This is a genomic window from Mechercharimyces mesophilus, assembly GCF_059818345.1.
On sequence record NZ_JCBAPH010000008.1, the window covers coordinates 1 to 44754 of the forward strand.

The 44754-nt window shown below is 44.3% G+C and carries 42 protein-coding genes and 1 rRNA gene; 11 read left to right on the top strand and 32 right to left on the bottom strand.

Annotated elements, in window-relative coordinates; genetic code table 11:
• Positions 1–522: 522 nt before the first annotated feature.
• Complete coding sequence (locus tag AC6RGY_RS15890; RefSeq protein WP_499864666.1) at positions 523–858, top strand: YgzB family protein; 336 nt, start codon at positions 523–525, stop codon at positions 856–858.
• Positions 859–1062: 204 nt separating this feature from the next.
• Here the strand turns inward: AC6RGY_RS15890 and srtD (AC6RGY_RS15895) are convergent, their stop codons facing one another.
• Together srtD (AC6RGY_RS15895) and AC6RGY_RS15900 are read right to left on the bottom strand one after the other, a co-directional pair.
• Positions 1063–1704 carry a class D sortase, LPxTATN-specific gene (gene srtD, locus AC6RGY_RS15895; RefSeq protein WP_499864668.1) on the bottom strand — a complete coding sequence of 214 codons (642 nt, stop codon included), beginning with the start codon at positions 1702–1704 and terminating at the stop codon, positions 1063–1065.
• 3 nt (positions 1705–1707) lie between these two features.
• Positions 1708–2490, bottom strand: a complete 783-nt coding sequence (locus AC6RGY_RS15900; protein ID WP_499864670.1) for a hypothetical protein — start codon at positions 2488–2490, stop codon at positions 1708–1710.
• A 441-nt stretch (positions 2491–2931) separates the two neighbouring features.
• On the opposite strand from AC6RGY_RS15900, the gene AC6RGY_RS15905 reads away from it, so the two are divergent.
• Positions 2932–4743 carry an AMP-dependent synthetase/ligase gene (locus AC6RGY_RS15905; protein WP_499864672.1) on the top strand — a complete coding sequence of 604 codons (1812 nt, stop codon included), beginning with the start codon at positions 2932–2934 and terminating at the stop codon, positions 4741–4743.
• A gap of 38 nt (positions 4744–4781) precedes the next feature.
• On the opposite strand, the gene AC6RGY_RS15910 is transcribed toward AC6RGY_RS15905, so the two are convergent.
• The 6 genes from AC6RGY_RS15910 to AC6RGY_RS15935 all read right to left on the bottom strand — a co-directional run bounded on the left by AC6RGY_RS15910 (position 4782) and on the right by AC6RGY_RS15935 (position 7693).
• Positions 4782–5219, bottom strand: coding sequence for a Fur family transcriptional regulator (locus AC6RGY_RS15910; RefSeq protein WP_499864750.1), 438 nt, complete (start codon positions 5217–5219; stop codon positions 4782–4784).
• Positions 5220–5316: 97 nt separating this feature from the next.
• Positions 5317–5964 (bottom strand): endonuclease III, encoded by a 648-nt coding sequence (gene nth / locus AC6RGY_RS15915; RefSeq protein ID WP_499864674.1) that lies wholly within the window; start codon positions 5962–5964, stop codon positions 5317–5319.
• Positions 5965–6075: 111 nt separating this feature from the next.
• Positions 6076–6549 carry a thioredoxin-dependent thiol peroxidase gene (gene bcp, locus AC6RGY_RS15920; RefSeq protein WP_499864676.1) on the bottom strand — a complete coding sequence of 158 codons (474 nt, stop codon included), beginning with the start codon at positions 6547–6549 and terminating at the stop codon, positions 6076–6078.
• A 33-nt stretch (positions 6550–6582) separates the two neighbouring features.
• Positions 6583–6942 carry a hypothetical protein gene (locus AC6RGY_RS15925; RefSeq protein WP_499864678.1) on the bottom strand — a complete coding sequence of 120 codons (360 nt, stop codon included), beginning with the start codon at positions 6940–6942 and terminating at the stop codon, positions 6583–6585.
• 47 nt (positions 6943–6989) lie between these two features.
• Entirely contained in the window at positions 6990–7196 is a 207-nt protein-coding gene (locus tag AC6RGY_RS15930; protein ID WP_258841097.1) for a spore germination protein, read from the bottom strand.
• A gap of 62 nt (positions 7197–7258) precedes the next feature.
• Complete coding sequence (locus AC6RGY_RS15935; protein ID WP_499864681.1) at positions 7259–7693, bottom strand: Hsp20/alpha crystallin family protein; 435 nt, start codon at positions 7691–7693, stop codon at positions 7259–7261.
• 127 nt (positions 7694–7820) lie between these two features.
• On the opposite strand from AC6RGY_RS15935, the gene gerPC reads away from it, so the two are divergent.
• Positions 7821–8120 carry a spore germination protein GerPC gene (gene gerPC, locus AC6RGY_RS15940; RefSeq protein WP_499864683.1) on the top strand — a complete coding sequence of 100 codons (300 nt, stop codon included), beginning with the start codon at positions 7821–7823 and terminating at the stop codon, positions 8118–8120.
• A 120-nt stretch (positions 8121–8240) separates the two neighbouring features.
• On the opposite strand, the gene AC6RGY_RS15945 is transcribed toward gerPC, so the two are convergent.
• From AC6RGY_RS15945 to AC6RGY_RS15955, 3 genes are all read right to left on the bottom strand, one after another.
• Complete coding sequence (locus AC6RGY_RS15945) at positions 8241–8999, bottom strand: sporulation protein (RefSeq protein ID WP_499864685.1); 759 nt, start codon at positions 8997–8999, stop codon at positions 8241–8243.
• Between the two features lies 1 nt (position 9000).
• Positions 9001–9759: a sporulation protein gene (locus tag AC6RGY_RS15950; RefSeq protein ID WP_499864687.1), complete on the bottom strand. Its 759-nt coding sequence runs from the start codon at positions 9757–9759 to the stop codon at positions 9001–9003.
• Between the two features lie 126 nt (positions 9760–9885).
• Entirely contained in the window at positions 9886–11679 is a 1794-nt protein-coding gene (locus tag AC6RGY_RS15955; RefSeq protein ID WP_499864689.1) for a hypothetical protein, read from the bottom strand.
• A 242-nt stretch (positions 11680–11921) separates the two neighbouring features.
• On the opposite strand from AC6RGY_RS15955, the gene AC6RGY_RS15960 reads away from it, so the two are divergent.
• The 3 genes from AC6RGY_RS15960 to AC6RGY_RS15970 all read left to right on the top strand — a co-directional run bounded on the left by AC6RGY_RS15960 (position 11922) and on the right by AC6RGY_RS15970 (position 18643).
• On the top strand, positions 11922–13235 hold the full coding sequence (locus AC6RGY_RS15960) for a glutamate-1-semialdehyde 2,1-aminomutase (protein WP_499864691.1): 1314 nt from the start codon (positions 11922–11924) through the stop codon (positions 13233–13235).
• Entirely contained in the window at positions 13235–13657 is a 423-nt protein-coding gene (locus tag AC6RGY_RS15965) for a globin domain-containing protein (RefSeq protein WP_499864753.1), read from the top strand. Before AC6RGY_RS15960 ends, AC6RGY_RS15965 begins: the two co-directional genes overlap by 1 nt.
• Before the next feature lie 453 nt (positions 13658–14110).
• Positions 14111–18643: a glutamate synthase-related protein gene (locus AC6RGY_RS15970; RefSeq protein WP_499864693.1), complete on the top strand. Its 4533-nt coding sequence runs from the start codon at positions 14111–14113 to the stop codon at positions 18641–18643.
• 110 nt (positions 18644–18753) lie between these two features.
• On the opposite strand, the gene srtD (AC6RGY_RS15975) is transcribed toward AC6RGY_RS15970, so the two are convergent.
• Entirely contained in the window at positions 18754–19371 is a 618-nt protein-coding gene (gene srtD / locus AC6RGY_RS15975; protein WP_499864695.1) for a class D sortase, LPxTATN-specific, read from the bottom strand.
• Between the two features lie 60 nt (positions 19372–19431).
• Between srtD (AC6RGY_RS15975) and AC6RGY_RS15980 the strand changes: the two genes are divergently transcribed.
• Complete coding sequence (locus AC6RGY_RS15980) at positions 19432–19563, top strand: hypothetical protein (RefSeq protein WP_499864697.1); 132 nt, start codon at positions 19432–19434, stop codon at positions 19561–19563.
• 44 nt (positions 19564–19607) lie between these two features.
• On the opposite strand, the gene AC6RGY_RS15985 is transcribed toward AC6RGY_RS15980, so the two are convergent.
• Positions 19608–21014 (bottom strand): hypothetical protein, encoded by a 1407-nt coding sequence (locus AC6RGY_RS15985; RefSeq protein ID WP_499864699.1) that lies wholly within the window; start codon positions 21012–21014, stop codon positions 19608–19610.
• Positions 21015–21279: 265 nt separating this feature from the next.
• Positions 21280–21945 carry an SCO family protein gene (locus tag AC6RGY_RS15990; RefSeq protein ID WP_499864701.1) on the bottom strand — a complete coding sequence of 222 codons (666 nt, stop codon included), beginning with the start codon at positions 21943–21945 and terminating at the stop codon, positions 21280–21282.
• 311 nt (positions 21946–22256) lie between these two features.
• Between AC6RGY_RS15990 and AC6RGY_RS15995 the strand changes: the two genes are divergently transcribed.
• Positions 22257–22535: a cytochrome C oxidase subunit IV family protein gene (locus AC6RGY_RS15995; protein WP_499864704.1), complete on the top strand. Its 279-nt coding sequence runs from the start codon at positions 22257–22259 to the stop codon at positions 22533–22535.
• A gap of 80 nt (positions 22536–22615) precedes the next feature.
• Here AC6RGY_RS15995 and AC6RGY_RS16000 read toward each other — a convergent pair whose 3' ends face one another.
• The 5 genes from AC6RGY_RS16000 to cyoE (AC6RGY_RS16020) are packed head-to-tail and all read right to left on the bottom strand — an operon-like array spanning position 22616 to position 28022.
• Positions 22616–23464, bottom strand: a complete 849-nt coding sequence (locus tag AC6RGY_RS16000; protein ID WP_499864706.1) for a cytochrome c oxidase assembly protein — start codon at positions 23462–23464, stop codon at positions 22616–22618.
• 16 nt (positions 23465–23480) lie between these two features.
• On the bottom strand, positions 23481–24074 hold the full coding sequence (locus AC6RGY_RS16005; protein ID WP_499864755.1) for a cytochrome (ubi)quinol oxidase subunit III: 594 nt from the start codon (positions 24072–24074) through the stop codon (positions 23481–23483).
• Positions 24075–24100: 26 nt separating this feature from the next.
• Entirely contained in the window at positions 24101–26020 is a 1920-nt protein-coding gene (gene ctaD / locus AC6RGY_RS16010) for a cytochrome c oxidase subunit I (protein ID WP_499864758.1), read from the bottom strand.
• Positions 26021–26044: 24 nt separating this feature from the next.
• Complete coding sequence (gene coxB / locus AC6RGY_RS16015) at positions 26045–27064, bottom strand: cytochrome c oxidase subunit II (RefSeq protein WP_499864707.1); 1020 nt, start codon at positions 27062–27064, stop codon at positions 26045–26047.
• A 43-nt stretch (positions 27065–27107) separates the two neighbouring features.
• Positions 27108–28022 (bottom strand): heme o synthase, encoded by a 915-nt coding sequence (gene cyoE / locus AC6RGY_RS16020; RefSeq protein ID WP_499864709.1) that lies wholly within the window; start codon positions 28020–28022, stop codon positions 27108–27110.
• Positions 28023–28622: 600 nt separating this feature from the next.
• Between cyoE (AC6RGY_RS16020) and AC6RGY_RS16025 the strand changes: the two genes are divergently transcribed.
• Positions 28623–30359 (top strand): hypothetical protein, encoded by a 1737-nt coding sequence (locus tag AC6RGY_RS16025; protein WP_499864711.1) that lies wholly within the window; start codon positions 28623–28625, stop codon positions 30357–30359.
• A 337-nt stretch (positions 30360–30696) separates the two neighbouring features.
• On the opposite strand, the gene AC6RGY_RS16030 is transcribed toward AC6RGY_RS16025, so the two are convergent.
• From AC6RGY_RS16030 to AC6RGY_RS16080, 11 genes are all read right to left on the bottom strand, one after another.
• Entirely contained in the window at positions 30697–31554 is an 858-nt protein-coding gene (locus AC6RGY_RS16030; RefSeq protein ID WP_499864713.1) for a cytochrome c oxidase assembly protein, read from the bottom strand.
• 107 nt (positions 31555–31661) lie between these two features.
• The gene (locus AC6RGY_RS16035; protein WP_499864716.1) at positions 31662–31973 is read right to left on the bottom strand and encodes a cytochrome C oxidase subunit IV family protein; all 312 of its coding nucleotides are present in this window, start codon (positions 31971–31973) and stop codon (positions 31662–31664) included.
• Between the two features lie 3 nt (positions 31974–31976).
• A complete protein-coding gene (locus tag AC6RGY_RS16040; RefSeq protein WP_499864718.1) occupies positions 31977–32603 on the bottom strand; it encodes a cytochrome (ubi)quinol oxidase subunit III in 627 nt (208 codons plus the stop codon).
• A complete protein-coding gene (ctaD, locus tag AC6RGY_RS16045) occupies positions 32600–34417 on the bottom strand; it encodes a cytochrome c oxidase subunit I (RefSeq protein WP_499864761.1) in 1818 nt (605 codons plus the stop codon). Before ctaD (AC6RGY_RS16045) ends, AC6RGY_RS16040 begins: the two co-directional genes overlap by 4 nt.
• Before the next feature lie 201 nt (positions 34418–34618).
• Positions 34619–35641, bottom strand: coding sequence for a cytochrome c oxidase subunit II (gene coxB, locus AC6RGY_RS16050; RefSeq protein ID WP_499864720.1), 1023 nt, complete (start codon positions 35639–35641; stop codon positions 34619–34621).
• A 43-nt stretch (positions 35642–35684) separates the two neighbouring features.
• On the bottom strand, positions 35685–36629 hold the full coding sequence (cyoE, locus tag AC6RGY_RS16055) for a heme o synthase (protein WP_499864723.1): 945 nt from the start codon (positions 36627–36629) through the stop codon (positions 35685–35687).
• Positions 36630–36835: 206 nt separating this feature from the next.
• A complete protein-coding gene (locus AC6RGY_RS16060) occupies positions 36836–37252 on the bottom strand; it encodes an ATP-binding protein (RefSeq protein ID WP_499864726.1) in 417 nt (138 codons plus the stop codon).
• A gap of 61 nt (positions 37253–37313) precedes the next feature.
• Positions 37314–39062 carry an ABC transporter ATP-binding protein gene (locus AC6RGY_RS16065; RefSeq protein WP_499864729.1) on the bottom strand — a complete coding sequence of 583 codons (1749 nt, stop codon included), beginning with the start codon at positions 39060–39062 and terminating at the stop codon, positions 37314–37316.
• A 389-nt stretch (positions 39063–39451) separates the two neighbouring features.
• Positions 39452–40231, bottom strand: a complete 780-nt coding sequence (codY, locus tag AC6RGY_RS16070; protein ID WP_499864732.1) for a GTP-sensing pleiotropic transcriptional regulator CodY — start codon at positions 40229–40231, stop codon at positions 39452–39454.
• A gap of 215 nt (positions 40232–40446) precedes the next feature.
• Positions 40447–40974 (bottom strand): signal peptidase I, encoded by a 528-nt coding sequence (gene lepB, locus AC6RGY_RS16075; RefSeq protein WP_499864735.1) that lies wholly within the window; start codon positions 40972–40974, stop codon positions 40447–40449.
• Between the two features lie 22 nt (positions 40975–40996).
• On the bottom strand, positions 40997–41515 hold the full coding sequence (locus AC6RGY_RS16080; RefSeq protein ID WP_499864737.1) for a DUF402 domain-containing protein: 519 nt from the start codon (positions 41513–41515) through the stop codon (positions 40997–40999).
• A 442-nt stretch (positions 41516–41957) separates the two neighbouring features.
• Between AC6RGY_RS16080 and proC the strand changes: the two genes are divergently transcribed.
• Together proC and AC6RGY_RS16090 are read left to right on the top strand one after the other, a co-directional pair.
• A complete protein-coding gene (proC, locus tag AC6RGY_RS16085) occupies positions 41958–42800 on the top strand; it encodes a pyrroline-5-carboxylate reductase (protein ID WP_499864740.1) in 843 nt (280 codons plus the stop codon).
• A gap of 207 nt (positions 42801–43007) precedes the next feature.
• The gene (locus AC6RGY_RS16090) at positions 43008–43130 is read left to right on the top strand and encodes a hypothetical protein (RefSeq protein ID WP_499864742.1); all 123 of its coding nucleotides are present in this window, start codon (positions 43008–43010) and stop codon (positions 43128–43130) included.
• Between the two features lie 89 nt (positions 43131–43219).
• Here AC6RGY_RS16090 and AC6RGY_RS16095 read toward each other — a convergent pair whose 3' ends face one another.
• Positions 43220–44473: an ATP-grasp domain-containing protein gene (locus AC6RGY_RS16095; RefSeq protein ID WP_499864745.1), complete on the bottom strand. Its 1254-nt coding sequence runs from the start codon at positions 44471–44473 to the stop codon at positions 43220–43222.
• 169 nt (positions 44474–44642) lie between these two features.
• A 5S ribosomal RNA gene (gene rrf / locus AC6RGY_RS16100) occupies positions 44643–44754 on the bottom strand; the annotation flags it as partial.

The window sequence follows — 44754 nt, forward strand, 5'->3', positions numbered from 1 at the left end:
GATCAAACTCTCCATAAAAGAATTTGATTGCTCAAATTTCATTGACTTGGGTCTATCTTTCGCTCTTCAGTTTTCAAGGAACAATTTCTCTTTATCCCGCCATCCGGCGGTTGTGTGTGCCACTCTTTCGTGGCGACAAGATCTATAATACCACCTTCTCAGAGGGGAGTCAATACTTTTTTTAAAAATATTCTTGTCCTACCTCCATACGCCACCTAACTGACAACAGACACCGTGGGGAGTCAGATTCTCTTGTAACGGTGTTAGGTGGCGACTTCTCCTTTCATTTATGATTGATAAGCTCAGAGTCTCTCAAAGAGAAACCGCTCACCCATTTCTATTCATTCTTAGGAATGAGCTCGTAAAATCGAGTTTCATCAAGGTGAAGCTTTCATAAGAAAGGCGGCTTTGAGATGTGTATAGAAGAAGGTAGGCTCCTTCAACCTTCACGAATCGTTCGTTTATCTCGATGCTCATGGCGTGATATACTGTTCAAAGTGAAACTTAAATGGAGGTCCTATTATGCTATCTGGCAAATTAAATAAAATTCGTACGCTCGCCTTGCTTCTGATTTTTGTTGGGTTTGGCATTATGTATCTTGGTTTCTTATGGCCAACAGCCATGCCTTTCTTCTTCCTAGCAGGACTTCTTGCCGTATTCGCCAGTGTCGGAATCTACTTCTGGATCGGAACTCTTTCCACAAGCGCTCCCAAAATAATCTGCCCGGAATGTGGAAAAACGACCAAACTACTTGGAAAAACAGATGAGTGCATGTACTGCAAAGCTATTTTATCTGTCGATCCCCAATATGCACCCAAGTCTACGGCAGACCAGGAAGAAAGCGATGGAAAGAAATAAACGGTAGGGTTGTTACCAAGTATTAAAGAAAGAAAACTCGTGTTAACCCCTCCTAAACATGAGAGGGTCGGATGGGGATCTAAATCCGTTTGTTTGTAACAGAAACTTAGATGGTATCAAGAAGAAACCCACTCAGAAAGAAAAAACAATGAAGGCAGGCGGGGTGATTTCCCGCCTGCCTTCATTGTTTTTTTGGACACAAGGTCATTCCACCTTGACCAATCCAGACTGGACAATATAGCGTTCAGGGGAGCCAAACTCATTAAAAGGGTAGCAAGTGTAAACCGTTAAGATCGGACGATCGTGCGAACGAATCACTGTGCGATCATCCATCCGAGTCACCCACATTTTCTCCACTTCGTAGGTAAACTTCCCTTCCTCTGACTTAATAATGAGCTTGTCCCCTTCTTTTAATTTACCCAAATCGTTAAACGCTGTATTGTTATGTCCAGCTAAAACAGCATTATCCGGCTCACCAGGCAAGACAGAAGTTATATGATGTCCTACGCCCATCGCTAACTCTTTCTGCCCCGTTCCTTCAACAATAGGGATATCCACTTTTATATCTGGGATCTGAATATGACCCAGTTTTTCCCCACGTGAAGGTCGGTGCTCCCAAGTAATGCTTTTGGGAGATGAGGCTTCCTCATCTGGTTGGAGCTCTCGTAAGTACGTAATTGGAAGAAGCTTCAGTACTTCCTCTTCCATCTTTAAAGCTTCTGCTTCCTCCATACGCCACTCACTGATCGATTGCTGTTGTGTCCACCAGATCTGTACTTGCTCCGTGGTGATAAGGCTACCTAGCAACATCAACCACAACCCAATCAGAAAGCCTGCTTGTCGCACGGTTTAAACCGTTTTGCGAAAGTGTGTCAATAAGGTTCCACCCATACCGAGCATGCCTAGACCCATCAACAACATAGGAAGTGGACTGGCACCTGTCTTCGCCAATTTGCCACCGTCTTCTGTTTCGGGTTCCTCTTCACCCTCTTCATCGGTATCACTGGATTCATCTTCTTCGGAATCAGAACCGTTAGCAAGCAAGATGTGATCCGATGTGTTGGATGACTGTGAGCCAGCCCCTGCCTGTGTTGTGGCAGTGGACTCGTTGGTCGTATTGTTAGGGTTATGTGTTGGGTTTGAAGAAGAATCTGTCGAACGATCGTCGTCTTGGCTACCTTGATCTGTATCCGGTTCACCTGGAGTATCCGGCTCACCTGGAGTATCCGGCTCACCTGGAGTATCCGGCTCACCTGGGGTATCCGGCTCACCTGGAGTATCCGGCTCACCTGGGGTATCCGGCTCACCTGGAGTATCCGGCTCACCTGGAGTATCCGGTTCACCTGGAGTATCCGGTTCACCTGGAGTATCCGGTTCACCTGGAGTATCCGGCTCACCTGGGGTATCCGGCTCACCTGGAGTATCCGGTTCACCTGGAGTATCCGGCTCACCTGGAGTATCCGGTTCACCTGGGGTATCCGGTTCACCTGGGTTATCCGGGTCGCCTGGGTTTTCTGGGTTACCCGGGGTATCAGGATTCGCAAAAGCCGGCGTACTCAACGCAAAGCCTAGCGCTGTCATAAAACCAAAGACTGCTAATAACAAAAGAGTAGGGATATTTCTTCTCTTCAATCGATTTCCTCCTCAAATTTGCTTGTACCCATTCCAATAGTTGATGTCACCATTTTTAATTGAATAACTTTCGCACAGCCTCGGTGGAACTTTCCTTCTCTAGGTGTTTCCTGGGTTGTACAGATTCGATTATATTATGGAAACATAGAGTTGTAAATGGTTTTCTCACTATATTTTGTACATATTCAGAGATTCTCCTCCTAGCAAATTACGTACTATTTTTATAGGATTACTCTACCCTTCAACCCCACACAACACAAAAACCGTCGAAAAGTGTTCATTTTTCGCCTTACATTCGTTATAATACCTATAAAAGATTCCGTTGCTGTTTTATACAACAAGTTGAAAACGATTTCATTTCTGTTAAGACAGTTCTTTCTAAAGTGATTGTTTATTCATATGAATCACTCATTCTCGTAAGAGGTAATCGGGAGGTAAACTATGCTACCGCAAAATCTAGTGGAGATGTTGCATCATTCTACTCGTCGGTATCCAGACAAGGAAGCAATAATGTGGAAAGAAAACGGAGCCTATCAGTCACGTTCGTTTCAGGAATTGTGGGATAACATCAACTATATAGCAGTTGGTTTAAAAAAATTAGGAATATCAGCTGGAGATAAAGTGGCCATCTTCTCAGAAAATAACCCTGAGTGGCTAATCGCAGACTTTGCTATTTTAAGTCTTGGCGCTGTTGTCGTTCCAATCTATCCCACATTACTAGGAGAGAAAGTAACCTATATCCTGGAGGAAACAGATGTTGATGTGATTTTTATTCAGGATAGCGAAAGAATGCAGCAAGTAACGAAGTGGCCACAACACTTGAAGAAAAAGATATTAATGAGTAATGAAAAACCTACCCATGAGGAGAGCACGATAACCTTTGAACAGCTAAAACAGAGTGGCATGAACTCCCCCTTCCCTGAGGAATGGAAAAAGAGCACGCGAAATGACTTAGCGACGATTGTTCCTACATCAGGAACAACAGGAAAGCCAAAAGGAGTCATGCTTTCGCACGGCAACATTCTAAGTAATATCGAATCCATGCAACAGTTGGTTGCCGTCCATCATTATGATCGAACACTTTCTATTCTCCCGCTCTCCCATATCTTTGAACGTACGGTCACCCATTTCGGTATGATGTATCAAGGAGGCTGTATTGCGTATGCCGAGAGCATTCATACCGTATCTGACAACTTACTTGAAGTACGCCCAACCCTGGTCGTTAGCGTTCCTCGTCTTTTTGAAAAGATATACCAAGGAGTTCATGAAAACATACGTAACGGTTCTTCAATCAAAAAACGGTTATTTAATTGGGGAATGGAAATAGCTCAAGAGCGCTACGAATACCTTGAAAAAGCTTTTGGAACACCGGTTCCGTTAAAGCTTCAATGGAAATACATGCTTGTCAAACAACTGATTTTCGAGAAGATTCGTGCCCAATTAGGTGGTAACCTACGGGTTATGGTCTCAGGAGGAGCCCCACTTAATTCAGATATATGCCGATTTTTCACCCAGATAGGGATACCTGTTGTCGAAGGGTATGGTATGACAGAGAGCGCACCACTGATCGCTTGTACTCGCTTAACCGATCCACGCCCAGGCACTGTCGGGAAAGCTTGTCCGGGAGCCGAAGTGCGCTTAGGAGAGGATCAAGAGTTGCTCGTTAGAGGTCCTGGAATTATGATGGGCTACTACAAGCTTCCTGAAAAGACAGCAAAAACCCTTAAAGATGGTTGGCTTCACACTGGGGATATTGCGGAAATTGAGCCTGGTGGTGTGATCAAGATTGTCGATCGCAAGAAGAGTATTCTCGTGTTATCCACCGGGAAAAATGTTTCCCCTCAAGGAGTAGAGCAAAAACTTATTGCTAGTCGCTTTATTCAGCAAGCCGCCGTTATCGGAAACAACCGCAAATATGTATCTTCTTTAATTGTTCCTGACTTTTCAGTTTTGAAAGCGTATGCATCACAGCAAGGTTGGTCAGAATCTACCCCTGATACATGGACAACATCCGAACATGTTCGTCAATTGATTCAATCGGAGATGGATCGACTATTAGACGGATTTGCTCCATACGAGAAGCCTAAGAAGTTTGCTATTCTGACAGAACCTTTTTCCATTGATAGAGGGGAACTTACTCCCACACTCAAAATTCGTATTTCTCAGGTGGAAAAAAACTATCAAAACACCATCGCTTCACTCTATGAGCCTACTGATTCCATTCAAGAACCCGCAATCGCCGCACAGGCATAGAAAATCCCCCTTTGCAGTTACAAAGCAAAGGGGGATTTTTATTTTGCCCGTTGGCAAGATGGACACCAGCCATATAGCTCCATACGATGAGAATCAACCACAAAGCCAGTCTGCCTCGCAGCATCTTTTTCAATCGCTTTTAACGAGGAATATTCAAAGTCCTCCATCTTTCCACACTCATGACAGATGACATGGTAATGATCACGCATATCCGCATCAAACCGGCTGGAAGAGTCACCAAAGTTCATTTCTCTAACTAGGCCAGCTTCCTTAAATACCCGTAAGTTATTATAAACCGTTGCTACACTCATATTGGGAAACTTTCCTTCAAGCGCTCGATAGATGTCATCTGCGGTCGGATGTCCCTCGGTTTCTAATAGATACTCAAGAATAGCATGCCGTTGCGGTGTTATACGAACGCCATTCTGCTTCAATTGCTTAATTGCCAGTTCGACGCGGTTTTCCATTTCAGACAATGCCATCCCGTTCACCACCTACGAGCATTCCAGTCTGATATAATAATTCTCTTTTAAGAATGCCTATTATTAGTGTAATGCGAATATCGCCTCTTTGTCAATCAATCGCTTGTTTTCCGTACCAACAATAAGCCAATAGGTCACACGCTGAACATTTTGGTTTGCGAGCAGAGCAAATACGTCTCCCATGAAAAATGATGCGATGATGAGTCATTGTCCACTCTGAGCGGGGGACACGCTTCATCAATTGTTTTTCGGTTTCCAGAGGGGATTCACTATCGGCCATCGCTAGCCGATTCGCTACACGTTGCACATGTGTATCTACCGCTAAGGCTGGTACGTCAAAGGCATTGCTTAAAACGACATTGGCCGTCTTTCTTCCCACTCCAGGTAAACTCTCTAATGATTTCCTATCATCCGGTACCTGTCCATTATATTGTTCCACAAGGATGAAGCAAGTTTTCAGGATGTTTTTACTTTTGTTTCTGTATAATCCCAGACCTCTAATCGCCTCCGCAAACTCTTCTTCTGTTGCTTTAATCACATCTTGTGGAGTAGGATATTGTAAAAACAAACTTGCTGTTACTTTATTCACCTGACGATCTGTCGATTGTGCAGATAGTATCGTCGCAATCAGTAATTCAAAGGGATTTCGATAATCTAATTCACAATGAGCATCTGGATACATCTCAGCCAGAATATCCAATATTTTTCGCGTTTGTACGCGTTTTGGTTTAGGCCTCATCTGTCCTTCTCCATTCTATATTTGGACTTGTACTCCATTATACAAAAGAAAGACGGTAGGCGAAAATGCTCCGCCTACCGTCACCATATGTATAAAGGAAGAATCACTGTCTCAGGAAGAGAGATTGTCCTTTACAAACTCCAGAGCCGACTCTACATGGCCATCCACTTTTACTTTATTGTATGCTTTTGCGATTGTCCCTTCCTTATCAATGATAAAGGTGGAACGTTCGATGCCCATCTTTTTATTTCCAAACACATTTTTCTCCTTATACACTCCATAAGCCCTACAGATTTCACCATCTGTATCACTCAGTAGCAAAAAGGGCAAACCATGTTTCTCAATAAATTTAGCATGAGAATCCAGATCATCCATGCTAATTCCTAAGATTACGGTATCCAAATCGGCAAACGCATCTGTGCGATCACGAAAATCACAAGATTCGGTGGTACATCCTGGTGTCATATCCTTTGGATAAAAGTATATAACCACGTTCTTTTCACCTTGAAAGTCTGCAAGAGAAACCGTTTCGCCATTTGAAGCTGGCAACTTAAATTGAGGAGCCTGATCTCCTTCTTTTAACATACTAAACACCTCCACACTTCACTTACTCTCATATTACCACAAATCGGTTCTACACAAACTTTCGTTATCCGTGTAGATACCTATTTTTATGTTTGGAGCTGATTCAGTCATAGGGTAAGGGTAATAATGCGTGTAAGGTAATGGAGGGGTGACCATCAAACTGGGCTTTGCGGGAGATGGTGGTCCAATGGTCCCAGGGTTTTGTGGAACTTCTGCTTCCGGTAATGGAGGAGAAGGTGACACGGGTTTTTGAAGAGGCGGCTCTCCTGTGGAAGGAGGCGCCTCTTCTCTCTGTACCGTTTTATTTACAAGGTTCATCGTATTCCCAATGTTGACGGACCCAGCATCACTCACGTCTTCAACATTAACGGAAAAGATTTTTATGCTAAACAAACCAGGCCCCCTCCTCTTCAAATTGCACGACCAGCATGATGAATACACTAACGGGACTGATCAAATACATCTGGATCAATCTCCAAGTTCCTTTCAAAGTCAATATTCTTGGCAAAGTCACCGATCGGGGATGAGCCACCCAACGATTTACTGTTACTCTCCGCTCCAATATTGATGGTATTTCCGAAGTTGACAGAACCCGCACTGGAAACACTCTGGATCTTTAAATTAAATATATTGTTGATCGTTGCCATCGCTCACCCCTCCTCCATCATTACTTTCATCCTATGTGAAGGGGAACAATCCTGTGAACAGACTATTCCGACTGAAGTCGCTTCAGCCGGATCTCCAGAATCCCTTTCTTATATGAGGCAGAACAATTTCTGGTTGTAACAGGAACATTCAAATCAATATCCCTTTCAAAAGCACCTGTCTCTCTCTCGCGAATAACGGCATCATAGTTAGCATAACGTGTCCCGTATGCTCCTTTGAGATGTAGCGTCTGATCTTCTACACGTGAAGATACCTGAGAAACGTCTTCTATACCTGGCATATCCACCAAAACAATAACCTCGGTCTGTGTATGATATACATCTACTTTTGGTCCACTAATCATCCCCATGCCATCTCCCATGGTTTCTGACCAAAACTCTTCGCCAAAAAATTTCTTCGCAAGTAGACTCCATTTTTGAAAAGATTGCGGATCATACATCTGGAAGCGCTCCCCCCTTCCTGATGCTACTTTGATCATTCTCCTGTATACACATCTTATTCGCCTACAGAAAAAAAGTGTCATTCTTCTCAGCTTGCCAGTTCAAAAACATTGCTTTTCCCATATACTTTATCAATATCCCAATCAATCAGGAGGGACAGAAGAAATGAATGCTTATCTATGGGATTGTATTAACCAATTACAGAAAGAGATTTCAGAAATAAAGCAGGAGAATACAGAGCTTCGAAACAAAATCAGTGAAATAAAGCCACTCGTCATTGAAAATATAGAATATAAGATTCAGGAACTAAATATTGATAACCTTACTGGAACCTTAAATGTTGGACTAACAACCAATGGGGATGCAGAAAGCGTGGAGCACTTAATGGAAAAACTACAAGAGGGAGAGAATAATGTAGAATTGGGGAATGTGGTTACAGGAAAAGAAGCTAGTAGCAAACCGTAGTCGCTAGTATTTCTGACATCAAACCGATCTCGAAAGGGGAAGACAAAAAAGCGGCTAGTGTTATTCCATCCACTTCGACCGCTTTTTTTAAAATCCAACTTCTTCTGTTGATGATTCAATTTACAAGTTCTCTTCCAAAATGGCCTTAATCTTGTTCTCTAGTGTATACGACTCTCGATTTATTTCTTCCGGTGTAATTGGAAAACGCACAATCCTTTCATCTAACTCCAGTGCTTCTTCCAATGATCCCATCCAATCACGTGCTTTACGATCAATTTCCATCTCCACATCTACTTTGTTCTCACTCACATGAAAAATGACCTCTAGCTCATCTATATCCTGACGGTATCCATAGTTAGGTTCAAACTGAAACTCTTGTACAAATGGGTAACGAGCATAGTGGTTCGTCAATTCGCACTCTACCTCGTCTAAATGGAATCCAATATTCTCAATGGCGCCGATGATTCGTTCCACCATTGGATGTGGCAATACTTCGATCCCGTCCTCATCACTGGGATCCACAGCGACTTGAATATCCAATCCGGTTTTTAAGTAGATGTGCGTTCCGCTCGTAGTCAAAGGAGTATCATAGGGAAGCTGGATATCAAAGGGAACAGAACGGCTTGCCTGCGGTCCAATCTCAAAAAATTCCGAGATACGGTATTCATCAATAACAAACTCTTTCTGTGCATCTCCTTCATGATAGCGAACGATGAGATATAGATAAATTTCGTCTATTTTTTGGGATACCTGCCCTCCCTGAATAAAAATCTCTCCCTGGATGGTCTCTCCCTGACGATACTGAGACTTTTCTAAGCGTGTATCCACTCTTGTCGATCCGATACCAATACTAGCCAGCGCTTTCGAAAAAAAAGACATATTAGCTTCCTCCTCTACTTGGTGCCTCTTGTCTTAATAACGATTTAATGCTCTCAAATGGATTCGCACGCTGACCTTCTTGCAACTCATCGTTAACCTTAAACGAATCTTCCGGGTGATCGATCGCCCAAGCAAATGTACTGGCTAAGGTAAGCGAACCACGCAAAATATCAATTTCCATCCGCATGGTTTCTCCATCGAACGTAAATACCACCCCTAATTCATCCACAAAACCATGATAACGACCGGAAGGGCGAAAATGAAAGACTTGAACAAACTCGACTGGACCTCTCTCCCGCTGACAAAACACGCGCTTCAATATAAATCCAGCTTCTTCGATTTCATTAATCATCTTATCGGCAGCGGGATGGAGATTTACTTGGATGCGATCAATGTCACTGGGATCTACCGCCAACTTAATATCTAATCCAGTTTTAAAATGGACAGGGAAACGCCCAGTCGACATGGGTGTTTCATACGGCAATTTTGTTTTAAAGGGGACAATCTTGTATTCTTCCGGCTGAATGAGAAAACTTTCACATAAGCGAATTTTCTTTAATGCATAGGGGACCACTTCTTCATTTTTTTCGACATGAGCGATGAGATATAAATAGATATCATCAATTCTTTGCTCTACCTGCCCACCCCGAACAAAAACTTCGCCATTAACCACTTCTCCTGGACAGTACTCCTTCTTCTCCAAACGGGTATCCACTTTGGCTGTACCCACACCAAAGCTAGCTAACGCTTTTTGTAGCATCCTATTCACTCCTCCTTTCTTCTATACTCTATTGAAATGGGGAAACTAGCTAGCCCCTTATTGTATTTATGTGCGTTGAATGCGCTAGATCGCACAAAACTTTATTAAGATGAGCTTCTTCTCCATTTAATCCGTCATGTGATCGTTGTATTCCCTAAATTGCTTTGCCAACGCCTCATGAGCTTTCTTTTCCAACTTTAGACGTTCTGCCTTATAACGGGCTTCTTCCTCGCGGCGCTCTTGTTTTCGACGCTCAGCTTCCAGGCGCGCTTCTTCTTCCTCACGACGCTCTTGCTCTAAACGCTCGGCTTCCAAGTGCGCTTCTTTCTCACGACGCTCTTGTTCTATGCGCTCAGCTTCCAGGCGCGCTTCTTCCTCGCGACGCTCTTGTTCTTTACGCTCAGCTTCCAAGCGCGCTTCTTCCTCATGACGCTCTTGCTCTAAACGCTCGGTTTCCAGGCGTGCTTCTTCCTCACGACGCTCTTGTTCTTTACGCTCAGCTTCCAGGCGTGCTTCTTCCTCACGACGCTCTTGTTCTTTACGCTCAGCTTCCAGGCGCACTTCTTCCTCGCGACGCTCTTGTTCTTTACGCTTAGCTTCCAGGCGCACTTCTTCCTCGCGACGCTCTTGTTCTTTACGCTCAGCTTCCTGACGCACTTCTTCCTCGCGACGCTCTTGTTCTTTACGCTCAGCTTCCAAGCGTGCTTCTTCCTCACGACGCTCTTGTTCTTTACGCTCAGCTTCCAGGCGCACTTCTTCCTCGCGACGCTCTTGTTCTTTACGCTCAGCTTCCAAGCGCGCTTCTTCCTCGTGGCGCTCTTGCTCTAAACGCTCAGCTTCCAGGCGTGCTTCTTCCTCACGACGCTCTTGCTCTAAACGCTCAGCTTCCTGACGCGCTTCTTCCTCGTGGCGCTCTTGTTCTTTACGCTCAGCTTCCAAGCGTGCTTCTTCCTCGAGACGCTCTTGTTCTTTACGCTCAGCTTCCAAGCGCGCTTCTTCTTCGCGACTCTCTTTCTCTCGACTTTCCTGATCTTCGAGACGAGCTCGTCGCTCTGCTTCTAAACGCTCTTTTTCCAAACGTTCTCTTTCTTGTTGTGCACGTTCTTTCTTCTCTGGTTCATCATTACGCATCTCTTGATCTGCTTGCAGAATAGTTTCTCCCTGATGAGTAGGATCAGGAAGAAGTGGTTCTTGCTTCTCTTCTGTTTTTACTTCATTACCTTCTTCCACAGAAGAGCCTCCAAACAACCTTCCTAAGAAACCTTTACCATACTTTTTCTTTTCATAGGACTCGATCTGGGATAAAATATCATCCACCGAATCGTTCTTTAGGCACTTCTGCATCAAACGAATCATATATTTTGAAGCAGAAGATTGAGGCGGAATCTTTTTCAGACGATCCACACCCACATCCCCTGTCACCAATATGTAGAAAAAGGTTCCCCAATCATTTTGCTGCTTCTGCTCCGTAACACGGTTCACTCCAAAAGAGCAGACGCGCAAATTTCCTGTTTCCGTTAATGCTACATTTCGAGGATGTAAAAGAAAGTACATGGGTAAAGGTTGGCTTTTTAGCTTAGCATCTAGTTGCAACAGTTGCTTTGCCCATTCAATCACTTGTTCTTCTTCTAACGGTTGTTGTGTTACAATCGATTCTAGTAATTGAAGCTTCTCATATTCGTGAATCAGAATAAGCGACCGATCTTCTGTATAGGCTTCGATCACTGGCATCAGATTCGGGTCTTCTAACGCTAAGTATTGTTGGATCGATCGTGGTGGAGCTTGTTTTACTAACGGGATTTGATGTAGCAGGTATCGTTTATCCTTTTGCTGAGCGATTGCCCATTCTCCATCAAGGAGTAGATAAACTTCTTCTACCAGATAATCTCTATATTGATCCCTCACTTTAAAGAAAGCCATTGGACTCTCCTCCAAAAACACACATTCTCGTAATACGTATTATACAGAGGGACATCGGAATTGTCGAAAACGAGATGATCTCCTTGTCAGAATACCATATTTCCGCTTTCTCTCACAGACTTTCATGGATGTTTTTGAGGTTTATATGTCAATTCCTTGCACCGTTATCCTAGGCATTCTTGCAGGTAGAAAAAAAGAGTCGATAGAATAAGATAGAACCAATGATTTGAGGAGGAGCACGATTGTTACGTCACCGCTCAGAAAAATTGTACCAAGAAGCTCAAGAGGTTATCGTTGGCGGTGTCAATAGCCCGTCACGTTCTTTTAAAGGTGTTGGAGGTGGCAGTCCCGTATTTATGAAAAAAGCCAAAGGTGCTTATTTCTGGGACGAAGATGGTCATCGCTATATTGATTATCTAGGAGCATTTGGTCCCATCATCCTTGGTCATGCCCACCCCGTCCTCACGGCAGCGATCGTACAAACGGCCACCGCGGGAACTCTCTACGGCACACCTACAGAAAAAGAGGTTCATTTTGCCCGAATGCTTCGAGAATCCATTCCTTCAATGGAACAAATTCGCTTTGTCAACTCTGGAACAGAAGCTGTAATGACCACGATCCGCTTGGCACGCGCCGTCACCCAACGAGATAAGATCATTAAATTTGCTGGTTGCTATCATGGGCACTCTGATCTGGTATTAGTTGAAGCCGGCTCTGGACCTGCCACCTTAGGGATCCCCGACAGTGCAGGCATTCCTGCAAGTATCGCCAGTGAAGTGATAACCGTCCCTTATAATGATTTAGATGCCCTCCAAGAGGCATTGGAACGATGGGGAGATCAGGTAGCCGCCGTCCTGGTGGAACCCTTAGTTGGTAATTTCGGTATTGTCCCACCTATAGACGGCTTTCTCGCAGGAATCAATGAATTGGCTCATCACTTCGGTTCCCTCGTCATCTATGATGAGGTGATTACTGCGTTCCGCTTTCACTACGGAGCCGTCCAAACCCTATATGAGGTAGAACCTGATTTGACCGCTTTAGGAAAAATTATCGGGGGAGGTCTACCCATTGGCGCTTACGGGGGAAGGCGGGAACTTATGAATAAAATTGCACCTACAGGGCCTACCTATCAAGCAGGGACAATGGCCGGAAATCCCCTTTCCGTTCAAGCAGGAATTGCCTGTTTAGAGTGTCTGCAACAACCCGGAGTATACGATCGACTGGACCGTTTTGGAAAGAAACTAGAGACGGGAATCTCCTCAGCTGCCAAAAAGCACGGTATCCCGATCCAAATCAACCGCATCGGTGGGGCTTTGACCATTTATTTTAGTCAAAACCCGATCGTCAACTATAAAGATGCACAAGATACAGATGGGGAATTATTTGCTCAGTTTTTCAAATTAATGCTAGACGAAGGAATTTACTTAGCTCCTTCGAAGTACGAAGCTTGGTTCCTAACGACGGCCCATACGGAAAGTGATATCGATACGACCCTTCTTGCCGTGGAGAGATCATTTAAAAAGCTAAAACATTTGATCGGAAGTGATCCAAGTTGATCGACGACACACCAAGCGCGCTCTACCAACGAATCGGCGGGGAAAGCACGATTACTAAACTCGTTCATGCCTTCTATGCACGGGTTCAACAACACCCAGCACTAGCCCCTCTCTTTCCAGAGGACATTCAACCGGTGATCGACAAACAAGCCTTGTTTCTCACCCAGTTTTTCGGAGGTCCTGGACTTTATTCTGCTAAACATGGGCATCCCATGTTACGTGCACGTCACCTCCCCTTCCCCATCACCCCATCCCGCGCGCAGGCATGGCTTGAGTGTATGCGCAAAGCAATGGATGAAATAGAGATAACAGATAAAGATAGGGAAGAGATGTGGAGCCGGTTCGTCATAACAGCTAGACACATGATCAATACCAACGAGCCTGACTCCAATAACGAAGATCTATCCAACTCGTACACCTAGCGAGCAAAATGAATCTCAAACCGAATCCCCTAATAGCAACCTTGATCTCATCAACGGTTGCTATTTTATTGAATAAAATAGCAAGAAAATTATGATGCGATCTAGTTGCCTCCTCTTTATATGGTAAATATTATTTATACATCTATAAAATTGTATAGATATTTAAATGCAAATAAATCATGATTTATGTATTTTTATTCAATTATGATGTAAGCGCTTTCTTTCTATCGTATCTTCACTTCTCTATATAACAGTTAAAAACCTTGAAAATACTATTCTGTTATAGTACAGTTGTGCCAAGCGCGCATTTATTATCACAGATCTATCCCCTCTCAAAATGAATAATCATTGAGTCCTCTTCTTGTTCCCAAACAATTTTCATGTTATTCTATTATTACTTATCTGTGCGTACACGCTCATACCCACAGCACGTTTAAACAAGGAATTTTTTAAATGTTTATGATTAGAGGTGAGTCGAAACGGATGAATACAAAAGAACATATCGGAGAATTTAAAAATCTATTGGCAGAGGAACACGACAGTTGTGGCATTGTCGCCGTGATTGAGAAAAACGGAGAGCCCACTTATCAAAATATGCTTAATGCGATCGACGCCCTCGTCAAAATGGAGCATCGTTCCGGTTTTACCCATGGTGAAGGAGATGGGACAGGAGTTTTAACCGATATTCCACGTGCACTATGGGCACAAAAATTAGCTAGTCAAAACAAAGAATCCACACCTGTTTATTCGGATTCCTTCGTTGTCGCACACTTTTTTATCTCAAAAGCAGAAAATATAAAGGAAATCCAGACCTCCATTCGTGAACGTTTAAACGAGAATGGATACCATATATTACATGAAGATTTAGATCGTGTCTATAGCCAAGTCCTAGGGAGCAATGGGCGCAGAGATGAACCTCATTTTTGGCAGTTAGGACTACTGTCCTCCCAGACATCAGATATCACACGCCACTGTTTCGATTTCTCGATCCAATTGGAGATTGATTTCCCACTCCATGTGGTCTCCTTTAGTAATAGCACCGTCGTCTACAAAGCGATGGGAGCCGCTAATTTACTACCAAAATACTATGAAGACTTAACAAAAAATGAATTCCAGACGAAAGCGACAATAGGGCACAATCGCTACTCTACCAATACACTTTCAAACTTTTCACGCGTACAGCCTTTCTCTTTACTCGGGCATAATGGTGAGATCAATACCATCTCTAAATTGCGCGATGAGGCTCGTATGCTAGATATTCCGTTAACGGCATTTGGAAGTGATTCACAAGATTTGAATCGTGTGATTGAAACACTGGTTCATCGTCATCAATTCTCTTTATTCGAAGCAATCGAAATCATCTTTCCAGCCATTCAGCATGAAATAAAGCAATTACCCCCGTCTCTTGGACAGCTATATACTTATTACCGACAAGCATGGGGCCCCTTTGCCCAAGGACCAGCTGGGATTGTTTCACGTTATCAAGATGAATGTGCATTTAGTGTAGACGCTCTGGGCTTACGTCCCTTATGGTTTGTGGAAAGCGAGCGTTCCTTCTATTTTTCATCTGAACAAGGGATTATCCCCGTTCATCAGATGGTGGCTGAACCAAAGCCACTCGCCCCAGGGGAAACCATCGGTGTACAGTTATCATCAAAACCTGTAATCGTCGAGCATCATGAATTGCAACAGCTTGTCTATGAGCGAGCAAGTCAGAGAGTCTCCCTGGATCCAATCTCAGTACAACCAGCGAAGAAAGAGCTGACTCCATCGGCATCCTCTCTTCCTGTTGCCACAGATCAAGCGTATGCCGCATTTGGTTGGGATCGCGAGCATATTCAAATGGTAGAGCAAATGGCAGATACAGGAAGTGATCCGATTCGCTCCCTTGGACATGATGGTCCTTTGGCCTGCCTAGCCGATTCTAGACAAAACATCCCTGATTTTATCAAGGAAAGCGTGGCGGTTGTTACAAACCCAGCGATTGACCGTGAACGGGAGCAAGAACATTTCTCCACTCGTGTTTTTCTTGGAAAACGTCCAGCCATCTATTCAGGTAAGACAAACACATCACAGGCTTTAGTGGAAATCCCTTCGCCTATTTTAATTGAGGGCACCAAATCAGAAGAAATTGCTAACCTTCATGGTACCCGTTCTTTCGAAGATGTCGTTCATTACTTTACAAATCATGATCTAGTAGCGACCCTTTCCTTAACCTATACGAAAGAGCAAAGCATTCCAGAAAGATTAGACCAATTGGCAGAAGAAGCTACTCATGCGGTACACTCTGGTAAAAGCTGTCTGATATTAAGCGATGAGGATTGCCATGAACAGGAGCAACTTTTCTTAGATCCACACCTCGCTCTATCTAAGATCGATCAGGCCTTAAAGCTGGCTACCCCAGCAAATGGACAGCAAAATCTGCGCCGGGAAACGAGCCTCATTCTACACTCCGCCGCTATTCGTAACCTGCATGATATTGCTGTTGCACTCGGACTAGGAGCGGATGCTGTTGCCCCCTATCTTCTTTTTGCTAGTATCGTGGATAAAGAGGAGAAATCCGAAGGACAACTATATGAAGCTATTAATAAAGGACTAGAAAAGATCATATCCACCATTGGAATTCATGAGTTACGTGGCTATGCCCGTCTCTTTTCTTCTATCGGCCTCCAAACAGAAATTGCCGATGTCCTACAGATTGTTAATTATGCTGGTACCAATGGGGCAGGAACGTCATGGGCAGATCTTCATCAAGACGCTCTCGATCGTTATGAAGATTATCATAAAGAAAAAGTGCGTCCTGCTCGTACGTTCCATGTGTGGCCACGCTTATGGAAGCCGATCACCCAAGTAGCTGCCGGTACAATCGGCTACCGCGAATTCGCGGATAAGATTGAAGAACTGGAGAGGAAAAACCCGCTCAGTTTACGCCATGTAACCGACCTAAAGGATAACCCTTCCTCTAAGACAGAACCAGCTGACGTGGACATCTCTATTGGAGAACATAGCCTCCCGTTTGCAATTAGCTCAATGTCCTTTGGTTCACAGGGAGAAATTCCTTTCCGTGCGTATGCAGAAGCGGCTGATCGCTTAAACATGGTGAGTTTAAACGGTGAGGGCGGAGAAATCAAAGACATGTTAGGCAAATACCCACGAACGCGTGGTCATCAAATTGCTTCTGGACGATTTGGTGTGAATGTTGAATTAGCCAACTCTGCTAACATCCTTGAAATTAAAATTGGTCAAGGGGCAAAACCAGGTGAGGGTGGACACCTTCCCGGAAAAAAAGTCTCAGAGAAAGTAGCCGCAGCAAGGAATGCCAATACGGGTGTTGATCTCATCTCCCCTTCCAACAACCATGATATCTATTCGATCGAGGATTTGGCACAAATCATTACAGAACTAAAAACGGCAAACAATCGGGCGAAAGTCATTGTCAAAGTACCTATCGTGCCTAACATTGGAACCATTGCTGTCGGCATTGCCAAAGCAGGAGCCGATATCATTACCTTAAGTGGATTTGACGGAGGGACTGGTGCTGCACGTATCCATGCGCTTCAGCATGTCGGTTTGCCTGCGGAAGTTGGGGTTAAAGCGGCGCACACTGCTCTGGTCGAAGCAAACTTACGGAGTGAAGTCGAGATTTGGGCAGATGGAGGCATCAAAAGCAGCTTGGACGTCATCAAAATGATCCTTCTCGGGGCCAACCGCATCGGCTTTGGTACGTTAGCTATGATGGCGATTGGTTGTACTGGCTGTCGTGGCTGTCACTTGGATACCTGCCATGTTGGTATTGCTACTCAGATCGAATCGGAAGAAGAAGCGAAAGAACACGGTCTACGCCGTTTTGTCCCTCGTGAATCGGAGATGGCAGTACAAGGGTTGATGACACTTTTTGGTGCACTTGGTGAAGAGGTACAACGTTTAACTGCACAGCTCGGATTTAAGCGTACCCAAGACCTCGTTGGTCGCTCTGATCTGCTTGTGCAAACGCGGGAGTTGGATCGATTAAATCTCGATGAACTTCTACGCCCTGTCCCCGAAGTATGGAAGGAGATTGACAGATCCGAAGTCGCCGTCGCTATGCAATCAGAGATGCTCGTAGCCGCAGGCGGAAAAGCAGAAGCCACCCTTGCAGAAACAGTGTCTGTAGACGAAGGCGGTAGTCATACGTATACGGGGGCACATTGTGCCGAACGTGTCCTCGTCAGTAGCTTATCGGGTGCACGCGTTCATAATCGTTTGGATGGTAGTTATCATAAGCTTCCCCAAACCTCTCTGCAATTTACGGAAGGGTCCGTACCCGGAAACGGCTTTGCTGCGTTCCATGCCGATGGAATCAACGTTGTCGTACATGGTGGAGCTCAAGATGGTGTTGGGAAAACTTCCTTTGGCGGAAGGGTCTCCATCCTGAAATCTCCGAATGCCACAGGAAAGTATATCAACGGTTCTGTGGGCAAAAGCTTCTGCTATGGAGCGCAGAAAGGGCTTTTCATTGTCCAAGGAAATGCCGATTCCCGTGCCGGTATCCGCCTCTCTGGTGCCGATGTCATTATCGGAGGGGAAGCAGAAGAGCCTCGTCGTGACGAACTCGGTTTGCTTGGAAATCGGGCTAATATTAAAGGCTTTGCTTTCGAATATATGACAGAAGGACGCGCAGTGGTTCTGGGCGACCCTGGCCCATGGATCTGTGCTGGAATGACCGGAGGCGTGGTTTACCTTCGACTCCAGCCTGAAATGGGGCTAGATGCAGAGGCGCTACAACGTCGTATCGCCAAGGGAGCAAAAGTAAGCCTTCAACCACTCACGAAAAAGGGAAATGAGGACTTACAAGAGTTGCTAGGAGTCTATAAGGAAGAACTCCTCCTCTCCAAGCAAGAGACTGAGGCAGACAAAATCTCTTCTTTACTCGGAAACCTAGAAGCTCACTTTTTGCAAATTATCCCAGATAAAGTGCAAGCTGATCCATCTATCTCAACGGAGTAACTTGTTTATAGACAGTGATCTCTTCAGAATACCAATCGAGAAGTGGATATCGCAAGGAAAGTGAAATACCCCCTGATCCTGTTGGATCGGGGGGTATTTTATTAAAAGCTTTAGGTTATCGATTCCACTTTAATCAACTTCGATTCGATGATATACCGTTCAGTCGCTTCAACCAACATATCGAAGGGAAAGCACGTAATCAGGGTAAGTGTAGCCTCTTCTTTAGGAACCAACACATTCGTATCAAACTGGTCCACAATAAAAGGTTCCTCATGGATCTGATAGGTGAATTTTTGTCCGTTCATCTCAACATAGATGCGATCGCCCTTTTCCAGTTCACGCAACTCGGAAAACACGGTGTTTCTGTGACCAGCCAAAGCGGCATGTCCTTGTTCTCCCGGGAATACCATTCCCTCATGATTATCTCTACCGACACCTTTTTTCAGTTCTTCTTGCCCTGTTCCCTCTACTATCGGCAAAGTATATCCAACACGAGGAATAATCAACGTTCCTATTTTCTCTCCCTTTTCAGGGTTTAAGTTTTGCTCACTTCCTTCGATCACCGGCTGTAACTCTTTCCGATCCCACTCATCATCTACCTTGCGTGCTTCCGTAACATCTACCTCTGCAATTCTCGTTTGTTCCCAGAAGGAAATGCCATTGCTAAAAAAGAGAAAGAGCCCACCAAGCAAGAGCGCGCTACCAATCACTGCAAACAATGCTCTCATCCGCCAACATCCTCACATATATTCATCGTTATTCTTAAGTACAGAGCGAGGCAACTTTTCATGTCCAACAAGCGAATCCACGTATCCATCCATCGCACCTATATCCTAGCACAGGATCATCACGCTGACGAGAGCGAAAATAAAAGAGATTGGCCACAGAGCACAGCTGCTCAGCGACCAACCCCTTGCTAATCGATTAGAAAAGATCAATCAAATCATTCTACTACTAGGCATTCTTAGCGAAACAAACCGAATAGCCGTTTGCGGAAAACAAATCCAAGCACCAACAAACCAACAACTGCTGCGATCAAACCATACAACATGCCTTTTGGTTCTTCCGATGCGGTTTTAGGCAACTTACCACCTTTAGCTACTTTCTCCTTAATGGTTTCTCCATCTTGACCAGGAGCAACGACCTTAGGTGTATTTTCTTCTTCATCCGTTTTCGGTACAACAATTCCTTCATCTTCGGTAATTTCAAACTCTACATAATCATAGTAAGCTCGTTCTGCTCCATCTACTTCCCCAGTGAAGTAGACCCAACCTACGTATGTTCCTGCATCGAGATTCTTAAAGGCATGAGATTGCTTTAGACCTTCTACATTTTCATAGGCAACATAGGTATAGATGTGTTCCTCAAAGTAGGCTTGCAGTTCTTCATCGCTAGCGCCACTTTCCTCAAGTCTTGTAATCTCATCCCATACATCGTCGCTAACATTTTCCAATTCAAATTCCCATGTCCCTGTCACTGACTTTGCTTCAAACATTTCTCCTGTTAGCACATTTTCACCATTTGCATAGTCATAAGAGGCTCTAATGTCGCTAAGTGTTAATTGATAATCCGTCTCTACTTTTGTTTTCTCTCCACCAATTTCCCCATCAAAAATAACATGAACATTATAGGACTCTCCACCTAGCAAAAAGAACTCATGATCAAAATTGACCAAAGTGTAGTCTGCATATGCCTTCCCATCTTGACTACTTTTTAGAATATGGGCTTCTTTCCCGCGAATTTCAAAGGTCCATTCCCCTTTAACTTCTTCAGGGTCCCCATTTTCATTCTGCGGAATGTTGTCCAACTGTGCATGAATACGCGCAAACACGTCAGCTACAACTTCTTCACCCTCTATGGTTTCTTTAACTTTTACAATTTCATCCATAACACTAATGCTTAGCTCGCTCTGTTTCTCAGCGTCTTTAGCCTCGTTGGTTTCACCTTTCTTCACATCATCTACAACAGTGTTCTGATCCTCTGTGGTGTCCTTTTCTACCGTCACATCAACCGCTTGCTCTGACTGATGCACGCCTTCGGTTCCATCTACCACACCATCAAATTTAACAGTAACGAAGTGAGTGCCCTCTTCCTCTAGCCCTGCAATCGTTGCTTCGAATTTGGTACCTTTAATTGCTTCTGATTTAGCTGACTCGGTACCCACTTCCATCTTTTCAGCTGTTTCTTTATTATCAGCTACAAAAACAGACCAAGTTCCTTCTGCTTCTGTAACTTTATCGTTAAATGATGCTGTTACTTTCGCATCCTCAACTTGGACAGACATTTTTACATCCGTTTCTGCAAATGCTGTTGGTGCTACGATGGCAAATACCATCATTAAAGCCATGATTGCTGCAAAACTTCTTTTCAACCTGGTTTCCCCCTAGTTACGACTCATGTATATGATTCCTTACAATATAGTTATTCGGTCATCCAGGCATTTTTCAGTTCACTTTTTCATTTATTTTATTGGTATTCACATTTTAGACACAAATAAAAGAAACACCTTTGCGATCGCTTCTGAAGAACGAAAGAAAAAGTGTTTTTGGAGATGTGGTTATTCAAAGCACTAAACGAGAGAAAATTTTAGTGGCTTGTTCTATCTATAAAATCACATGACACTGGGGAAAGTGGATTTATTCTTGTAACGACTTAATGTCCGAGATCACCTCATCTGTCTCGGGATTCAGATTATCGTATAGATCTACTACTTTTCCTTCTTGGTCAACTAAGAAAAAGCGTGTTGAATGTGATACCGTTACAGGCATATCTTCAGATCCCGTTTCCTGCTTTTCTACTTGAGAACGAAAAGTTCCTTCTAGAAAAGCTTTCATCTCTTCATAGTTCCCATCGTTTGTGACGAAGTTCCAAGTGGATGTATCCACTTCATACTTTTCAGCAAAGGCTTTGAGCACTTCCGGTCGATCATGTTCAGGATCAACACTAAAAGAGACAATCGATACATCCAGCCCTTGATTCTTTAGTTCTTCCTGCACCTTCTTCATATTGGCTGTCATGGGTGGACAGACATCCGGACAGCGCGTAAACACCATATTGGTTAACCATACCTCTCCCTCTAGATCGGATAAGGTTACTGTTTCACCCTCTTGGTTTGTTAACGAAAAATCTGGAATCTGCCAATTTAGTGCTTCTTCTTCTGTTTGCTCGGTTTGTGTATTTTCTTCCTGAGAGGCGCTATTTTCTACTCGCGACTCCTTTGGTGATGTTACATTATCGAAGGCAATAATGATCACAACAGACATAAGCAATATAATGCTGGTTAAAATAATGGCCTTTCTCATATAAAACATCCTTTCTACCCAATCACCTTATCTAGACACGCTATCTATAAAATAGACACCCTTTTGCACGTTTGCTTTTTCACCCATAACCCAAAGAAGCCTGTCTACTCTTTTGAGTGTACCCAGTCCCCGCTAGCGATGCAACGCCTTTCGCTTTATCAGATATGGAGATTGTTTGAACCTCCTCCCCTCATGCACTGCCCTATTTCCCATGGATAAATAAGGATGAGGAAATCCTGCAATCTCAGGAGTAAGAAAAGACTTCTCCTCACATAATGAAGATGTACTTCTTTCCGTCAGGAGGGAATCCTATGGCAGAATCTTCATCAGCTAGTGGAGGAAAGCTTGTCTTTTCTTTTTTCATTATGCTGGGGCTTACCGCTCTATCCTTCTTCGTTGTTGTTACAGAAAACTTCAGCATAGCAACGGTTTTCTGGATTATATTTGTCCTTGCTTGGGTCCAAGTTTCCATTCAACTGTACACCTTTATGCATTTGAATGAAAAAGGAACATGGATGCCACGCATTTTTATGATCACCGGGCTTCTCTTTAGTATCATCATCGCCTTCTCTTTGATGTATTGGGATTAGGCAGCGTACCATCCCCGATAGTCCCCCTGCTCTAAACAAAGGAGTAGGGGGACTTATGCTGTTGCTCACCTTCCATTCTGTCAAACCCGGCGCGGATATATGTTCTTTGTCCGCAATTCTTGCTCTTTCTGATCCCGCCTCTTCTCTTTGCGCGCCCAATGGTAAAACACATATCCGAGGGCAGAACCATAAGCGATCTCTTGAATCACTTTCATCATGACGCCCCCTAGTTGCTGGTCCTCTAATGCCACCACCGACGGAAATACGGTGGAACCCATATAGGATGGAAACAGCAAGTGGCCTGAGAAAATAATTAAGGCACAGGCAGGAGTTAATAATACAGAAGCCGCGAAGATGTAGCCTACCTTCTGAAGCTCGCTTAGTCTATCTAGTTCCGGAACAGGACAAAGTACCGGCCAATACATCAATAGAGCCGTCAAAAAGAGAAGTAGATGGGCCATACTATGCAAGAACGGCTCTTCCATCACTTTTTCAAATAGGAGGGGAACATGATAGAGTGAAAGGAACGCATGAAATAGAACCAGTGCCACCATGGGATGGGTTCCCATCTGTAAAACCCAGCGGGTCTTTCCATTCGTCCATAGAGAGCGCCACATCCATGCAGGGAAGCCCAATAATATAAAGGGAGGAAGAATCAAAAAAAGAAGGGACATCTGTACCATGTGGAAACTAAACAATTCATGACCCAAAACCTCCAGCGGACCTCCTTCTGCTAGATAAAAGAGGAGAAGAGCCAGCAAAAAGGAGAAGAGTTGCCCTCCTGTCACTGGTTTTTCCCAATGCCTCCGTTTCCGATCACGCTCCATCCAACCCCAATAACCCCCCCCTAGTAGCAATAAGACCACATTAAGAGGCAAATTCCACATGCCCAAAAGCAAGAACTGGTGCCAGGCCTCCATCGAGGTCATTTTTTCTCTCCTTTCGTTATTCTAAAGTGCCAAGCAGGTAGACCAAAGTGAAGATAAAGACCCATACCACATCGACAAAGTGCCAATAAAGACTGGCGACATACACTTTGGGAGCGGTCTCTGTGGTTAGTCCACGTGATTTTAGCTGAATTAAGATGAAGCTAATCCACGTCACACCGAATAATACGTGTGCACCATGTGTCCCCACCAAAGTGAAAAAAGAGGAACCAAATGCGCTTGTCGTCATCGAGAGCCCTTCATGGACATAATGATAAAACTCATAGATCTCTAGACCGAGGAAGGAAAGCCCCAAGAGGACGGTGACAAGCAACCAATTATAGCATTTTGTTACATCTTGCTTGTGCAATCCCACCACACCAAACACGCTTGTTAGACTGCTAGTTAATAAGATAAAAGTCGCAATCGCTACCAGTGGCAATTGAAACAGCTCTTGCGTTGTCGGACCTCCATTGTTGTGTGTACGCAGTGCCAAATAGGTACCAAACAGACAGGAGAAGAGCACTGTCTCCGCTCCGAGATAAAGCCAGAAACCAAGGATTTTATTTTTCCCTTCCAAGGTCGCCGTTTCTAAACGAACCGTCGTATCCATGTCTTGCTTCGATAGTTTAGGCACGCTCACGATCCATTCACCCCTTTTCCATTCATTGCGTTATTTGCCAGCTGGTCCGCTTCAATATGATATCCGTGATCTTGTTCAAAAGAGCGCACCCCCATCACAACCAGGACAAAGATTAAACCGATCGCTCCCAATGAATAGGAATGAAGAATCAATCCATAGGCTGCAACAAACAAACCAATTGAGATGAGTAAAGGCAGATGACTAGGAGATGGCATATGAATCGAACCTAGTGGCTCAGCCATCGGGATCTTCCCATCTCGTTTCATCTTTGCTTCCCACAGTGGATCAGGACTTTCTACCAGTGGCAGTTGTGCGAAGTTGTATTCTGGTGCGGGTGAGGGGATGGACCATTCCAGCGTCCTTCCATCCCAAGGATCATTGCCTGCCTTCACTCCCTTCAGCTGTGACACGATGATATTGTAGACGAAGAATACTGTACCCAGTGTCATCCCAATGGAACCGATGGTGCTAATTATGTTGATGTTGTCTACCATCGGACTGGATTCATACGTATACACGCGCCGAGGCATCCCATACAGTCCTAAGAAATGTTGCGGTAGAAACGTGATGTGAAATCCGAATAGGAATAGCCAGAAGTGCCACTTGCCCCAGGTCTCATTGAGTAGTCTCCCCGTCATTTTGGGCCACCAATAGTAGAAGCCAGAGAAGAGACCGAGCACGGTACCTCCGAGAAGAACATAGTGAAAGTGCGCCACCACAAAGTACGAGTCATGAAATTGCCAATCAGCAGGCACGACAGCTAGCATGACTCCTGTCACGCCCCCCATGACAAAGGTAGGAATAAAAGCGACAGCAAACAGCATGGCTGTCGTATAGCGAATGCGTCCTCCCCACATCGTGAAAAGCCAATTGAAGATCTTGATCCCTGTCGGTACCGCGATCGCCATGGTAGCAATCCCAAAGATGGTGTTTGCCATCGATCCCAGGCCATCCGTAAACATATGGTGAGCCCATACCATAAAGGAGATAAAGCCGATCAAGACGGTGGCAAAAACCATGGAGATATAACCAAACAACGTTTTCTTCGAAAAAGCGCTAATCACATCAGAGAAGACACCAAAGGCCGGTAAGACCACTAAGTAAACCTCTGGATGACCAAAAATCCAGAAAAGATGCTCCCAGATTACAACCTCTCCACCCAGAGAGGACGCGAAGAAAGCCGTAGCAAACAAGCGATCCAACATGAGGAGGAGAAGTGCCACAGTCAGTGGTGGAATGGCAAACAGGATAATCGCTGATGTCACAAAGGTTGTCCATGTGAAAAGGGGCATGCGTAGATAGGTCATCCCAGGAGCTCGCATATTGATAATCGTGACAATGAAGTTGATTCCTCCTGTCAACGTACCAATACCAGAAATCTGTAAACCAAGCACATAATAATCAACTCCGGGGCCGGGACTGTAATCGTTAAGCGCCAATGAGGTATAGGAGGACCAACCTGCATCCGGTGCACCACCAAACAGCCAGCTTAAATTTATGAGCAATGCCCCAGCGAAGAAAAGCCAAAAGCCAAGCGAGTTAAGAAAAGGGAATGCCACATCACGTGCTCCAATTTGCAGTGGCATCACATAGTTCATCAAACCGATGAGAAGGGGCATTGCTACCAAGAAGATCATGGTTGTCCCGTGCATCGTCATCAACTGATTATAAACCTCTGGTGAAACAAATCCAGAATCAGGCACGATCAGTTGTAAACGAATCAAGAGTGCTTCAATACCACCAATGATAAAAAAGAGTAAACCCGATCCAATGTAGAGAATACCGATTTTTTTATGGTCCACGGTGGTTAGCCATTCCCACACCGTACTTTTCCTGACATTTATCAAAAAGCGATTGTTGTAGCCACCCGAGAAAATTGCCACGAGAAACAACAACAGTACCAACATGATAATCATGGTTGCCACGCGCTTGTTCGCCTCCTATTTAAGATTCATCAGATACTCCACCAAGGCATTTGTTTGTTCATCTGTTAGGAACTCAAAGCCGGGCATCCGGTTCCCTGGTTTAATTGCTTGAGGATCGACCAGCCATTGCTTCAAGTTCTCTCGATTCTTTTCAATCACTCCTGCAATCAAGAGACGGTCACTAAAGCCTGTTAAATCAGGCCCCACTTTGCCTAGTGAGGAAAACCCTCCACCACGAACCGCATGACAACCCATGCAGTTTTGCGAAAAAAGAGCTTGCCCAAGCTTCGCCTGTTCTTGATCTTCTGCAACAGTTGATTGCGGATTTTGCCTCTTCGCTACCCACTGCGTAAATTCTTCCGGAGTTTGTGCAACAACGCGGAAATTCATTAAGGCATGCCCCGCTCCACAAATTTTGGCGCACTTCCCTTTAAAAACACCTGGTTTATCCGCTTGTAAAGTTAACGGCACGTCTTTACCAGGAATAACATTTTGTTTCCCCCCTAAATTAGGTGCCCAGTAGGAGTGAATGACATCATTTGATGTCATGATTAGATGCACTTTTTTACCGGTAGGAATGTGTAGATCCTGTGATGTCCGTATGTCATAGTCAGAATACACATATTCCCACCAATATTGATGACCAATCACCTTAACCGTAATAGACTCATCCTTGGGTGATACCTCTGTCTCCGAAAATGTAATACGGAAGGTGGGAATCGCCAAGATAACTAACAAGATAATCGGTATGATGGTCCACGTAATTTCCAATACGGTGCTTCCTTCTGTTTGTTTAGGAATTTCCGTTTGACCTGGGCGTTCCCGATAACGAATCACCACATAGATAAAGATCGCGATGACCACAACAAATACCAAAATCATGATAGCGATGCTTAATTTCATTAGCCAAAGTTGTTCTTCGGCTACTGGTCCCACTGGATCTAAGACGGAGAGCGAATCGTCTGTACAACCAGTAGATAGGCTCATCCCTAGAAATGAAAATAGTAGGATGACCCACTTTTTCATCTGACGCATCCATCCTTCCTCCTGATCTATAAAAAATGAATTTATGTTTGCTTTACAGCGAATCCAAAATCATAGCGGTGAGAATGGCCACTAAATAAAGAAGCGAGTAACGAAACATCGTCTGTGACCACTTCCCTACAGCACGAGTAAAAAACCCCCGCCAAGCCATTAAGAGATAAACTCCTCCCAAGAGAAGCGAACAGAGGAGATAGAATGAGCTCATCCCAGCAAGCAAGGCAAACAGCACACTAGCCCCCCACAGGAGCAGAACAAAGGCAAAAATTTGTCGTCTCGTAGCGGCAAACCCTTTCACAACGGGTAGCATCGGTATTCCTGCCACGCGATACTCTTTTACTCTCTTCATGGATAAGGCATAAAAGTGTGGAGGTTGCCACAAAAAGAGGAGAAAGAAAAGCCCCCAAGCCGTCCAATCTATTCTCCCCGTAGCGGCCACATAGCCAATCATAGGAGGAACTGCTCCTGCCACCCCTCCGACAATCGTATTGCACCAGTGGCTTCGTTTTAGCCAACTACTATAAACACCAACATAGACCGCAAAACCCGTCAGAGCTAACAAGGCGACCAGTGGCCCAGTAATCATCCACAAGAGAACCGACCCTATGAGGGTCATCAACACTCCCAAAACGATTGCTGCAGATTGTGTAATGCGCCCACACGCAATGGCACGCTGACAGGTTCGTATCATCAATGGATCAATGTCACGGTCAATGACATTATTTAACGTACACCCACCTGCTACCACAAGAGCTGTACCGATCAAGGTAGCCAAGAGTAACCCCCCATCCCAAGTTCCCTGCATGCCTATAGCAAATCCAGCAAAAGTGGAAAAAAGGTTAGAAAGATTAATTCCTGGCTTGGTTAGCTCCAAATAATCGCTCCAGTTCGCTTTCCTCGTCGTTAGTTCAGGCAACACAGGCGCAGGCTGTCCGATCAGCGTTTTATCCAAGCCTCTCACTCCTTTCTCTGAGGTCATCAAGTGCTATTCTTTTCAACCTGACGGATAAATATCCAAAAGAAGAAGTGATCTTTGAACAAATCTATGGTTCAACTTCCCTTCAACTTCCCTTCAACTTCCCTGCTCCAAAAAGCATCTACCCTTCTCTTCATGTTTCATTTACAAGTGTCCCTGGGTGACTTTGACCCTATCACCCTTTCTGATGGCAAAAGAATAGCATCGCCTGCCTCTAGAGAGACAGGCGATGCTTCTTTCCATAAATACATGTGATTTTATATACTTTCCTTTCTAATAATTTCGTCCTGCGAATTATGACATTAAGACCTCTTAATGTCGTTGTGTATCGACTTCGAATCCAACACATAAGTTGTACTCGAACCGTTAAACGCTCTTCCTAAGATAATAGAAGTCTTAGTAAGAAGAAGTTTTTCATTCAATACATCGGTGATTGCACTCTCGAATTTCGCTAATCGGATATGACGTCGACACGCAGTGAATTGTAAGGTTATTTATAATAAATATATTGTATTATATAAATTGTTAGTATATCGTGATTAAAAAAATTGCTATTAGTCCGAAGGAGAGAGAAACATGAAGAAATTTTTTATCGCTGTCATTTGTATCATGGTATCCAGTCTAAGTCTTCAGTCTGGGATTTCAACGATTTATGCAGAAGAGGGATTTTCTTTTGATGAAAGCGATTATAAAAAAAGACAAGCCCGCTATATCGAAGAAGGGGTTTCATCTAGTAGTTATGACGCACTAGTCTTGCAAGCTTATGCGGGGAAAGAGTTAAATCGAAAAGCCCTTGACGAGTATTTGAATGGATTGCGCTCTGGTGGTGTGAAAAATGCAGATTTCAACCTTACGAAGTTAATTCGTGTCATGATGTACCGTCCAGAAATTAAGGACGACTTAGTTGAAGCTCTGGATGGTTTCCCTTTCTGGTTTGAAAAAGGAGGAACTGGAGACCATGTCTTTGCCTCTGAAAACCACATGATCATGTACACTTCCTCGCACTATTTATTGCAAGAAAAATATGGGTTGTTTGAGGATGATCGTGTTCGCAAACGCCTAAAGAAGTACTTAGAAGTAAAAAATGAGTATGGTTATTATGAGTTTTATTCGGGTGTTTACCTACCGTATACGTTATCGGGTCTTCTAAACCTAGCTGATTTTGCAGAAGATGAGGAAATTCGTCAACTCGCTATTGGAGCAGCTCAACGTCTATTACAAGATGTCCTAACTGTGACAAATGAAGAAGGGGTTTTCTACTCAGCGTCAGGAAGAACCTATTCTGCCTACAAAGAAAAGGGGTCAGGACACAATATCAATCGGATTGTCTACCTTTTAACTGGCATTGGTAATGAAACAGCTACAACACCCAGCCCCATTGGCGTAATGCTAGCAACCTCAGATCTACCGATTAACGAAAATGTATTTAAATATTTCGGAAAAGATCTGAACAGGAATTATACCAATGGGCATACCCTAGGAAAAGCAAAAAATGAAATTTACAATGATTTTTCACGGGACGAGCGCGTCCCCTTCTATTGGACTCAGGGTGCTTACTTCCATCCTGACACCGCCTCCGATTCTGCGTGGTTCTATCGTAAATACCAATTGACTGGACATGAACCTCTAAAAGCATTCGATCGCTTCCTCGGTCTCTCTGAAGGAGCAGCACAAGCAGCAGCGAAAGCAGGGGCTGCATTTAGTCGGAGTTCTGTCCTTTCTTCAGCCAATTTTTCCTTGTATAAGGACGACGGTGTCATGTTGCATTCCATTCAAGACTACTGGCCTGGGCGACAAGGGTATCAGCAAAATCCTTGGATTGCTACTACTGGAACCCTTCCGGTCTGGACCCAAGCCGGTGATGGAAGCAAAACCATGCAGAATGATCATCTACCAAAAATCAAGCAAGTAAACAATGTTGCTGTGATACAGTATAATCCCATGATTGAAATTGAAACCATTCATCCGAATTCAAAAGTGTGGCTCCATTGGCCCAAAGGATTTGATAAGGAAAGGCATAGTGGAAACTGGATCTTTGGAAAAGAAGACGATGGCTATATTGCTGTAAGATACCCGAGTGGTGATCCTCATGCAGAACGAATCGAGAGTGGTTGGGATGAACAGACATGGGTTGTCATTGTCGGTACTGAGAAGCAATATGGAACTTTTGACGATTTCTCAACCAAAGTACTAAATGAAGTTGAGTACGATGCCGATAGAGAATGGCGGGGGAACTTTTTCAAAGGAACACTGAGAAGAGTGTACGATTCTGATGTGAAATTTGATGGTACTGATATTAGTTTGACATGGTAGCAGTCAAACAAAAAAAGTAGGGAAAACCCTACTTTTTTTGTTTGATGAGGAGGACTCATTGGACATGAAGTATGGAGGCAGTGATGAATCCTCCTCAAGTAACAAGCATCCGTCATTCCCTCTCTTGCTTCTGGGAAGACGTCACAAATTATAAGCAGGAGACCTCCATTATATTTGGATCGAGGTCTCCTCCTTTCGTTTCATCTCTTGTCTCTCACACGGTGCACTCGTTTATGCACCAAACTCTCTTCCACCCGTACCATGCGGTCCTCTCATACCGCGCCTACTCTCAGTCCAAGTGGTCCAGAGGGCTCCATGCTGCCTCTTCCTAATAAAGTCACGATTGAAAGGTAAGTTCCTGTGACTCATCCCGCTTAACGGGTCCATCTTGTTGGTTTTTCTCCTTCTCTTTCGCCACCCAACGGAAGAAGACACTCCCAAGCATAATTCCATAAGAGATCTCCTGCATAATTTTCATCACAACGCCTCCCAATTGCTGATCGGCGTGTGGATCAACCGTCGAGAAAACATGAGAGCCTTGAAATAATTCATACATAGGAGTTCCCGCAAAGATAAGCATGGCACAAGCCGGTGTCAACAATACCCCATCGGCAAAAATATACCCCATTTTTTGCAACCCGCTCAAACGGTCCATCTCAGGAAGAGGACACATCAAAGGCCACCACATTGCAAAAGCAGCGAACAGCAACAGAAGATGAGAAACGATGTGAAGCAGGGTACTCGCCATAATGCTATCGAAGACAAAGGGGAAGTGATAAAACGAAATCAGCCCATTAAACATGATTAACGCTACCAATGGATGGGTGAAGAAGCGGAAGAATGGTTTCACCCAAGATTGATTGACCACAGGCCGTACCAGCCATGCTGGTAAGCCTGCCAAGATTAATGGAGGAACCACCAGATAGACGAGGGACATTTGTAACATATGCACACTAAACAACTCATGCCCCATCATCGCCAAAGGACTTCCTTGCGCAAAGTAATATACAATGACTCCTAGCATAAAATAAAATTTCTTTTCTCCTGCGATCGGGGAAAGATCAGTGGTCAATCGCTTTTGATAAGGCCCTGTCATCAATAGATAAGCTGTACCTATGACTAATAAAATCAAACTGTATACCACATCCCAGTTTTCTGGATAGAAAAACTGCTGGAAAAATGGATTGCCTGACATCTCTTTCTCCTCCCTTCTGTTTGCCTTTTTGATAAGTCCTTTTCCGTATGAACCAATCCCCCTTCCGTACCATTTGGTAAAGAAGGGGGATCTTCAATTTTAATGCTCTACTTTAAGATCATCAGTCCAACCGAACATACAATTGCAATCAAAATTCCTGTGCAGATAAAGAGAATCGGGAAGGCACTACCTTTTTGATTCAAGTGCATAAAGGTAAACAGCTGTAAAAATACCTGAACCCCTGCCAACACGAGAATGATCGGAATGATCAAGGCGGCTGGAATCAACTCCATCATCACAAGTGCAAATGCAATCACTGTTAATAGAATCATTACCGCGAAGGAGAGGACCTGTTTCTTCTCTTCCGATTTACCTGCATGATTGGTTGGATTATTTGTAGCAGATTCTACTTTTGCCATCGATTACCCCAACTTTCCCATCAGATAGACAACCGTAAAGATGAACACCCACACGACGTCAACAAAATGCCAGTAAAGGCTAGCGACATAAAACTTGGGTGCTGTAAACCAAGTAATCCCTTGTTTTGTCGCTTGAATCATCAGGGTGACAATCCAGATCGAGCCGAAGAGAACGTGACCCCCATGCGTTCCTAAGAGAACATAGAAAGCGGAGCCGAACGCACTATTCGATAAGGTTAATCCCTCATGCACATAGTGATAAAACTCGTAGATTTCTAAACCGAGGAAACCCCAACCCAATAGGACCGTAACACCGAACCAGAATAGCATGGATTTAACGTTATTACGGTGCATACCGATAATGCCAAGTACACTGGTTAAACTACTAAACAACAACAAGAAGGTTGCTACTCCGACCAAAGGCAAACTAAACAGCTCTTCTGCTGTCGGCCCACCACTCGTGCTTCCATTCAGTGCGAGATAGGTACCAAACAAACAGGAAAAGAGAACGGTCTCAGCTCCAAGCAACAGCCAGAAGCCTAAGATCTTGTTTTTCCCTTCCATAGTTGAGTACTCGATGCTCTCTGGCATCTTTGGTGACATATCCAAACTTGGATCTACTTGACTCATGCCTTCGCCTCCTTCTCCACACGTTCCACTTCTTCTTGCTCGATGTGGTAACCGTGATCTTGATCAAACGAACGCAAGAACAGGGATAGAACCACTACAACCAATCCCAATACACCGATTTCATTGGCACGCAGAATAAATCCAAACCCTGCGATGAAGAAACCAATCGACATGAGTACCGGGATATAAGAGCCGGATGGCATATGAATCGGACCATACGGTTCTGCTGCTTCTACCTGCTTATTACCCACCATTTTTTCCGCCCACAATGGATCATTGGCGCGTACACGTGGCAGGCGCGCAAAGTTGTATTCCGGAGTCGGATTGGGAATCGTCCATTCCAGTGTCCGACCATCTTCCCATGCATCGCCTTGCACAATCTCTCCGTAACGTGCCGTACGATAAATGTTATAGACAAAGACCAACGTACCAACAGCCATACCGATGGCACCGATCGAGCTAATAAAGTTGATCGCGTCCATTCCTTCATTGGCCTGATAGGTAAACACTCGACGAGGCATTCCGAATACGCCTAAGAAGTGTTGCGGGAAGAACGTCAAATGGAAACCAATGAAGAAGAGCGCAAAATGCCAATACCCCAGCTTCTCGTTCAGCTTTCTAGCGAACATGCGGGGCCACCAATAGTAGCCACCTGCAAATAGCCCAAACACGGTCCCACCAATCAAGACATAATGGAAATGGGCAACAACAAAGTAAGAGTCGTGGAACTGGAAGTCGGCAGGTACGACAGCCAACATCACACCGGTAACCCCACCCATAACGAAGGTTGGAATAAAACCGAGAGCCCAGACCATCGCCGCCGTGAAGCGAATCTGTCCACCCCACAGTGTAAACAACCAGTTAAATACCTTAATCCCCGTTGGCACAGCAATCGCCATCGTTGCTACTGCGAAAATCGAGTTGGTCATCGGTCCAAGTCCCACGGTAAACATGTGGTGAACCCACACCATAAAGCCAAGGAAACCAATTAACGAAGTAGCAAAAACCATCGAGCTATACCCGAAGAGACGCTTGCGTGAAAATGTACTAATAATATCAGACATAATCCCAAATGCAGGGAGAATAACGATATATACTTCCGGGTGACCAAAGATCCAGAATAGATGCTCCCAGATCACCGAATCTCCACCACGTGTCGCATCAAAGAATGCCGTACCAAACAATCGATCAAACATCATCAATGCCAGACCAATCGTTAGTGCTGGGAAGGCAAACAAGATCAAGGCAGAAGCAATAAATGTTGTCCAAGTAAACATCGGCATCCGGAAGAAGCTCATTCCCGGCGCACGCATATTGATGATGGTTGCGATCAAGTTGATCCCGCCCATCGTGGTACCAATACCGGAAATCTGTAGTCCTAGGACATAAAAGTCGATACCGGGCCCCATGCTATATTCATTTAGCGCAATAGGCGCATAGTTGGTCCAGCCTGCATCAGGAGCGCCACCAAAGAGCCAACTTAGGTTTAGAAGCGTTCCACCCGCTAAGAATAACCAAAAGCCAAGGGCATTCAAAAACGGAAAAGAAACGTCACGTGCACCGATCTGTAAGGGGATAATGTAGTTCATCAGCCCAAACAGCAGGGGCATCGCTGCCAAGAAGATCATGGTTGTCCCATGCATCGTCAGGAGCTGGTTAAACAGATCTCCTGATAAAAAATCGTTCTCTGGAATAATAAGCTGCGCACGCATGAGCAGCGCTTCGATCCCACCAATCACTAAGAAGACGGTGCCAGCGGCAAGATACATAATACCGATCTTCTTATGGTCAACCGTTGTCACCCAATCCCACATATAGCTACTGCGTACACGTTCGAGGAATTGGTTATTGTAACCACCCGTCCAAATCGCGAGTAAAAACAAGATAAGAACGGAGACAATAATAAACGTAGCCATGGTATCCCTCCCTTGATCAGAGATTCACTCTATAGCTCCTAAAGAGAAGCTCAGGTGAATTCTCTAGATGGTTCTTCCTTTATTTCTTATAGGCCATGCCTATTTTAGATTCATTAAGTACTCACTCATCGCATCCATTTGCTCATCTGTAAAGTGGTCAAAGTCTGGCATAATGGTCTCAGGTTTCACTGACTTTGGATCCTCTAGCCACTTTTCCAATGACTCTTTGTCATGCTCTAAGATACCAGCGATCGCGTCACGCTCACCAAATCCAGTTAGATCTGGCGCAGACATTCCTTCTGTATCAAAGTCAGCTCCTCTTACCGCATGGCAACCCATACAGCTTTGTGAGAACAACTCTTTTCCTTGTTCCGCTAACTCGGATTGCGCCTCAGATTGTGGATTTTTCATGCTTTCCACCCACTCATCAAAGTCGCCTTTTTCTTCAGCCACTACACTGAAATCCATCAGAGCATGGGATGCACCGCAAAGCTCCGCACATTTCCCTTGGAACACACCTGCACGTTCTGCTTCGAGTCGCATGGGTGTTATTTTCCCTGGTGTGGCATCTTGTTTCCCTGCTAAGCTAGGTACCCAAAAGGCATGGATAACATCATCTGATGTCAGCTCCAGTTGTACTTCCGTACCCACTGGAATATGAAGCTCTTGTGAGGTGCGAATGTCGAGGTCGGTATATTCAAATTCCCACCAATATTGATGACCCGTCACTCGAATGTTAATAACCTCTTCTCCCTCCGCTGGCTTCTCAGCGAGGTTAAAAATACTGCTCACCGTTGGAACCGCCAAGATGGCAAGTAGAATAATGGGAATGACTGTCCAAATAATTTCTAATTTGTGGTTTCCTTCTACTTGTTTCGGAAGTTCTTTCTGTCCTGGTTTGCGGCGAAACTTGAAAAGTACGTAGAAGAAAATGCCGAATACGATTGCAACCACAAATATCATAATACCAAGGCTAAGATACATCAGGTTCAATTGTTCTTCTGCATCTGGGCCCGCTGGTTGAAGCGTGGAAAGCGTATCGATATCCGAACACCCTGTGAGTGCAAGCAACACTATCCCGAAGATAAGTGGCAACTTCCACCATTTCCGATGCCTATTCATCACCATTCTAACCTCTCTTTCTTTCAAACGATAGTCTCACGGATTATGAAGAGAAAGGACCTGTTGCATTAATAAACATGACCAATTGCATCACCGTGAGGTAGATTAAGGAATAAAAAAACATTTTCCTTGCCCAACTGTCATCATCTGTCGTAAAAAACCCTTGGATTGCAAACAAGAGATAGATGCTTCCCAATATGATAGCCGTTGCTAGATAAATCCAACCCACTACACCGGTAAAAAATAGCCAGATTGAAGTTGGAATGAGCAAGAGAACGAATCCGAGTGTTTGCCACTTGGTTTCTTTAAACCCCTTCACAACTGGCAACATAGGAATTCCCGCCGCACGATAATCCTCTACTTTGCGCATGGCAATCGCAAAGAAGTGCGGTGGTTGCCATAAAAACATAATGAGGAATAAAATCCAAGCGGGTAGGTCCAATGTTCCAGTAACAGCAGCCCAACCAATCATCGGTGGAACAGCTCCTGAAATACTTCCACCCACTGTATTGAGTGTCGTTGTCCGTTTGAGCCAAAGTGAGTAAACAATAACATACACGATAAACCCAACCAACGACAACGCGGCTGCCATTGGATTGACCAATAGGACGAGCACTCCTAGCCCTAATACGGTGCAACCCACGCCAAACCAGAAGGCGGTTTTCGGCGAAATACGCCCTTCTGGGATCGGACGAGTACGCGTACGAATCATGACAGGATCAATGTCACGATCAATATAGTTGTTAAGCGTACATCCCCCAGCGATGACGAGTGCAGTTCCCAAGAGTGTATACAACAGCAAGAGGAGATCCCCTACTCCGGGACCTGCCAACCAAAAACCTGTCATCATGGCAATAGAATTAGAAACATTAATCCCAGGTTTCGTTAGAGTCCAGTAATCCTTAATAACTGCTTTCATATTCGACTCTGCTTCAGATTCAGTTGAAAGCACCCGGCTAGCAGATTGTTGTGTAAGTGGTCGTTCCACGGCTTGCCCTCCTTTCCAGTGGTAGTCGTCTTTCAGGCCTTGTTCACGCACGTTCCATGCCCTTTCATTAAGGGTGAATGGATGTTCTTATTTGAAACGTAAACGGCTCATGATCACATTTATTTTAGTTGAACGCAATCTGAAGCGTCAAGGTATGACGGGAAAGGTTCATAAGATGTCAACAAAAAGGAAATCGAGATTCTCCCTTAGGAATCACTTACTGTTTTTGCTATTTCCAACCATTTAACAACCTCAACACTCGTTCCTTCTCCTTCTTCCCGTATTACAAAATCATCCATTAATCCTTTAACCTGCATTAGTCCAGTTGCTTCTACATTCACAGGAGAGAGGCTTTTTCTCATCAATTCTTCAATGTCCCCTACTCCTGGACCACAATCTTGCACCCGAATTTTCAACCCATTCTGCTCTTCTTTTTCGATCCTTTCAATCGAAATCGTTCCTTCTTCTGCATGATGAACAATATTGCGCGCTAGCTCGGATACTGACTGTACGATCCGGGCCTGATCCAATTCGTCGAACCCAATTTCACGTGCAATGTTACGTACTTCTTTACGAATCGCAACAATATCCCATTCAAAGTTTACCCGAAACTGTTTTTTCATCTCTATTCGCCTCCACCCATACCCAAAGCGCTCCCCCGATTGATAACTAGTAAAAGGAGGCTTAAGATCCATCAATGTTTTGGATGTTAAAAAGTTGTGCATAGCGACCATCTCGTGCCATGAGTTCAGAATGAGTCCCAGACTCTACTACACGCCCACCATCAATGAAAAAGATGCAATTTGCATGGGTAATGGTAGATAAGCGATGAGCTACCAAGATGGTCGTGCGATTTTCGCTCAAGCGTTGTAACGATTCCTGAATCAGATGTTCTGATTGTAAATCAAGGGCAGAAGTAGCTTCATCTAGAATGAGAATGGCTGGGTCTTTAAGGAAAACCCGTGCGATAGCAATTCGTTGCTTTTGCCCACCAGACAGCTTCACGCCACGTTCTCCAATCTCCGTGTTGTATTGATTGGGTAAATTCAGGATGAAATCATGGGCATTCGCCTGTTTCGCAGCTTGGATCACTTCCTCCAGCGATGCATCGGTTTTTCCCATTCGAATATTGTCTAGGACCGATCCGCTAAACAAAATATTGTCCTGTAGAACCATGCCAATTTGCGCTCGCAGACTGTGCTGTGTCCAATCCCTAATATCGAGGCCATCGACACATACTCTCCCTCGCTGTACATCATAAAATCGCGGGATTAGAGCGACAAGTGACGACTTTCCTCCTCCACTAGGACCCACTAGTGCAACCGTGCTTCCTGGCTTCATCTCCAGGTTAATATCTCGTAGGATCCATAACCCGTCCTTACTATAACGAAACGAGACTTGATCAAATTTGATTTCACCTCGTGCCTGATTTACCGTTTTAGCACCAGGGCGATCTTGGATATCCACCTCTTCATCCATAAACTCAAACATACGATCCATGGAGGCAAGTGATTGCGTTAAGGTAGTGGATGAATTGACCAAGCGACGAACAGGAGCATAAATCAGCCCCATATAGCCGTAGAAGGCTGTCATTTCACCTATTGACAAGTTTCCTATTATCACTTGATAGGCAGAAAAGGCAATAACCAAGAGCGGCGCTAAGTCGGTAATCGTATTCACCACCGCAAACGTACGCGCATTCCAACGCGATTGAGCTAATGCCTTCGTAAGATAGGTTTGGTTGCGACTTTCGAACTGCTGATGCTCGTAATCCTCTAAGTTAAATGCACGAACTACGGACATTCCGTGCACTCGTTCGTGCAAATGACCTTGCATCTCTGCGAGCGATTGAGAACGTTCTTTCGTCAGACGACGAAGTCCTTGATAAAAATACTTAACTGCAATCCCGTATAGCGGGAAAACCGCTAGAGATACAAGCGTCATCCAGGGATCTAGCCACAGCATAATCGCAACGGCAATGAGCAAAGTGGTCATATCCAACCAAATATTCATAAGCCCTGTTACGACAAACTCTTTCGTCTGTTCCACATCATGAATTACCCGGGAAATAATCTGTCCTACTTTGTTATTGTGATAATACCGGAGTGATAGCTTCTGAATATGTTCAAACAACCGGTTTCTTATATCGTAAAGTACTTTACTGGCTGTCCACTGTGCAAAATACTGACGATAGTATTCAATGGGCAATCGGATAACAGTGAACACAAAAAAAGCTCCTGCCATCAACCATATTAGGCTCTCCACTTTCTCGCTCGTCGGAATATCCGTAAGCAAGTAGTCATCGACCACAATTTTTAGTAATAGCGGTAGAAACAACGGAATGCCAAACTTGATGATCCCGATGACCATCGTCCATCCAATTTCTTTGCGATAAGGACGAACAAATTTTAAATATCGTTTGATACTGTCCAATGGACTCAACTCCTGCTAAATACACATACATTTAACGCACTCCTGTCGGATACAATGATCCAACGAGCGCGCGTTCACTCTCGTGGTATAGATGATGAGACCGCTGAAAGTTCATCATTTCCCCTATAGAGTAGATCATTCTTATCAGCAAAATATCGTTTAACTAGGTAAAATCACCCGTGAGAAACCGCCATCATTGTTCCACATGCCCTCGGGAGGAAATGTTCAGTGGCAGACCGAACACTTTTCACAACTTGGGGACATCGCCTTTTCCCACTATGGATATTCTTTTTCTCTCCCTCCATTATACCAGAGAGGGCAACACCCCACCCAAAAAAATAAAAAAGCCAACCTCCTTAAATAAAGAAGGTCAGCATTTTTTATTACACTTAATGACGCGCTTTTTCGAGAGCTGGTAGAAGACGTGGGTTCAAGATCTTGATGTAGGTTCCTTTCATCCCTAGAGAACGGGATTCTACAACACCCGCACTTTCCAATTTACGAAGTGCGTTAACAATGACCGAACGGGTAATTCCAACACGATCCGCAATTTTACTTGCTACCAACAAGCCTTCATTCCCATCCAGCTCTTTAAAGATGTGCTCAGCTGCTTCCAACTCACTAAAAGAAAGGGAGTTAATCGCCAACTGTACCACTGCTCGTCCACGCGCTTCTTCTTCGATTTGACCTGCACGTTCCCGTAGCACTTCCATTCCCACAACGGTGGCTCCATACTCCGCTAAGATCAGATCATCATCTACAAACTGATCGTTCAAACGAGATAACACCAAGGTTCCCAAATGATCCCCGCCACCAATGATAGGAATCAGTGTCGTATATCCTGTACGGAACATATCACTCATCTCTGTCGGATAAGCTGTATATGGACTGTCTACCGCGATATTGGAAGAAGTTTTGCTCACTTCCATCAACAGGGTAGCGTATTCTTGTGGAAACTGGCGTTCCTTCAGATAGGTCTCCATACGTGTGTTTTCGATCTCATGGTTAACAGCAAGACCGAGAATCTTTCCATCTGGCTTCACCACGTAGAGATTGGCTCCGATGACATCACACAATGCTTGTGCCACTTCGTCAAAATCCACCAAGTGATGACCAACATTTTTTTGTAGAATACGCGAAATGCGACGCGTTTTATTGAGTAAATCCATTTTATAATCCCCCAATTCAAATTAAAGTACTGAAAGTTGTTGTGGAAAATTTTACTCGAGCCGTCGGGGGTGGCTTTGGGACGCTATAGGTTCTATAATGTACTAGGCACCTTCCTTCCCTATTATGCGGGATGAAAATGCCTGTCGGAAAAGCAATTTGTGAACGGTTTTTGACAGTTTTCAGTATTCCAAATTTTGTAGCGTACCCACTCGCTTTATAGCGCTGCCGTAAGCGACGGCCTCCATAAAATCCATACCACTTTTCCATTGACCTTGTCATAAGGAACCAACCCAACGCTTTCATAACGGCTATCCCTACTCGCATACTGCTCACGGTTGTCTCCCATGACGAACAACGTCCCTTTCTTCACCTGCATCGGTCCAAAATCTCCATCCTCTAAGATACTATCCACATACGATTCAAGCAAGGGTTCATTGTTACGAAAAACCTTTCCGTTTTTTCCTTCGATCCAATCCCCCGGTATTCCGATCACTCGTTTAACGAGAAAACGGTTTTCTTCCGCTGGATCTTCAAAGGTGATCACATCACCAAATTCAGGCGGATGTACCAATACGGAAAATTTGTTAATTAGTAAGCGGTCCCCGTCTTCCAATGTTGGTTCCATAGAAGAGCCATTAACAACAGATAAAACTACACCAAATTGATTTACTAACAAAGCTACCATCGAAGCGAGCATAATGGAACGAAGCCAGGGCAAGACTCGATGTGTGATCTTGGTCATGATTAATCTTCCACTCCCATATTTATTGTTTCTGGAGAAAATAGCGATGAACCCATGCTTGTACAAACTCATCACTAAATGGAGGCTCGCGTGTTAGAATCTCAATTTCTAGTTGATAGGAAGCCTTTTTCACCTGTTCGATGACCTCTTGTGAGTAATTCATTCGCTCTCGGTTTTGCAAAAATTCATCTTGGTCTACAAACCGATAACGAAGACCCTTTGTTACAAGAACGCTGATATCATAATCTGTGTATGATAATACATTTTTCTTGATCGTGTAGGGAGAGGATAACTGACAATGAAAATGATATTGATCAGCATTTTCAAAAGTTAAGATCGTGTGATACCAACGAACTTTCGAAAAAAAACGGATAGAAATCTTTGTTCGATCTTTCTCTTCTCCGCTCTCTTCCTTTTTTCTTGCGATAATGAGTGGCTCTCCAGGGTGTAAAACGAACGAGTCTTCCCATGAATCACAGAAAGATCCATCATGCTTGTAACTTTCCATTAGCAGAACCTGACCTTCATTCGCTTTTGTCACCTTGATCACCTCATCATCCCATTTCTTCCTATCCCTTATTTTTTATTTCCAAAACGGAAGAGTTTTAAAACAAGAAAAGACATAATATTTGTCATTAGGATCTATTGACATCTATTCGCAACCACTGCATAATAATAAAAATGAATTCAAATGTAAACATATGAGACGCCATGACGAGGACTAGTATGTTCCTGCTTGATGAAAACAGAGAGCAAACCATTAGCTGAGAGGTTTGCCTTCAAAAGGGGCAGAACCCATCCTTATACAGCGGTCAGTGAAGAGCTCGACCGGAGTTTCCCTCCGTTATCAAAGGAATTGCGGATAACGCGTCATATAAGCTGGACACACTCGAAGTGTCAAATAAGGTGGTACCGCGGAAGAAGAGCCCTCTTTCGTCCTTTGATGAAGGAGGGCTTATTTGTATGGGAAAGGGGTTGGCACAGTGAATCAAGTAAACACCGTCTGTTTTATCGGAGCTGGCGCAATGGCTCATGCTTTACTTAAAGGTTTTCTCCTAAATAAAGTGATTCTTCCTGAGAACGTGTGCGTGATCAACCGCTCCAATCGGCAGCGTCTTAAACAACTATGTCAGATGTATCAGCTGAAAGAAACAACAGAGCGAGTAGAGGCTGTCCAAAACGCCAATACCCTTATTCTCGCTGTAAAGCCAGCCGATGTTTCCACCGCTCTTGACACATGGAGGCCCTACATCCAAAAGGAGCAGCGTATTATCTCTGTTGTAGCGGGTGTATCTACCTCATTCATTGAACAGAAACTTCCCTACTCCCTGCCCGTCATCCGTGTTATGCCCAATACATCCAGCTCGATCGGAATGTCTGCTACGGCTATCTGCACGGGGACCTGGGCTTCCGAATGGGACCTTGCCTATACAGAAAAGCTTTTCGTTTCTGTGGGAACTGTTAATCGAATAGCAGAAGAACAAATGAACGCCGTTACCGCACTCTCCGGAAGTGGACCCGCTTATATTTATTACTTGGTGGAGGCGATGATCGAAGCCGGTGTATTGGCAGGATTGGATCAGGAAACGGCACAATCACTCACCGTACAAACCCTCCTAGGAAGCGCTCACATGTTACACGAGACCAAAGAATTGCCTGAGATCCTTCGCAAACAAGTAACCTCTCCTGGGGGAACGACGGAAGCAGGATTGGTTACGTTAGAAAAAACACAATGGAGGGAAGCTCTGCAAGAAGCCGTATTACGAGCAAAGAAGCGAGCACAAGAGCTGGGAGCAGCCTTAGAAACAAAAACTCCTTATGGCTAGGATGCGTACACAACAGAAAAGCAGGTTTCAACTTATCAAAGTAGGAACCAAACCCATTCAAAAAGTGGCAACCTTCCAGTTGTGTTGATGCTATGCCCTTTTCTCGACTCCAATAGCGATGCATTCGAGCCCAGTATGTACTTTCTTTCTTTTATTTCTGACTTTTATTGCTGGTATGGGATACAATGAAAGAAGGAGGTGATGCTCATGATCATTCACATCGTCCGCAAGATATTTAAGCTGAAAGGCAAGGATGAAAAGATCCTGTACCCTCTTGTTGGAGCCTCAGCATTCGCTGTTGTCGGCGGAATCGTCATGCTAGTAACGTAGCCTCTACTTGGAAGACAAAGCACCCAGCAACGTAGCTGGGTGCTTAGGATAGCAAATCTGCCTTCTCCCATTGCGTCCATCTTGCCTACTTACTCCACATCCACATACTGAACTGCAATCTTTTCTTCAAGCTGATGAATCGCATTTAGTAAGCGCACTTCATCACGATCTGCCACGACCATCTCTGCTACGGATTGAAAAGGATTCATAGACGGATATGCCAATCGTGCTCCCGGACCTTTCCAGGCAGAATACACAATATTGTCCGGAAGGTCTTCCATCCCTGTAATCCCTCGAATCTGAATGGATCGTTTAACTGGCGCAGGCAGAACAAACAACGCGTGTGGTGTCCTCTCGCTCATACTCTCTTGAAATTTGCTTACAGGAGTTCCGCAGTCAATATCATATGAGGCCTTCACCAAATCCACATCAAACGTCATCTTAATCAATTCAGCAATGCTCCCACCCGGAACTCTACCTGCTATTTCCAAAAATATGTAGTCTTCCGAATCTGTTAGAAATGCTTCTAAATGAAAAACGGTGTCTTGTAGACCTAAAGAGGCAAGTACTTCTTTCACATACTTCCTCGCTTTTTGGTATTGTGCCTCATCTGTTTGAATAATGGATACCAAACGCTGGTTGTTATGAACAAAGTCATAGCAGTTACCCATGTTCTTCGTTAGAGAAAGAAATTTTAGCTCACCATTTTGTATAGCGCCATCAAAATGAACAATGGGTAGCGGGAGAAATTCTTCAAGAGAAATTTTCATGGTACTGGGGAATAACTTTTCTGTGTGAGAAACAGCCTCATGAATATCTCTTGTAATCAATACCCCATGACTTGCTGCCTGATCCGCAGGCTTAATCACGATGGTTCCAAACTGATTAATAAATTGAGAAATTGACTCCTTGTAGTTAGATTGATCGATCTCAATATATTGAGGTACACGTACCCCGTTTTTGTCTAATTTCCTTCTCATCGCTATTTTGTCTCTGAGATACTTCGCTTGCTCCTTTTTGATTCCGTCAATGTTATAGCGAGAGCGAATGCTCGCGGCAGGCAGTATCGTATGTTCACGGGTAGCGATAACCGCATCTATGTGCCCAAATTCACTCTCGATTGATCCAGCCATATCGAGTATGGTATCCATATTCGCATCAAAACAAGTAGCCACAGGGTCGTCTAGGCCTTTAAAAGTACGTACGGTATGAACCACTTGTTTAAATACTGGAGAGAGCGATTGTGCTTCATATTCTGATGTCAGGATCGAATAATAAGCATACGAAAAGTCCGCATGTTTCATGACATTTTCAACATCACCTAAGATTAATATATGTTTCATGCTTTACTCCTCCGACTGCATTGATCTCCTTAAAAGGGAAAGTTAGATAGTAATTTATACCTTTATTATTCCACTATGTTAACTTGGTTTTTATCATATTGCAACACTTGCTCTACAACAAAAACAACCCTTTCACTTCGATTGAAATGAAAGGGTTGTTTCTTATGGTGCCTGGCGACGACCTACTCTCCCAGGGACCTGCGTCCCAAGTACCATCGGCGCTGGAGGGCTTAACGATCGTGTTCGGTATGGGAACGAGTGGGTCCCCTCCGCCATTGCCA

Coding starts and splice junctions, on each gene's coding strand:
- gerPC (WP_499864683.1), top strand. CDS start 7,821: ATGAATGCTTATCTATGGGATTGTATTAACCAATTACAGAAAGAGATT.
- ctaD (WP_499864761.1), bottom strand. CDS start 34,417: ATGTGGGATTGGGTGACAACGGTTGACCATAAGAAGATCGGTATTATG.
- AC6RGY_RS15995 (WP_499864704.1), top strand. CDS start 22,257: ATGGCAGAATCTTCATCAGCTAGTGGAGGAAAGCTTGTCTTTTCTTTT.
- AC6RGY_RS15980 (WP_499864697.1), top strand. CDS start 19,432: ATGTCCAACAAGCGAATCCACGTATCCATCCATCGCACCTATATCCTA.
- ctaD (WP_499864758.1), bottom strand. CDS start 26,020: ATGATTATCATGTTGGTACTGTTGTTGTTTCTCGTGGCAATTTTCTCG.
- AC6RGY_RS16025 (WP_499864711.1), top strand. CDS start 28,623: ATGAAGAAATTTTTTATCGCTGTCATTTGTATCATGGTATCCAGTCTA.
- AC6RGY_RS15945 (WP_499864685.1), bottom strand. CDS start 8,999: ATGTCTTTTTTTTCGAAAGCGCTGGCTAGTATTGGTATCGGATCGACA.
- AC6RGY_RS15890 (WP_499864666.1), top strand. CDS start 523: ATGCTATCTGGCAAATTAAATAAAATTCGTACGCTCGCCTTGCTTCTG.
- codY (WP_499864732.1), bottom strand. CDS start 40,231: ATGGATTTACTCAATAAAACGCGTCGCATTTCGCGTATTCTACAAAAA.
- nth (WP_499864674.1), bottom strand. CDS start 5,964: ATGAGGCCTAAACCAAAACGCGTACAAACGCGAAAAATATTGGATATT.
- AC6RGY_RS15905 (WP_499864672.1), top strand. CDS start 2,932: ATGCTACCGCAAAATCTAGTGGAGATGTTGCATCATTCTACTCGTCGG.
- AC6RGY_RS16060 (WP_499864726.1), bottom strand. CDS start 37,252: ATGAAAAAACAGTTTCGGGTAAACTTTGAATGGGATATTGTTGCGATT.
- AC6RGY_RS15930 (WP_258841097.1), bottom strand. CDS start 7,196: ATGGCAACGATCAACAATATATTTAATTTAAAGATCCAGAGTGTTTCC.
- AC6RGY_RS15950 (WP_499864687.1), bottom strand. CDS start 9,759: ATGCTACAAAAAGCGTTAGCTAGCTTTGGTGTGGGTACAGCCAAAGTG.
- coxB (WP_499864707.1), bottom strand. CDS start 27,064: ATGCGTCAGATGAAAAAGTGGGTCATCCTACTATTTTCATTTCTAGGG.
- AC6RGY_RS15970 (WP_499864693.1), top strand. CDS start 14,111: ATGTTTATGATTAGAGGTGAGTCGAAACGGATGAATACAAAAGAACAT.
- AC6RGY_RS15990 (WP_499864701.1), bottom strand. CDS start 21,945: ATGAGAAAGGCCATTATTTTAACCAGCATTATATTGCTTATGTCTGTT.
- srtD (WP_499864695.1), bottom strand. CDS start 19,371: ATGAGAGCATTGTTTGCAGTGATTGGTAGCGCGCTCTTGCTTGGTGGG.
- AC6RGY_RS16095 (WP_499864745.1), bottom strand. CDS start 44,473: ATGAAACATATATTAATCTTAGGTGATGTTGAAAATGTCATGAAACAT.
- lepB (WP_499864735.1), bottom strand. CDS start 40,974: ATGACCAAGATCACACATCGAGTCTTGCCCTGGCTTCGTTCCATTATG.
- AC6RGY_RS16005 (WP_499864755.1), bottom strand. CDS start 24,074: ATGGATACGACGGTTCGTTTAGAAACGGCGACCTTGGAAGGGAAAAAT.
- AC6RGY_RS16000 (WP_499864706.1), bottom strand. CDS start 23,464: ATGACCTCGATGGAGGCCTGGCACCAGTTCTTGCTTTTGGGCATGTGG.
- AC6RGY_RS15935 (WP_499864681.1), bottom strand. CDS start 7,693: ATGATCAAAGTAGCATCAGGAAGGGGGGAGCGCTTCCAGATGTATGAT.
- AC6RGY_RS16030 (WP_499864713.1), bottom strand. CDS start 31,554: ATGTCAGGCAATCCATTTTTCCAGCAGTTTTTCTATCCAGAAAACTGG.
- bcp (WP_499864676.1), bottom strand. CDS start 6,549: ATGTTAAAAGAAGGAGATCAGGCTCCTCAATTTAAGTTGCCAGCTTCA.
- coxB (WP_499864720.1), bottom strand. CDS start 35,641: ATGAATAGGCATCGGAAATGGTGGAAGTTGCCACTTATCTTCGGGATA.
- AC6RGY_RS16040 (WP_499864718.1), bottom strand. CDS start 32,603: ATGAGTCAAGTAGATCCAAGTTTGGATATGTCACCAAAGATGCCAGAG.
- AC6RGY_RS15955 (WP_499864689.1), bottom strand. CDS start 11,679: ATGGCTTTCTTTAAAGTGAGGGATCAATATAGAGATTATCTGGTAGAA.
- AC6RGY_RS16035 (WP_499864716.1), bottom strand. CDS start 31,973: ATGGCAAAAGTAGAATCTGCTACAAATAATCCAACCAATCATGCAGGT.
- AC6RGY_RS16090 (WP_499864742.1), top strand. CDS start 43,008: ATGATCATTCACATCGTCCGCAAGATATTTAAGCTGAAAGGCAAGGAT.